This is a genomic window from Streptomyces sp. NPDC093094, assembly GCF_044754345.1.
Lineage (GTDB): Bacteria > Actinomycetota > Actinomycetes > Streptomycetales > Streptomycetaceae > Streptomyces.
In genome coordinates this window covers 478,532-536,202 of the sequence record NZ_JBIVOX010000004.1, presented here as the reverse complement: position 1 = coordinate 536,202, position 57,671 = coordinate 478,532, and the positions used below count along the sequence as shown (strand labels likewise).

The following is a 57,671-nucleotide window of genomic DNA, read 5'->3' as shown; positions in this document are numbered from 1 at the left end:
CTACGGCCGGTCCGAGGCGGTCCTGCTGGGCGGGATGTTCGGCGGACTGTACGGGGAGGGCTGGCGGGATCTGCCGCTCGACCACGACGGCCTGCGTACGACCGGCGCGGCCCTCGGCTGCGGGGCGCTGCACTTCCTCGGCCCCGAGGACTGCCCCGTCGCCGTCGCCGTGGAGGCCGCCTCCTACCTCGGGGCCCAGAGCGCCCGGCAGTGCGGCGTGTGCGTCTCGGGCACCGGGGCGATGGCCAAGGCCCTCTCGGCCGTCGCCCGCGGAGAGGGGAACCCCGACACGCTCGACCAGCTGCACCGCTGGTCGAGCCAACTGCCCGGCCGCGGAGCCTGTGCACTGCTCGACGCCGCCGCCCGCGTCGTCGCCACCCTCCTCGACCGCTTCCCCGACACACTCGACGCCCACCGCAGCCCCGGCTGCCCCGGCTGCGCGGACCCGGCGCCCGAGGACGGACGCCGCTTCACCGTCCCGGTGCCCTGAGCCCCTCGCTGTCTCCTTCCCCGCACTCCCCCTGCCGCTCCGAGTCACCCCCGGGCGCCCCGCACCTTCGCGCACCCGGCACTGCCGCGCCGAACGGACCCGGTGCCCTCCCCTCGCACCCGAGCCTCGCTCGCACAGCCCGTCCCGCAGAACGGACCCGGTGCCCCGACCGCATCCGAACCTCCCGCGCACCAGCCTCGCCACGCCGAAAGGACCGCCATGAAACTGCTGCTGGACTCCACCCGCTGCCAGGGCTACGGCCTCTGCCAGGAACCCGCCCCCGAGCAGATCGACCTCGACGAGTGGGGCTACGCGTCGGTGCGCGCCGGCGAGGTGCCGCCCGGCGGCGAGGCGGACGCCGAAGCCGCCGTCACCGCCTGCCCCAACTCCGCTCTGAAGCTGGTGAAGTGACATGGGACGCGACCTCTCGGCCCTTTTCGACCCGGTGTCCGTCGCCGTCGTCGGAGCCAGCGACGACCCCGCCAAGTACGGGCACGCCATCGCCGCCCAGGCGGTCCGCGCGAACGGCCGCCGCCCCGTCCACCTGGTCAACCGGCGCGGCGGCACCGTCCTCGGCCGCACCGCCGCGCCCAGCCTGAGCGCGATCGGCGAACCCGTCGACCTCGCCGTCGTCTCCGTGCCCGCCACCGGCTTCGAGGAGGCCGTCGACGAGGCGCTGCGGTGCGGGGCCCGGGCGATCGTCGCGATCACCGCCGGGTTCGCCGAGACCGGTGACGCCGGGCGCGCCCGGCAGGAGGCCGTCGCCGATCGGGTGCGCGCCGCCGGCGCCGTGATGGTCGGGCCGAACTGCCTGGGCCTGGCCGACAACACCACCGACCTCTTCCTGGCCTCCGACACCTTCACCCCCGGCGGCGTGGCCCTGCTGAGCCAGAGCGGCAACCTCGCCCTCGAACTCCAGCTCCGCTTCCGCCCGCACGGCCTCGGGTTCTCCCGGTTCGTCTCGCTCGGCAACCAGGCCGACGTCACCCTCGTCGACCTGCTCGCCGACTGCGCCCGGCACGAAGGCACCCGGGCCATCGCCGTGTACGCCGAGGACTTCGGCGACGGGCGCGCCTTCGCCGAAGCGGCCGCCGGCGCCGGGAAGCCGGTCGTGCTGCTCACCGCCGGGCGCGGGGACGCCTCCGCTCGCAGCGCCCAGTCGCACACCGGGGCGCTGACCACCTCGGCCGACGTGGTGGCCGCCGCGTGCCGGGACGCCGGGGTGGAACTGGTGGCCACCCCGCGCGAACTCACCGTCGTCCTCGCCGCCAGGCACGGCGGACGGCGGGCCGACGGCCGCCGGGTCGCCGTGCTCACCGACGGCGGCGGCCACGGCGTCATCGCCGCCGACGCCGTCGAGGCCGCCGGGCTGACCGTGCCCGAACTCGGCGAGCCGACGCGACAGCGGCTGCGCGAGGCGCTGTGGGAACAGTCGGCCGTCGCGAACCCGGTGGACCTCGCCGGCATGGGCGAGCAGGACCCGGACTCCTACGCGCGGACGGTCGCCGCGCTGCTGGCGGCCGAGGAGGTCGACGCCGTCCTGATGACCGGGTACTTCGGCGGCTACGCGGCTGCCGAGGGCGGCCTCGGCGGAGGCGGCACGGCCCTCGCGGACGGGGAGCAGGCGGCGGCACGCCTCATCGCCGCCCGGCACCGCGCCACCGCCACACCCCTGGTCGTGCAGTCGATGTATCCCCAGTCGCCCAGCTGCCGCACCCTCGCCGCCGCCGGCATACCCGTCTTCTCCGCCACCGAGGACGCCGCCCGCGCACTCGCCGCCACCGCACCGGGCGCACCCCACGCCGGTGTGACCCCGCTGCCCAGCCCGGCGGCCCCGCTGCGGGAGACCGGCTACCTGGAGACCCGCAGAGCCCTGGAGGCGGCCGGACTCGCCTTCCCCGCCGCCCGCGAGATCCACGACGAGACCGAACTGCTCGCGGTCACCCAGGAGTTCGGCGGGCCGTACGTCCTCAAGGCCCTGCATCTGCTCCACAAGTCCGACGCCGGAGGAGTGGCCCTCGGCCTCGCCGGCCCCGACGAACTGCTCGCCGCCTTCCGGGAGATGCACGCCCGGCTCGGCGCCCCCTCCTACTCCGTGGAGGCCATGGCCGACCTCAGCGACGGCATCGAACTGATCGTCGGCGTCAACCGCGACCCGCGCTTCGGCCCGGTCGCCATGGTGGGACTGGGCGGAGTGCTCGCGGAGGCACTGCACGACGTCGCCTTCACCCTCGCCCCCGCGTCCGCCGACCGCGCCCTGCACCTGCTGCGCGGACTGCGCACCGCGGTCCTGCTCGACGGCGTGCGCGGCCGCCCGCCCGTCGACGTCGGCGCCGCCGCGGCCGCCGTCGAGGCGATCACCGCGTTCGCCGCCGCCCACCCCGAGATCGCCGAGATCGAGGTCAACCCCCTTCTCGTACGGCCCGACGGCGCCCTCGCCCTCGACTCCCGCGCCGTACTCGCCTGACCGAGCCGTGATCCGCCGCACCGCGCCGTACTCGCCCGACCGATCCGTACTCGCCCGACCGACCCGGAAGAGATCTCCATGGACATGCGCTACACACCCGAGCAGGCCGACCTGAAGCGTCGCGCCGCCGGGTACGCCCGCCTGCTGATGCGCTACGAGGACCAGTCCGAGCAGGCCGGCGGACCCCTGCCGCAGGAACTCGTCACCGAACTGACCCGCGCCGCGATGGACGCCGGGGTCTACGCCATCAACATGCCCGCCGAGTGGGGCGGGGCCGGCCTGAACCTGCTCGACCAGGTCATCGTCGAGGAGGAGTTCGGCAAGGTCACCAACTGCCTCTGGGACATCCCCTGGCGGCCCGCCAACGTCCTCGCCCACGGCGACGAGCGGCAGCGCGAGAAGTACCTGCTGCCGGTGATCCGCGCCGAGAAGTTCGACGCGTTCGCCGTCACCGAGCCCGGCGCGGGCTCCGACCCGTCCGCCGGCACCTCCACGGCCACCCGCACCGACGGCGGCTGGCTGCTGAACGGGGAGAAGTGGTTCGTCACCTGCGGCGACATCGCCGACTTCCTGCTGGTGCAGGCGGACGCCGGTCCGGAGAAGCTCCCCACGCTGTTCTTCGTCGACAAGGCCGCGCCCGGCGTGAAGATGACCCGGCTGCCGCACTTCATGCACTCCGCCGTCAACGGGCACCCCGAGTTCACCTTCACCGACGTCTTCGTCGCCGACGAGGACGTGCTCGGCGGCGTCGGCAACGGCTACGAGCTCACCAAGGAGTGGTTCACCGACGAGCGCCTGATGATCGCCGCCCGCACCGTCGGCGCCGCCGAGCGCGCCCTCCAGCTCGCCCGGGACTGGGCCGTGGAGCGCGAGCAGTTCGGGGCGCCCATCGCCTCGTACCAGCTGATCCAGGGCATGCTCGCCGACTGCGCCGTCGACATCGCCGTCAACCGTGCCTACACCCACCAGGTCGCCTGGGAGGCCGACCGGCCCGGCACCGACCGCAAGACCCTGCACGCCAAGGCATCCACCGCCAAGCTCGCCGCGAGCGAGGCCGCCGGCCGGGTCGCCGACCGCTGTCTGCAGATCTTCGGCGGCCGCGGCTACGACCGCACCTACCCCGTCGAGCGCATGTACCGCGAGCTGCGCGTCGACCGGATCTGGGAGGGCACCTCCGAGATCCAGCGGCTGATCATCGCCAACGAGCTCATCAAGCGCGGCACCCGGGCCCTGGCCCTGCCCACGCGCTGACACCCACTCTTCCGTACCGCACAGCGAGGACTTCCATGGACTTCCGTCTCACCCCGCGCCAGGTCCAGCTCAAGAGCGACGCACGCGCCCTCACCGACTTCATCGCCGGCTACGAGACCCGGTGCGAGGAGGAGAACGGCCTGCCCGCCGACGCGCACGCCAAGATCCGCGACGCCGTGCTGGACGCCGGACTCCAGGCCGTCAACATGCCCGCCGAATGGGGTGGCGCCGGCCTCACCATCGCCGAGCAGGTCACCGTGCAGGAGGAACTTGGCCGACTGACCGGCGCCCTGTGGGACATGGTGTGGCGGCCCGCGAACGCGCTGCGGTTCTGCACCCCCGAGCAGCGCGAGCGCTTCCTCGTCCCGGTGATCAAGGGCGAGCGGCGTGACTGCTACGCCGTCACCGAGCCCGGCGCCGGATCCGACCCGCAGAACCTCGCCACCACCGCGACGAAGAACGACCGGGGCTGGGTGCTCGACGGCGAGAAGTGGTTCGTGACGGTCGGAGACCACGCCGACTTCATGATCGTGCTCGCTGCGGCAGGACCGGAGCGCGCGCCCACTCTCTTCCTGGTCGACAAGGACACCCCCGGCATCGAGATGACGCGAGTCCCGCGCTTCATGCACACCTTCGTGTACGAGCACCCCGAGTTCACCTTCACCGACGTCCAGGTGGGCGAGGACGCCGTCCTCGGCGGCATCGGCGAGGGCTACGACATCACCCGTTCCTGGTTCACCGAGGAGCGTCTGATGATCGCCGCCCGCACCACCGGCGCCGCCGAACGGGCGCTGGAGCTGTCCCGGGACTGGGCCGTGGAGCGCGAGCAGTTCGGGGCGCCCATCGCCTCGTACCAGCTGATCCAGGGCATGCTCGCCGACTGCGCCGTCGACATCGCCGTCAACCGTGCCTACACCCACCAGGTCGCCTGGGAGGCCGACCGGCCCGGCACCGACCGCAAGACCCTGCACGCCAAGGCGGCCATCGCCAAGCTCGCCGCGAGCGAGGCGTCCGGCCGGGTGATCGACCGGTGCCTGCAGATCCACGGCGGCCGCGGCTACGACCGCGCCTACCCCGTCGAGCGGCTCTACCGCGAGCTGCGCGTCGACCGGATCTGGGAGGGCACCTCCGAGATCCAGCGGCTGATCATCGCCAACGAGCTGACCAAGCGCGGATCGGGGGTCCTGGACCTGCCCACCGCCTGACGCGCACCGACGCAGACCTCGAGGAAAGGAAGAGAGACCGATGTCCGACATCAAGCGCGTGGGAGTCGTCGGCTGCGGGCTGATGGGTGCCGGAATCGCCGAGGTCTGCGCACGGGCCGACGTACCGGTCACGGTCGTGGAGCGCGATGCGGAGGCGGCCCGGGCCGGCCGCCTCCGCATCGGCCGCTCGCTCGACCGGGCCGCCGCACACGGCAGGCTCAGCGCAGCACGGCGGGAGGCCGCCGCAGCCCTGATCACCGTCGTCGACGAGCTGGACGCCCTGCACGACCACGACCTGGTGATCGAGGCGGTGGCCGAGGACGAGGACCTCAAGGTCGACGTCTTCACCCGCCTCGACACGGTCGTCACCGGCGAGGGCACCATCCTCGCCACCAACACCTCGTCCATCCCGGTGATCCGGCTTGCCGCTGCGACGAGCCGCCCCGACCGCGTGGTCGGTGTGCACTTCTTCAACCCCGTGCCGGTGCTGCGGCTCGTCGAGCTCGTGCCGTCGCTGCTCACCTCGCCCGCCACCGCGGCACGGGCCGAGGAGTTCGTGACCGGGGCCCTCGGCAAGGAGGTCGTCCGGACCCGGGACAAGGCCGGCTTCGTCGTCAACGCGCTGCTCGTGCCCTACCTCCTGGCCGCGATCCGCATGGTGGAGTCGGGCAGCGCGACCGTCGAGGACGTCGACCGCGGCATGGTCCTCGGCTGCGCGCACCCGCTCGGCCCGCTCGCACTGACCGACCTGATCGGCCTGGACACCACACGGGCCATCGCCGAGTCGCTGTACGCCGAGTTCCGCGAACCGCAGTACTCGCCGCCACCGCTGCTGTCGCGCATGGTGGAGGCCGGACTGCTCGGCCGCAAGTCGGGCCGCGGCTTCCACACCTACGACGAGGAGGCTTCACGACAGGCACCGGCACCGGCGTGACCTTTGTGAGGGAAGATGGTCACGACGGACGAGCACCGGACGAGGGGAGCCGCAACGTGCCGACCAAGGTGCGCACGGCAGACACACGCGAGCGCATCCTGACCGCGGCGTGCGAGGTCATCGCCGACATCGGGTTCGAGAAGATCCGGATGCGGATGGTCGCGGAGCGGGCCGGGGTGTCGACGGCGCTGCTGCATTACCACTTCGACACGCGCGAGAAGCTGTTCACCGAGGCGATGACCCACTCCTTCGCCAACACGGCCGTCGACGTCGAGCGTGACGCGGAGACGGTCCCGGCGGCGGTCGTCCTGGCCCGTATCGTGCGCAGCCTGCTGCCGACCGACCCCCGGCTCCACCAGGACTGGCGGCTGTGGCAGGAGCTCTGGGTGCGGGCCCTGCGCGACGAGACCACCCGGGTCTTCGCCGTGGACCTGTACGCCCAGCTGCACGGCTGGGTGTCCGACGCGGTACGGCGCGGCATCGCCTCCGGCGAATTCACCCCGACCGACGTGGACGACCTCAGCACGCTGGTGCTGTCGCTGAGCGACGGTTACGGCATCCGTCTCATGCTGCGCGACCCGACGGTCACCCTCGACTCCGCGGTCGGCGCCATCTGGCGCCATGTGTCCGCCGCGCTCGGAGCGCCGGCCGTGCCGCCCACCTCGTGAGCCCGGCGGAAGCCGGTCGCAGGTCCCGTACCTCCCCGTCCCCGGACAGGAGCCGCTCGGTCCGCCGTGAAGGTGAACGCGTCCCGTCGTGACCGCGCTGCGCCGATGCGTGACCGGTCCCCCTCGCTACGTTGCTGAAGCCAGAGATGCCCGCAGAAGGGAGACGACGGTGATCGCAAGGGTGGCCGTGTGGGAACCGATGCCGACCGATGACAGGGACTGGGTGCTGAAGGCCACGGCCTCGGTGCCCGGCGTGCACGGTGCCTACCATCTCCTCGACCCTGCGACCGGCAACGGACTGTCGATCGCCTTCTTCGAGGACGAAGCGGCGGCGCAGGCGGCACGCGCGGCCATCGTGGAGCACGCCGCGTCGATCGGGTGGAACGAGTCCCAGCACCCGGCACCCGCCTCGCACACCTTCTACGACGTCATCCGGCATGCGTGACCCCGCCGGCCCCGGCCAGCGTCATCGCCCCCGGCAAGCGGGACGGTCAGACCTGCCGCAGCAGATAGTTCCCGCTTCCGGTGATGCTGTGATGCGCGTGATCTCTGGGGCACACGCCTGACACACCGGGAGAGTTGCCGTCGAAGAAGAGCCCGAAGCACTTGGCGCAGAACCGCCATTGCTCCTGTCCCCCCGGGCCGTCCCGGTTGCCGATGTCCTCCAGCCGGTAGAGCGCGGAGGTGACCGGATAGGGGCCGATGGACCAGTGGCCCCCGCCCGCCGGGCAGGTGCCGTAACCGACGCGGCCCGAGAACCACAGGCCCTGGCAGTCGGCGCACCACCGCCAGCCGGACTGGCCCCGTCCTCCGTCCTGGTCCTCTTTGAGGATGTAGTTGCCGCTGCCGGTGCTGTCGTGACCGCCGTCCCCCGCGGGGCAGCGGCCCCGCGTGCTGTTGCCGGAGAACCACAGGCCACTGCACCGCCTGCACCATCTCCACAGCTGCTGGGCAGCCGACGCCGGAGCCGCGGCTCCCACGGTCAGCAGACCGCCACCGACGACCGCGGCCACCCCGGCAACCGCCGTCCGCAGCGCCTGGCGGCGTGAGGCTCCCGCGCCGCCCTCAACGGACGTGCTCTCATGCGTCACTGGGTCCGCACACCCCCGTACATCAGCCTGGACACGGTTCTTCAACCACTGCCAGTGTGCGAAGAGCCGGCGAACGGCACAATCGGCGGACAGGATCGCAAAGGGCACGGACGGCTTTCGCAGTGCGCCCCCCCATGGGCCGCAGGCCACGGACCGGTCACCGAACGCGGCCAGGGGCGCCGGCCCCTCACCCACAGAAAGCGGAGGCCGGCAGACCGAGCGGTGTGAACGAGGAGGCGTCCCCACTCCGACGGTTCGCCCTGTCTCCCCTCCACATGCACACCGCCTCCGTGCCACCGTGATTGACGGCGGCGCACCGATGCCGCGGTGCTCCCGCAACCTGCGTGACGGCATTCGTTCCGCCACCCCCTTCGAGAAGGCGACGACGACCGGCACGAGCTCCCCCAGGAGCACGGACGACGCGTTTCTCGCTGACCCGCAGGCATTTCTCCCTCAGCTCGGTGGTCACCCACGATGAGCCGTGAGCACCGCCTGACTCGCCACGGACCTCGCGGATCTTCTCGGCCAGGACCCGGTCCCTGTGCCGCCGGGCCGTTCTGGTCTGCCGGCGGGAGAGCCACTCGTAGTGGCTGGACCTGTTGAGCTCCAGGACCTCACAGAGCCACTTCGCCTCGTAGGCGGCCGGTGGTCGCCGACGAACTGAAAGCGGCTCCTCACCAGTTCATGTCCCCGGCGACATGCTCGGCCGCCTTGCGCAGTGTGTCCCGCTCGTCCGGACCGACAGACGGTGACGTCCCGGTCCGGGCCGGCGACTGACCGGCTGACGGTGACGCCCCGGCGTTCGCGGTTCTTCAGCGCCGGCGGCGGTCTTCTCGCTCCCTCCGGATCAAGCAGATCCGGTATCGGCGTGTCCACCGCTCAGAGGAGGCCCCCGACGCGACAGGCGCAGTCGCTTGCGCGCCGGCCCGGCCGCCCGCCACGTACCGCTGTCAGAGCGGCAGGTCGTGCCCGGTTCCACCGCTCGTGGCCTCCCGCTGCGCCGACACCCGGACCGTGCCCCGTGAAGCCCGCAGCCCATGACGGTCTGTCGTTCATCGGCCCCATGTCTGACAGCCCCGTCCCGCACCGACGGCACGGGCCGCCCCCGGGCACACACAAGCCGGCCCCGTCCACCTGAAATCGGTGCCGTGCTGACGTGGCGACAGCGTCGGCCGCCTTCCCCGGCGTGATACCGCATTCTGCCGCAATCCGGTACGGAGCGGCCGACGAACCAGGGACGACGGGGCGCGGGCGGACGCGGTGCGGGACCGCACGTTCCGCCTCAGCCGCGCGGTGCAGACGGCGTGGCCGCAGCCGGGCGAGTGCATCGCGCAGCTCGCCCGGCGCCAGGGGCCGACCGCAGCACCGGGTCACGTCCGCCCGATCGGTGTGCCGGCGGCCGCTCGGCGATCTCGTCGCGGGACCGGGCGGTGCGTCCGGTGGGCAGGCAGGTGCCGTCGGCGACCGGTCGGCGGGCCCCGGCCGTGCCGGGGCCCGCCGTGGTGGAGCATCCGGCCGGACCGGTTGCCCGGTGGGCATGGCCCGGTGGGCATGGCCCGGTGGGCATGGCCCGGTGGGCATGGCCCCGTGGGCATGGCCCCGTGGGCATGGCCCGGTGGGCATGGCCCGGTGGGCATGGCCCGGTGGGCATGGCCCGGTGCGTGTGTCAGATACGGACGCGGGTGGCGGGGTTGCCGGTGCCGGTGGCGATGGTGCCCCGGCTGCTCCACCGCACTGATTCCCCGGTTCCGGTGGTGTTCTCGTAGGCGGTCAGGGCACCGTCGGGGGCGAGGACGAGGTAGTCGGCGCGGGCGTCTCCGGTGACGTCGGCGAAGCGGATCTGGTCACCGCTCCAGCCGGCCGAGCCGGTGGCGACATGGCCCTCGTAGACCCACTTGAGGGTGCCGTCCGCGGCGGTGGTGTTGGTGTAGGCCCGGGCCGCGCCGTTGTCGGAGACGACGAGGTAGTCGGCCTTGGCGTCGCCGGTGACGTCGGCGAAGCGGACGTCCTCGGCGGTCCACTCCGGGGAGCCGGTGGCCACGGTGCCCCGGTCGCTCCACTTGACCGCACCGGCGGCCGTGGTGGTGTGGACGAAGGCGCGGACGGCGCCGCGGTCGGAGACGACGAGGTAGTCGGCCCGGGCGTCGCCGCCGACGTCGGCGAAGCGGACCTGGGCGCTGTTCCAGCCGGTGGAGCCGCCGGCGATGGTGCCGATGTCCCGCCAGCCGCCCCTTCCGTCGCCGCCCTCGTTGACGAACGCGCGCACCGCGCCGTTGGGAGAGAGGACGAGGTAGTCGGCCCGGGCGTCGCCGCCGACGTCGGCGAAGCGGACCTGCTGCCCGGTCCACTGGGCGGAGCCCGAGGCGATGACGCCCTGGTCGGCCCACTTCACGGTGCCGTCGGCCGTCGTGGAGCCGGTCCAGGCGCGGACGGCGCCGTTGTCCTCCACGACGAGGTAGTCCGAGCGCCCGTCGCCGTTGACGTCGACGCGGTAGTCGCCTGCTGCCGCCGGACCGCCGGTGCCGGGAGGGGCGGGCTTGACGGTGACGTTCTCGTCGATCCACTTGTTGCGGGCGGCGGTGACGACGCCGCCGTGGAAGGCGCCCGCCATCTTCAGGTAGCCCCGGTCGTTGGGGTGGAGGTTGTCGTCGAGGTCCGCCACCGTCAGCGTGCTCATGCTGACCTGGGTGATGCGGTAGCCGCGCCGGGCGCGGTCGGCGACGATGCCGGGGATGGCCCGGTTGTAGGCGTCCACCCGGGCCTGCACCGTACGGTCGGCCGCCGGGACGAGGGAGGCGACCACGATGGCGGTGTTCGGCGAGGAGTCGTGGATCTGGTCGATCAGGCCCGCCAGGCGCTGGGGGGCGGTGGAGACCTGGTGGTCGCGGTTCATGTCGTTGGTGCCGATGTGCAGCAGGACAAGGTTCGGCTCGGCCTGTTCCATCCAGCGTTCGATGTTCGCGGAGATCTGGTCGATGCGCCAGCCGGAGTGTCCCTCGTGGCGGCTGCCGTCGGCGTCCTGCATCGAGCCGACGAACCGGACGTCCGGGGCGTCCTGGGCCAGCATCCGCGCCAGTGCGGGCCGGTAGCCGGTGCGGGCGCCGCTGCCCACGCCCAGGGTGATGGAGTCGCCCAGCGGCATCACGGCCAGCTTCTTCAGCTCGTCGCGCGGGTTCCCCGGCACCCCGGGAACGACGTCCCCGGTGGGCATCAGGTCATACCGGGTGGAGTTGTCGGTGGAGAGCTTCAGCGGGGTCCCCTCGGTGACCGGACCTGAGGAGTCGGCCCCCAGGATCAACCCCAGGAAAGGATTCCAGACCTGGTCTCCGAGGAACTGCCACGACATCCTTCTCACGGTCTCGGAAGGGCTGTTGGCGTCGGGGCACGCCTCGGTCACGGCCGCGGCCTGGCCCAGCAGGGCTATGGAGGAGCTCAGGCACTTGCCCGACGCGAGGTTCACCAGGTACATGGTGCCCGCCATGGCGGACGCGTGGAGGAACCACTTCTCGTCCGTGGCGCCCGGGTGGTCGCGCAGATGGCCTTCGACTGCCCGGCCGGTGGTGCCGTTCTGCGGAACCTCCTGCAGGTACCGGAGGGTGTCCTCACTGCTGAGGTACACCGGCAGGTCCGCGCCCACCGGGAACCCCGCGGTGTCCAGGTGGTTCAGGTCCACCGAACGCAGTGACCAGGAATCGCGTTCGGGCTCCGTGGGGACGGGCTTGTTCGCCCACAGGCGGTTTTCGTTTCCCGCGAAGACGAGGCGCTGGCCCTGGGTGTTGCGGATGGTTTCACCGTCGATGCGCCAGAGGAACGAATTCGGCGGATGGCCGGAGCTCGCGATGTCCAGGTTCCCCACCACTCCGCTCTCCCCCGACGTCAGGCTCAGTCCGGTGGCGTGATTCACGATGTGGAACCAATCGAACCCGCTGAACGTCGTGGCGTAGTCGAAGGAATAGATCTGGGATGTCGAGTTCCTGAATTCCTCTCCGCGTGGGGTCGTCAGCGCCTCGCGTCCGGTGACGGCAAGGTCGGTGTTCTCGTTCACGAGGGCGACAGGTCCGGTCGTTTCCGCCCCGCCCCTCATTCTGCCGAAACGCACCGCCCGGTGATCGCTGGTGCTCTCTTCGTGCGCCGACGCCTGGCGCCAGTTGGGCTGGGGCCGGTTCGTGACCATGTAGTCGAGGGTCGCCGGGGCCGTCGGAGACCTGTGCGTGGGGACTGCGTTGCCGTTTCCGTCAACCGGGAAGATGACCTCCGCGTTGAGGGAGGTGATGGTCGGATTGCTGCTCATGGTGTCCGGCTCCCGGTTGAAGTCGCCGATGACCGACCACCCCCACCCCGGGCGTCCGTTGGTGACTGCGTCCGCTATCGCGCGCACCATGTCCGGGGCGGGATTGTTCCTGTACGCGGTCGCATGGAACGACGCGTATCCCATCCGATTGACGTCGTCGAGGACGACGAGGGCGTTGCGCGTACTTCCATTGGCCTGCACTTCCAGTGCGCTCCAGGCCCGATCCTGGGTGATCACCGCGATGGGGTGGTTCGCGGTCCGGAGCATGTAGAGGTAGACCCGGGTTCCTCTGGAGCTCGAGCCCGCGATCCATTCGTACTCCTGGACGTTCGCGGGCAGGGCGGGATACTGCGTGCCCGTGCGACTGAGCCGGCTGAGGGAGCCGGAAGCGGCGCTGGGGAGGGCGGGAACCCAATGTCCGTTCGCGTCCACCGTGTGCGGAACTTCCTGCAGGGCCACCACATGGTAGTTCTGGGCCAGCTCGGTCACCCTCCCGGACCAGAGTTCCCTTTTGCCCTGCATGTTCTGGGAGGCTATCCAGGTGTTGTTGGGATCAGGCAGCGCAACAGCCCCGGTGGGCAGGGCGATGACACCGCAGAGGCCGGCCAGCAGGGCCAGGACACAGCCGAGGGCGGACAACCGGTGGCCCGCACTCGGCCTGGACACCGGCCGGGCCCGACGGTACGCCGCGGCGCATCCGCTTGAGGCCACTCGCCGCAGCAGGGGCAGCACATGTCTGGATCTCAGATCAAACCGCAACGAAGCACCTTTGCTCGGGGCCCGCGGCACAGGGCGTCGCCCCCGGGAACAGGCGGCGCGCCGGGGCACACTTTCGAGCCGAGTCCACCAGTGGAAGCACGGCCGCCACCAGGCACAACGACCGGCAGAAGTAGGGTGCGTGGCACTTCTGCCGGACCGACGTGCCCGGGCAGGGGTGCGCGGGCAGGGGTGCGCGGGCAGGGGTGCGCGGGCAGGGGGAAATCCCGTCATGACGCGCCCGATGCCCGGCGGGTTCGGGCAGCGGCTGCGGGACCCGCGCGTCCGTTCCGCGCGGCCGTTCCGCGCGGCCCTCGGCTGTCCTCGGCAAGAGGGTCGGCCTGTCGAATGCGCCCGCCGCCCGAACCTGTCCCTCAGCGCCCTCAAGCGCTACGCGCGCACCCGAAGCCCTGTGTCGAGCGCCGCGTCACCGGCCACGCTGGTCGCCCCGTACCGCGACCACCTGCGCGAACGCCGTACGGCCGACCCCGCTCCGGGAGGTCCGGGAGCAGGGCTGCACCGGCAGCTCCAGCCTCCTCCGCCACAGCACCCTCCCGCACTGAGCGTCACCCTCTCGTCACCATCGATTACGGGACGGAGCCCAGGCCAACGGTGTCGGCGGGGCGTTCTGGCGCTTACCGAAGTGCAGCGCGGGCGCGGTCCCGGGCGTGCCGGTGAAGCATGATGCGGCGAGGGCCGGCGGGACGACGGCGGCGCCCGCTTGCCGGCAGACGGCGAACTTCTGCGGGTGTGGGGTCCGCGAGGCCGGACGCGTCTCGTCCGCCGCCGGACGCCTCGATCGCGGGCGAGTCGCCGACGGTTACACTGCGCTACCTGCTGGTGGCGCCGGCCGGGCGGATCCGGCCGCTCGCGGCGATGTTCTCCACGGCAATGTTGCACTACCTGGTGACCACCGGGGTGGTGCAGTGTTAGGAAAGAGCCATGCTCGAACGCGCCAACCGTTCCCGGGGCAGCTCCAAACAGTCACGCAGAGTGAGGAGCCCCCGGAGCCTGGCCGGTCAAGTGTTCGCCGTGCAGGTGGCGGTGGTGGTTCTGCTGGTGCTGGGAGCGATCCTGGCACTGGTCCTGGAATCCAGGAGCGCCAGCGACACAGAGGCCCGCAACCGGTCAGTGGCGGTCGCGGAGGCGTTCGCGCACTCCCCCGGCCTCGTCGACGCCCTGAACTCGTCCGACCCGTCGAAGACGCTGCAGCCGCTGACCGAGGCGGCGCGCAAGACGGCGGGCGTCGACTTCATCGTGATCATGGACACCCAGGGCATCCGCTACACCCACCCGATACCCGACCGGATCGGCAAACGCTTCGTCGGCACCATCGGGCCCTCCCTGGCCGGCCGCATCTACACCGAGAGCGTGCACGGGCCGCTCGGCCATGAGATGCAGGCGGTCGTGCCCGTGAAGAACGCCGACGGCACGGTGGTGGGCCTGGTCTCGGCCGGACTGAAGGTCAAGAACGTCGCCGCGGCCGGCAACAAGCAGCTGCCGATCATCCTCGGTACCGGAGCCGCCGCGCTGGCGTTGGCCACCACCGGCACCGCCCTCACCGCCCGGCGCCTGAAGCGCCAGACCCACGGGCTCGGCCCCGAGGAGATGACGCGGATGTACGAGCACCACGACGCGGTGCTGCACGCGGTGCGCGAGGGCGTGGTCATCGTCGGGCAGGACAGGCGGCTGGTGCTGGCGAACGACGAGGCGAAGGAGCTGCTGGGGCTACCGGCGGACGCGGAGGGCCGTCACGCGGCGGACCTGGTGGGGCTCTCCCCCGACACCCGCGAGCTGCTGGTGTCGGGCCGCCCGGCCGCCGACGAGGTGCATCGGGCCGGCGGGCGGCTGCTCGTGGTGAATCAGCGGCCGACCGACCGCCACAGCGGCGCCATGGGGACGGTCGCCACGATCCGCGACTCCACCGAGCTGCTCGCGGTCTCCGGCAAGGCCGAGGCGGCCGGCAAACGGCTGGCCCTGCTCTACGAGGCCGGCACCGACATCGGCTCCACCCTCGACGTCGAGCACACGGCCGAGGAACTGGCCCGCGTCGCCGTCCCCGGCCTCGCGGACTTCGTCACCGTCGACCTGGCCGACCCTGTGCTCCAGGGTGACGAGCCGTCCAGCGGCCGCATGGAGCTGCGCCGCGTCGCCGTCAGCGGGATCTGCGAGGACCACCCCTTCTACCCCCGCGGCAAGCTGATCACCTTCATTCCCTCCACCCCGCAGGCCCAGGGCTTCGACAGCGGCCTGTCCCAGGTGGTGCCGGACCTGTCGGCGGCGGACGGATGGCAGGCGCAGGACCCGCAGTGGACGCGCCGGATCATCGACCACGGCGTGCACTCGCTGATCACCACGCCGCTGTCGGCGCGCGGCATCATCCTGGGCGTCGCCAACTTCTGGCGGACGCAGAAGCCCGAGCCGTTCGACGAGGAGGACCTGTCGCTGGCCGAGGAACTGGTGGCGAGGGCGGCGGTCAGCATCGACAACGCCCGGCGGTACACCCGCGAACACGCGATGGCCGTGACCCTGCAGCGCAGCCTGCTGCCGCGCGCCCTGCCGGAGCAGAGCGCGCTGGATGTCGCTCACCGCTACCTCCCGGCGCAGTCCGGGGTCAGCGGCGACTGGTTCGACGTCATCCCCCTGCCCGGCAGCCGGGTCGCCCTGGTGGTGGGCGACGTCGTCGGCCACGGACTGCACGCCGCGGCCACCATGGGCCGGCTGCGCACCGCCGTCCACAACTTCTCGGCGCTCGACATCCCGCCGGACGAGCTGCTCGGCCACCTCGACGAGCTCGTCGACCGCATCGACCGGGAGGAGAGCGACGACGGTTCCGGGACGGACGTCTCCGGCGCCACCTGCCTGTACGCGATCTACGACCCGGTCTCCCGTCTGTGCACCGTCAGCCGGGCCGGCCACCCCCCGCCCGCGCTGATCCGCCCGGACGGCAGCGTCGACTTCCCGGACCTGCCGGTCGGGCCACCGCTGGGCGCAGGGGGCGCGCTCTTCGAGACGACGGAGCTGCAGCTGGACGAGGGCACCCAGATCGTCCTCTACACCGACGGGCTGATCGAGGACCGCGCGCGGGACTTCGACGCGAGCATGGACCTGCTGCGCGACGCTCTCGCCGGCCACCGGCGAGAGCCCGAGGAGAACTGCCGGGCGATGATCGACGTCCTGCTGCCTGCCCGGCCGCAGGACGATGTGGCCCTGCTGATCGCCCGCACCCGGGTGATCGACCCGGAGAACATCGTCGAACGGGACATCCCGTTCGCCCCGGAGGCCGTCGCAGACCTGCGCACCTGGGCGACGGCCGCGCTGGAGAAGTGGGACCTCGGCGACCTGGTCTTCACCACCGAGCTGATCCTCAGCGAGCTCGCCACCAACGCCATCCGCTACGGCACGTCGCCCGCCCGGGTACGGCTGCTCCGCGACAACGCCCTGATCTGCGAGGTCACGGACGGCAGCAGCACCGCCCCGCACCTGCGGTACGCGGCCACCACGGACGAAGGCGGCCGCGGCCTGTTCCTGGTCTCCCAGCTCACCACCCACTGGGGCACCCGCTACAACCCCCGCGGCAAGACCATCTGGGCCGAGCAGGCCCTCCCCACCCCCGTCGGCCTCCCGCACGGCACGGCACCGTGACACCGGTCGAGCGGCGCCGGCGGCACACGGCTGCCCGGAAGAAGCTCTCCATTGCGGCGTTGCCGTCGGCGGCCCCGACCCGGCCCGGCCGACGATCCGTCGCCGATGGCGCAGCCCGAGGCACCCTCCCCGGCGACGACGCCTGTCGCGGGCGTGCCGTCACCCGGCTGCCCTTGCCTGCGGCAGAAGTTCCGCCCCCGTCGGTGAAGGCACGGCCTGAGCTTGCCGGTGGGTGACAGTACGTGGTGAAGTCCGGTAGTGGCAGGGGCCTGTGAGGACCACCGGTTGGCGATGGAGCGGCAAAGAGTGGCACGGATCGTCGTACGAGAACCGCACACGGGCGCCCTGGGCGCACCGCCGCTTGCCGACGCCGAGGCGTCCGCCTGGGCGCGGGAGCTTCTCGACGGGGGCTGGGCCGCGGTGTTCCTGCCCGGGGAGCCCGCCCGGCTCGGACGGCTCCTGCTCTGGCAGCCCGCCGGGGCGGTCGCCGGGGACGGTGCCCTGCCGGCGGGTGTGGAGACCGGCTCCGTGGAGCTGGTGCTGCCGCACGGCCGCTCGGTCAGACGGCGCAAGGTCGACGGCTACGCGCTGCCTGTCGCGGTTGCCGTGTCCGCCCTGGCCGGGGCGCAGCCGTCGCACCCGTCCGCCGCTGCCTGGAAGGCGGCCACCCGGTTCGCACTGCGGATGCTCGCCGACGGCCGCCTCCACCCGGCCCTCACCCCCGCCGGTCACGACACCTGGCTGGCGGGCCCCTTCACCGCCGCCCAGCGGCAGACGCTGGGCGCCCTCGCCGGTGCCTTCCCGCCCCACGCCCACTGCCTGCCGGAGCCGGGGCCGCCGCCCGTACGCATGGCCGAACCGGCAGCCTTGGTACGCCGGTTCTGCGACGCGGTCGCCGACGACCTGGTCCGCACTCCCGCAGCGCCGCTCGCCGTGGGAGCGCTGCCGTACGCCTGGCGCGAGACGCGTGCCGTGCCTGTGCTGCGCGAGTGGGCCGAGGAGACCGCCGCCGCGTCGACCGCCGAGGTCGGCGTCTCGCTGCGCGTCGACGTGCCCGAGGGGCGGCGCCGGCAGTTCCGGGCCGTCCTGCAACTGCACACCGCGGCGGATCCGGCGCTCGTCGTGGAGGCCGGTCGGTTGTGGAGCGAGCCCGGCGAGGTGGAGCGGCTGCTGGGCCCGCGTACCGAGACCGAGACGCTGCTCGCACTGCGCCGCGGCGCCCGCGCCTGGCCCCCGCTCCGGCGACTGCTGGCGGACACCGCTCCTGAGCAGCTCCGGCTGACCGATGACGAAGCCCTCGACCTGCTGGGCGACGCCACCGAGGCGCTGCGCTCGGCCGGCATCGACGTGCACTGGCCGCGCGAACTGGTCAAAGCGCTCACCGCGACCGCGGAGCTCGGACAGCGCACCGCCCCCGGCTCCAGCGTGGGCGGCCTCCTCGACACCGATGCCCTCCTCGGCTTCCGCTGGCAGGTCTCGCTCGGCGGCGAGCCGCTCACCGAAGCCGAGATGGACGCCCTCGCCGAGGCACGGCGTCCTCTGGTCCGGCTGCGCGACCAGTGGGTGGTCGCCGACCCCAAGCTGGTGGCCCGCGCGAAGCGCCGCCGGATGGAACCGCTCACCCCCATGGAGGCCCTGGGCGCCGCGCTGACCGGCGAGGTGGACAGGGACGGGGAGACGTTCGCCTGCGAGGCGGTCGGCGCGCTCGGCGATCTGGTCGCCCGTGTCCGCGATCCCGAGTCCCGCGTCCCCGCCGCACAGCCCGCCGCTCTCAGGGCCACCTTGCGCGCCTACCAGAAGCGGGGCCTCGCCTGGCTGACCGAGATGTGCGAGCTCGGCCTCGGCGGCTGCCTCGCCGACGACATGGGCCTGGGCAAGACCATCACCCTGCTCGCCCTGCATCTGCACCGTCAGACCGATCCCGCCACCGCGGGCCCCACCCTGGTGGTCTGCCCCACCTCTCTGCTCGGCAACTGGCAGCGCGAGGCGGCCAGGTTCACTCCGACCGTCCCCGTGCGCCGCTACCACGGCGGCGACCGCCACCTCAAGGACCTGACCGGCGACGAGATCGTCCTGGTCACCTACGGGGTCCTGCGGCGCGACCGTGACGTCCTCGCCGAAACCGCCTGGTCGCTGATCGCCGCCGACGAGGCCCAGCACGTCAAGAACCCCTACGCCGTCACCGCCCGCGAGCTGCGCGCCCTGCCCGCCCGCGCCCGCGTCGCGCTGACCGGCACCCCGGTGGAGAACAACCTCTCCGAACTGTGGGCGCTCCTCGACTGGACCACCCCCGGGCTCCTCGGCTCCCTGTCCGCCTTCCGCGACCGGTACGCCCGCGCCGTCGAGGCGGGAGCGGACCCCGAGGCCGCCGAGCGCCTGTCCCGTCTCGTGCGTCCCTTCCTGTTGCGCCGCAAGAAGTCCGATCCGGGCATCGCTCCCGAACTGCCGCCCAAGACCGAGACCGACCGCGTCGTCCCGCTGACGGTCGAGCAGAGCAGTCTGTACGAGGCGGTGGTCCGCGAGACCATGGCGAAGATCGAGAAGTCCGAGGGCATCGCCCGGCGTGGTCTCGTGCTGAAACTGCTCACCGCTCTGAAGCAGATCTGCAACCACCCCGCCCAGTATCTGCGCCAGTCCACGCCGCTCGCCGGTCGCTCCGGAAAGCTCGACCTGCTCGACGAACTCATCGACACCATCACCTCCGAGGGCGAATCGGTGCTGGTCTTCACCCAGTACAAGCAGATGGCGGCCCTCCTGGAGAAACATCTCGCCGAACGCGGCGTCCCCACCCTCTTCCTCCACGGCGGCATCCCCGCCGCCCGGCGCGAGGACATGGTGGAACGCTTCCAACGTGGTGAAGTGCCGGTTTTCCTGCTGTCGTTGAAGGCGGCGGGCACCGGGCTCAACCTCACCCGCGCCGCTCACGTCGTGCACTACGACCGCTGGTGGAACCCGGCCGTCGAGGACCAGGCCACCGACCGCGCCCACCGCATCGGGCAGGACAAGCCCGTGCAGGTCCACAAACTCCTCACGGAGGGGACCGTGGAGGACAAGGTGGCCAAGCTGCTGGAATCCAAGCGCATGCTCGCCGATGCCGTCGTCGGCTCCGGCGAGGCCGCCCTGACCGAACTGTCCGACGCCGATCTCGCCGAACTCGTCGCCCTGGGGAGGCAGCCTTGAGCCCCTCGGTCCCCGGCCCGCGCCGCGCACCCGCACGCGGCAAGCACGCCTTCGCCGCCACCTGGTGGGGCCAGGCATGGGTCACCGCTCTGGAGGACTCCGCTCTGGACGCCGGGCGTCTGTCCCGCGGACGCACCTACGCCCGCAAGGGCATGGTCGGCCCGATCACCATCGCCCCGGGCCGGGTCACAGCCGCCGTCCAGGGCAGCCGACCGCGCCCGTACCGCTCCTCGGTCCATCTGCCCGTCCTCGCCGACGCCGAGTGGGACACCCTGTTCGACACCGTCGTGGCCCGCACCGGGCATCTCGCCGCGCTCCTCGACGGCGAGATGCCCGCCGAACTCGTCGACGACGCCCGCCGGGCGGGCGTCCCCCTCCTCCCCCGGCCCACCGAACTCGATCCCGAGTGCTCATGCCCCGACTGGGGGCACCCCTGCAAGCACGCCGCCGCGCTCTGCTATGCCATCGCCGTCACCATCGACGCCGACCCGTTCGTGCTCTTCGCGCTGCGCGGCCGCAACCGGGAGGAGGTCCTCACCGAGCTGCGCGTACGCCGTACGGCGAAGCAGGAGACCGCCGCCCTGCCGGTCCCCACGGGCGTCCCGGCCGCCGCCGCGTACGCCCGCTGGGCCGAGCACACCCCCCAGCTGCCCGAGCCTCCCGCCCCGGCCGCCCACACAGCCGCGCTGCCCCTCGCCCCGCCCTCCGGCACCGGTCTGTCCACCACGGACCTGGAACGCCTCATGACCGACACCGCCGCACGCGCCGCGCGGCTCCTGGCCGGCGACACCACCGGCCTGCACCTGACCCGGCACCAGGACGCCGTACGCATCGCCGCAAGCGGCCCCGGACCTGAGTGGTTCCACCACCTGATCCAGAACACCGGCATCAAACCGGCCGCGTTCGCCCGCCTCACCCGCGCCTGGCGTCACGGCGGCCCCGTCGGCCTCACCGTCGCCGAACAGCCGCACACCCCTGACCCGGCCGTGATGGCGGCCGCCCGTACCGCCCTGACCGCGGCCCTCGCCGACATGACCGCCGCCCCTGTCTCCCTCCGGGCCTGGCGCAACCGCCTCACCCTCCCCGACCACGGCATCCAGCTCCGTCTGGGCCCCGACGCCCGCTGGTACCCCGGCCTCCACGACAACGGCGAATGGTGGCCCGCGGCGCCGCCCCACACCGACCCCGTCACGGCGCTCACCTCCGTCTGGCAGCAGGCCGGAAAGTGACACGTACGGCAGCCTGGTGAATCCGCCCCTCGGCCCACAAGTTCACCTGCCCGGGACCATGGTTCCGAGTGCCTCGAAGGTGTCCCTGACGAACTGAGGGAGGTCCGCCGGGCCGGACTCGTCGACCCAGCGCTGGAACGCGGTCTTGAAGACGGCGACCCCCGCTTCGGCGGCGAGGCTCGCGTGCGGCTCCGCGACGCCGCGCAGGCGCAGGGCGTCGGCGAGAGCCGCGGCGACGGACGCGAGCTTGATCAGCTCGCGTTCCTGGAGTTCGGCGTGCGCGGTGATGACGGCCTGGCGGCGCCGGACGGTGTCTCTGCGTTCCTGGAACCCCTCTGCGGTGGACTGGAGGGCTGCCGACACGGCGTCGAGCGGGGCCGTGTCGTCCGGCACGTCGGTGAGGGCGGCGACGACGGCCTCCTGGAGCGCGTTCGCGGGGAACAGGACCTCGCGCTTGTCGGCGAAGTGGCGGAAGAACGTGCGCTCGGTGAGTCCCGCTCGCTGCGCGATCTCCTTGACGGTCGTCGCGTCGAAGCCGCGCTCGCTGTAGAGCTCCAGTGCCGCCTGCTCCAGGCGTCCGCGCGCGTTCGGTTCCCATCTGGCCATGCCTGTGATCGTACTCGATGTCAGTCACTGTCATCAGATGCTACTCTGATGACAGTGACTGACATCGCTGCAGGTGCCGCCATCGGCGGCGGCCCATGACCGGCGGTGCGTACGAGGAGGTTCTTTTCATGCGTGTTTTCGTCACCGGTGCGTCCGGCTGGATCGGCTCCGCCGTCGTGCCCGACCTGATCGACGGCGGCCACCAGGTCGTCGGCCTCGCCCGTTCGGACGCTTCCGCCGACGCCCTCACCGCAGCCGGGCTCGAGGTGGTCCGCGGCGGCCTCGAGGACCTCGATGTCCTGCGCGCCGCCGCTGCGGCGGCGGACGGTGTGATCCATCTGGCCTTCGATCACGGACTCGCTTTCCAGGGCGGGGACTTCAAGGGAGCCGCCGACATGGACCGCGCGTCCGTCGAGGCCATGGCGCAGGCGCTGACGGGCACGGGCAAGGCGTTCGTCCTCACCTCCGGGACCCCTGTCGCAGCGGGCCGTACGGCGACCGAGAACGACGGGCACGACGTGCCGCCGATCGATGCCGTCCCGCCGGAGGCCGCCGGAGCGGTGACCCGGATGGCCACCGCCGAGTACGTGCGCGCCCTCGCCGGTGAAGGGGTGCGCTCATCGGTCGTACGCCTGCCCCGCACCAACCACGGCGACGGGGACAAGGGCTTCGTCGCGCACCTGGTCGGCACCGCCCGCGACAAGGGCGTGGCCGGGTACTACGGCGACGGCACCAACCGCTGGCCCGCCGTTCACCGCCTGGATTCCGCGCGCATGTTCCGCCTCGCACTGGAAAAGGCCCCGGCGGGGACGACTCTGCACGCCGTCGCGGACGAGGGCGTGGCACTGCGCGACATCGCAGAGGTCATCGGCCGCCATCTGAACGTACCGACGGCCGCCGTCGCACCCGAGGACGCGGGCGAGCACTTCGGCTGGCTGGCTCCCGTCCTCGCCGCCGACCAGCCCGCCTCCAGCACACTCTCCCGTGAGCTGACGGGATGGGAGCCGGCCCGGGCGAACCTCCTCGACGACCTCGGCCAGGGGCACTACTTCCACTCAGCCTGACGGCGCACGGCCTGGGCGGCGGCACACGTCGATGGCGTTCTCCCCGACGGAACCCTCCTCGCCACCAGCGGCGCCGACGGGACAGCTCGGCTGTGGGACCTGGAAACGCGCCGGCCTCTTGGCGAGACCCTCACCGGCCACGAGGGAGCGGTGCGGGCGGTGGCGTTTTCCCTCGACGGCACTGTCCCGGCCACCGGCAGTCATGCCGACACCGTGCGGCTGTGGGTGATTCCCGCAAGTGTCCGGAGGCCGAGCCGAGCTGACGTGCCGCCTGCGTAGAACCGGAGCGCCCGGGTGGACGAGCGCGGCGGCGGACGGGAACCGGGCAGCTGTCACTGAGCGTATATCGGGCAAAGGCGCTGTGTACGCGCCGGCAGGGCGCTACCGTCTCAGACCTACCGGCATGCGATGAGCGACAACGGGGGGACGAGATGCTGCCTGAGGCGTTGACGGCACTGGCCGCAGCGGGGGGTGCCGCGGTGGTGCAGGCGGCGGGAAGCGATGCGTGGGAAGGGCTGCGCAGCCGACTGGCGGGATGGTTCGGCCGCGGCGACGCGGAGCGCGAGCGCGGTGAGCTGGAACGGCTGGACCGCAGTGCGGCCGATCTCGCTGCCGCCGACACCGGCACCGGCGAGCGGGTCAGGGGACGGCAGGAGGCCGTGTGGCAGACCCGCATCGAAGCCCTGCTGGAAGGCATGGACGACGAGGAGCGCGTCCGGGCCGCCGGTGAGCTGGAGCAGTTGCTGGACCAGGCCGCGCCGCCGGCTTCCGGTGGGGGCGGGCTGGTGTCGGGCAACACCTTCAACGGCCCGACCGCCGTGCAGGTCGGCTACCGCGGCCATCAGGACGTCCGCTTCGGCCCTCAGGCATGACCCGTTCCCGGACCGGCACGACGGGCGGTGGCGTGCACGGCAACACCTTCAACGGCCCGACCGCCGTCCAGAACGGGCCCTTCGCAACCCAGAATGTCCAGTTCGTCTATCAGTGGAAGCCCGCATACCGCATCGAGGACCTCCCCACCGCACAGCTGCCGCTCGATGGCCGCCGTGCGCTGGAGCAGCCCTCCCGGCTGCTGCGTGCCGCGCACCAGGTGGTGCCCTTCACCGGCCGTCACGCGGACCTCGCCCAGCTGGCCGACTGGCGTGACATGGACCGGAAGGGCGCGGTCCGGCTTGTGAGCGGCCCCGGCGGCCAGGGCAAGACCCGGCTCGCGACACACTTCGCCGACCTGACCCGTGCGGAGGGCTGGACGGTCCGGCAGGCGGTCACCAACGCGTCCGGCTCCACCGGCGAGGTCAACGGCCCCGCCACGATCGGCACCGGTCTGCTGCTCGTGGTCGACTACGCCGAGCGCTGGCCCAAGTCGCATCTGGAAGAACTCCTCGCCGAGGTCCTCACCCGGCCCGACGACGTGCCCGTGCGGGTCCTGCTGCTCTCGCGTCCGGTCGGCGTCTGGTGGGAGAGCCTGGAGACCTGGATCACCGACAGACTGGACGACCGGACCGAATCGCCGACCGCCGTCGACGCGCGGGGGCTGCCGCCCCTCGCCGAGGTCCCGGACGAGCGGGAGGCGTTGTTCGGGCAGGCCCGTGACTGCTTCGCCCGGCACCTCGGACTGGCCGACGAGGAGGCCGCGCTGGTCGAGGCGCCCGCGGACATCGCGGCCGACGACGACTACGCCCAGATCCTCACCCTTCACATGACCGCGCTGGCATCGGTCGCGGCCCGTCAGCGCGGTGACCGGGCGCCGGCCAACCCTGCGGAGGCGAGCGCGTTCCTGCTCAAGCGTGAACGAGCCCAGTGGGCCGAGCTGCGCAGGAGCTCCGAGGCGCTGGTGTCCTCCACCCCCGAGGTGATGGGCCGCGCAGTGCTGGTCGCGACGCTGACGCACCGCCAGGTACGCGATCCGCACGGGTGGGACGCCCTGCACCGGGCCAGGCTGGCGGACCGGGACGGCGACGCGAACACCATCCTGGACGACCACCTCAAGTGCTATCCGTCGCTTGTCGGCCAGGTACTGGAACCGCTGTACCCCGACCGCCTCGCCGAAGACTTCCTCGGACTCACCACGCCGGCGAGTCACGACAGTTCCCACCCCGTACCCGGTGCCGTGGTCGACGACTGGGCCCACCGCGCGGTCCGGCGTCTCATCCTCGGCCGCAGCGGAACGGACACTCCCGCACCGTGGACACAGCACACCCTGACCGTCCTCACGGAGACCGCGCGCCGCTGGCCCCACGTGGCCACCGGCCAGCTGTACCCCCTGCTCAGGGAGCATCCCGAGCTGGCTCTGCACGCGACGAGCGCCACACTGGTGACCCTCTCGGAGCTGAAAACACTCGACCTCGCGGTACTTGAGGGCATCGAGTCGCTGCTCCCCGACCGGGACACCAACCTCGACCTCGGTATCGCCGCCGTCGTCGAACGCCTGGCCTGCCATCGGCTGGCCACGACCGACGACCCGCTCGTCCACGCCCGCGACCACCACCACCAGGCGCGGCGCTTCCACAACGCCGGCCTGCCGGGCAAGGCCGTCGCGGCCGGCCGGAAGGCCCTGGAAGCCTGGCGTGGCCTGGCCGCCGACGATCCGGTGCACGAACCCGAGTACGCTCGCGCCCTCGCCAACCTCGGCAACCACCTCTCGGCGGCCGGGGAGCGGAAGCAGGCACGTGAATTCGCCGAGCAGGCGGTCTGCCTCTACCGCCGCCTGGCCGAGGAGAACGCCCCGGACCACGAGGCCGACCTCGCCACCGCCCTGTCGAACCTCGCGTCCCATCTGTCGGACATGGGCGAGCGCGAGAAGGCCGCCGCCCGTGTCGCGGAGGCACTCGTGATCCGCCGCCGCCTCGCGGAGGCCAACCCCGGGGTCCCCGACCCCGGTCTGGCGCTCTGCCTCGTCAACCACGGCAACTTCCTGTCCGACCTCGGCCGGCGGGACGAAGCCCTCGCCGCCACGGAGGAGGCGGTACGCATCCACCGTCGGCTGGCGGAGACGAACCCCGCCGCCCACGATCCCGATCTGGCCGGCTCGCTCAACAACCTCGGCAACCACCTGTCCGACGCGGGGCGCCCGTATGACGCCCTGGCGGTCACGGCGGAGGCCGTCACGGTCAAGCGGAGGCTGGTCGAGGCGAACCAGGCCATGTACCGGTCCGACCTCGCGCGGTCCCTGTCCAACCTCGGCAACCGCCTGTCGGGCATCGGCCGCCTCGCGGACGCCCTGGAGGCGGAGCGGGAGGCGACGGGCATCCGTGAGCTGCTGGCGAGGGAGAACCCGGCCGCTTTCGGCGCCGAACTCGCGGACTCCCGGTCCAACCTCGGGCTCCGGCTGTCCGACATGGGGCAGCGACGTGCGGCGGTGACCGTGACCGAGAGCGCGGTCACCGCCTACCGCGAGCTGTGCACGAACTACCGGGCGACCTTCGAGCCCGACCTCGCGCGGGCACTGGCCAACTACGGATGCCAACTGACGGACGTGGGGCGGCGGAAGGAGGCACTGGCGGCCGGAGAGGAGTCGGTTGCCCTCTATCGTCAGCTTGCGGCAGCCAACGAGGCCGCCCACGAGCTCGAACTGGCGAACGCACTCGCCAACCTCAGCATCCACCTCTCCGAGCTGGGACGGCACGAGGACGCCCTGTCCGCGACCGAGGAGGCGGTACGTGTCCTCCGGCGGCTGGCAGCGGCCGACGAGACCGCCCACGGGCCGGGCCTCGCCCGTGCCCTGAACAACCTCGGCCTCCGTCTCCTGGCCCTCGGGCGCCGCGACGACGCCCTGTCCGCCGCCGAGGATGCCGTCCGGACCCACCGTCGGCTGGCGGACTCGGAACCCGCCGCCCACGAGCCGGATCTCGCCGCCTCACTCACCAACCTCGGCAGAACCCTCTCGGCGCTGGGCCGGCACGAGGACGCCCTGGCCACAGGGCGGCAGGCGACGGAGATCCGACGTCGGCTGGCAGCGCACAACCCTGATGCACACACCGCCGACCTGGCCCTCACCCTGAACAACCTCGGTGCCCTGCTGTCGGAGACGGGACGGTGGGAGGAGGCTCTCGCCGTCACAGAGGAAGCGGTGGACATCAGGCGCCGTCTGGCGGAGGAGGACGCCGCCGCTCACGGACCCGACCTCGCCACCTCACTCACCAACCTCGGCAACCGGCTGTCCGGGCTGGGACGGTGGGAGGAGGCCCTCGCCGCCACCGAGGAGGCCGTGGACATCAGGCGCCGTCCGGCGAAGGCCGGTTCCGCCGTCGACCCGGCCGATCTGGCCTGCGCGCTGAACAACCTCGGTGTCCTGCTGTCGGAGATGGGACGGGAGGAAAAGGCCCTCGCCGCCACCGAGGAGGCCGTGGACATACGGCGTCTGCTCGCCGGGGAGCACCCCGCAGCCTATGAGCCGGATCTCGCCATGTCGCTGCTCAACCTCGGCAACCAGCTGTCGGGGGTGGGACGCGTCGGTGACGCGTTCACCGTGACGGAGGAGGCGGCCGGTATCTGTCGCCGCCTGGCCTCGGAGCTTCCGGATGCCCACGATCCCCTGCTCGCAGGCGTGCTCACCAACCTCGGCAAGTTCCATGCGGACGCCGGCCACCGCGAGGAGGCCGTCACCGTCGCCCAGGAGGCGGTGGCCGTGCGGCGCCGGCTCGTACGGAGCAATCCAACGGCCCACGAGCCCGCGCTCGTGCTGGGCCTGACGAATCTCGGTGCCTCTCTGGCGGGTGTGGGGCGCGCCGACGACGCGCTTGCCGTGACGGAGGAGGCGGCCGGCATCTGCCGCCGCCTGGCCTCCGAGTTTCCGGAGGCCCACACGCCCGCCCTCGCGCGTGTACTGGCCAACCTCGGCAAGCTCCACTCGGACATGGGCCGGCGGGAGGAGGCGCTCACCGCCTCCCAGGAGGCAGTGGACCTGCGGCGCCGACTCGCGCAGGGCAGTCCCGAAGCCCACGAGCCCAGCCTCGTCATGGCCCTGACGAACCTCGGCGTCGCGTTCGCGGGGATGGGGCGCCGCGACGAGGCGCTTGCCGTGGCGGTCGAGACCGTCACCGTCTCCCGCCGCCTCGCGTCCCGCAGCCCGGCCGCCTTCAGCCACCTGCACGCGTTCTGCCTGAACAACCTGGGTGCCTACCTGTCAGCGTCGGGACGCTGGGACGAAGCGCTCTCCATGACCGAGGAGGCCGTCGCCCTCTACCGGAAGACGGCCCAGGACGACCCCGCCGCCCACGAGCCGGGCGCCCACGAGCCCGCCCTCGCGGGCGCGCTCACCAATCTCGGCCTGTACCTGACGCTGACGGGCCGGCTGGAGGAGGCGGTCACCGTCGCCGAGGACGCGGTGGACACCCGCCGCCGGCTGGCGGCCGCCCTTCCCGCCGCCCACGAGCCCGATCTCGCCGCCTCGTTGTCCACGCTCGGCCTGCTGCTGGCCGGCGCCGGACGGCCTGCGGACGCGCTGGCGGCCGAGGAAGACGCACTGGAGATCCGCCGCCGCCTCGCCGACGCGAGTCCCGCCGCCTTCGAACACCTTCTCGCCTCCTCACTGACGAACCTCGGCCGCCATCTGGCGGCCGTCGGCAGATGGGAGGACGCGCGGGCCCGTACCGAGGACGCCCTGTCCGTCCAGCGACGGCTGGCGAAGGCCAACCCTGCGGCCTTCGAGTCCGACCTCGGGCAATCCCTGTCCGCACTCGGCGTCCAGCTCGCCAACGCCGGACGCCGGAACGACGCGCTCGTGGTTGCCGAGGAGGCGACGGCCGTCCTGCGCCGCCTGGCGGACGGCGGGTCGGTCACGTTCCGTGCGGTGCTCGGCCACGCGCTGACCAGCCTGGGCAACCGTCATGCGGAACACGGGCACTGGGACAGCGCCCTGGCCGCCACCCGGGAGGCCGTGGAGATCCAGGGGCTGCTCGCGGCGGACAACCCCGCCACGCATGACCCCGACCACGCCACGGTGCTGTCGAACCTCGGCAGTCGGCTCGCGGCCACGGGCGACCGCACACAGGCCCTGATGGCAGCCGAGAGCGCCGTCACGGTTCTCCGGCGGGTTGCGGCGGGGTGCCCGGCCGCGTACGAGGCGAGCCTCGGCCGTGCGTTGTCGAATCTGGGCATGTGGCTTGTGACGGCAGGACGGCCGGACGAGGCCCTCGCCGTCACGGAGGAAGCTGTCGGCGTCCTCCGACGGGTCGCGGCGGAGTGTCCGGCCGCGTACGAGGCGAGCCTCGGCCGTGCGTTGTCGAATCTGGGCATGTGGCTTGTGACGGCAGGACGGCCGGACGAGGCCCTCGCCGTCACGGAGGAAGCTGTCGGCGTCCTCCGACGGGTCGCGGCGGAGTGTCCGGCCGCGTACGAGGCGAGCCTCGCCACGGCACTGGCTGCCATGAGCTGGACCCGGCACCAGGCCCAGCAGGATCTCCCGCACGCCCGGCACGCCGCCGCCGAGGCGGTCCAGCTGTTCCGCACGCTGGCGGAGGAGCGCCCCGAGCGTTTCGCCGGCGTGGTGAAGCCGGTGTCGAGGCTTCGGGACGCACTGGCCCGTGAGGACAAGCCTGACGGCGACACTGCGGACTTCTGGGGATGGGCCGTGGTCAACGCCGAGGACCTGGAGGCGTAGACCACGCTCACGAGTTGGCGCGTGACAGCGGGTGGGGCGTGTCTACCTGGCCATGGCCTGTTCTCAGGCAGTGACGGTGCGGTCGGAAGACCGGGCCGGCGAGGGCGCGGCAGGTGTCGGGCAGGCGGTCGCGGCGGTGGGTCCGGCGCATCAGTTGCTTCCGGCGTTCGTGGTCGGCGAGAGCGTGTCCGACGGTGACGCGGTCGGACGAGTGCCCGTGGCGGTCGTGTTCCCCCTGTTCGGCTCTGCCGGGCAACGCTCCCGGCCGCGGTTTCCGGGTGGTGTGATCGCCTGCCCGCGGTGGTCACGGCTCAGGCCGAACCCGCACACCGCTTCCTCCGCCCCGGTGGGGCCGGCACCGGGACGTGAACGGCCCCGAGCACGCCGAGGAGTTGTTCTCCGCGGCACCGGCGTCCGGATACGTCGATCAGCGGGGCAAGCGGCCCGACACGGCACGAAACCTCTCCCGCCCTGCAGCGAAGCTCGCGTCCCACAGACCTGTGGCGTCACCGCTCAGCGAAAGAGACTGGAGCCGTTGCTCCTCGGCCAGGAAGCGGGCTCCTGGCACGTTCTGGTCGAGCATGCCCATCGCGGTGAGCGCCGCGTGGCCGCAGGACACTGCGTCGTCAGCGTTTCCCGAGCCGTGGGAAAGCAGGGCATGACGGAGGCAGAGGGCAGCGAAGAAGGCGTAGGTGTCGGCGACATCGGTGATCCCCTCCTCGTTCGGCCGAAGTTCCGGAAAGCGCTCCAGCCGGCGCACGCCCTCGGCTGCGCCGGCGAGCGGCCGGTCGGCATGCCAGAGATCGCGGACGCACTCCGCATAAAAGTCCAGGTCGGCTTCCCGCCCCGGCTCGCCGGCCCTCAGGCCCGTGAACAGTGGCGCCATGCGTTCGGCACAGGCGGCGACATACAGGCGGATCGCCTCGCCGCCCCCGTCACGAAGTGCCTCCACGACGGCCTCCTCCACCAGCTTCTCCACGTCCCACCCTCATCCCGTTCGAACAGATCGGCAGGCTACACAGTGGACTGAAGAGCGCAGCTTGACGAGTGCGGACCCTGAGGTGTCTGGACGGCCCCGTTCACCGGGCTGAGCCCGCGCCGCTTCGGCAAACCGCTCACCGCGAGGGGGCAGACGAGATGCGGCGGGGCCAGACGCGTTCTGGCTGCCTCAGATTTCGATGCGGCGGTGCCACCGGTGCAGGTGCTCTGGGGCGAAAGGGTCGTTCACCGTCCGGTTGAGGACGCGTGCGTCGACAGGGGCCAGCGCGGCTCGCAGCTCTCGTCGCGCCCGCCCCCGCAGGTTCCATGCCGCCACTTCCGGCAGTGTCCGGATACGCCCGGCCGGGACGTCTGGATATCCGTGGTGCCACTCTTCAGCATCACGGGGGCGGCCGGCCCGCAGAGTCCAGGGTCGGAATGCGAGCGCGACGTCACCTCTGGACAGGCCGCGCTCGCGTTCGGACTGGAAGATCTGTCGGTTCGCCGATGCGGACAGACCCGGTATGACGGTCCGTCTGGCGTGCCTTGTGTCCCGAAGTGGCAGCTGAGACCTGATCTCGCCCGGTGTCCGGCGAGGCATGTCGACTTCCTGAAGGTGCGCCGGCTGGTCCCCGAACGCCGACCCGACGGCCGGCGAGCCTCAAGGTCTCACCTGAGGCGCGGCCTGGACTGTCAGCTTCTCTGGACCAGGCCGTCTCTTCCGGAACCCGACCGACCCGCGCCGCCCGGCACCGCACCTCACCGCCCCGACGAGAGGCCCTGAACCACCGTGGATCGGGATGGCCCGGGCACCGCCCCCGGTCGTCCGGAGGATCACCTCGCCCCAGCGCCGGATCAACACGAGTACGAGGCCAAGCAGCGCGGACGTCCGTCCCGCACAGTCCCTAGGGTACGAGCACGATCTTGCCCTGGACCCGTCCGGTTTCGCTCAGCTCGTGGGCCTTCGCGGCCTCGGTGAGCGGGAGGGTCTCGGAGATCGTGGGTCGTATGCCGTGTGCGTCGACGAGCTCGGCGAAGGCGGTCAGTACGGCGGGGGTGGGTTCCAGGAAGAACTCCACGAACCGCACGCCGAGTTCGGCAGCGCGGGCCATGACCGCGGTGCGGTCCACGCCGACGCCGACGACGTCGACCAGGATGCCCCCCGGCTTGAGGGTGGGCAGGGAACGCGGGCCGTAGTCGTTGCTGACGGTGTCGAGCACGGCGTCGATGTCGCGCAGGGTCGAGAAGTCCCGGGCCGTGTAGTCGATCACCTCGTCGGCGCCGAGTCCGCGCAGGTATTCGTGCTTGGCGGCGCGGGCGGTGCCGATGACGTACGCGCCGCGGGCCTTGGCGATCTGTACGGCGAGGTGGCCGACGCCGCCGGCCGCGCCGTGGATCAACACCCGCTGTCCCGGCTGTACGTCGGAGAGGGTGATCAGGGCCTGGTAGGCGGTGAAGCCGGAGATCGGCAAGGCGGCGGAGCCGACGTGGTCGAGAGTGCGCGGCTTGGGCGCGATGCGGTCTTCGGTCACCACCACGTGGTCGGCATGACTGCCCTGCGGCGGGACGGTCCAGCCGTAGACCTCCTCGCCCGTCGCGAAGCGAGTCACGCCCTCGCCGACGCCCTCCACCGTGCCGCTGAACTCGTGGCCGAGGACGAACGGCGGAGGGCCGAAGAAGTCCACCTTGCCGATGCGGACCTTCCAGTCCGCGGGGTTCATACCGGTGGCCCGTACGCCCACGAGCACCTCGCCGGGGCCCGGGGAGGGAGTGGGTGTCTCGGCAAGTTCCAGGACGTCGGAGCCGCCGATGGTCTGCTGGGTGATCACGCGCGTCATCGTCATGCCGAGCATTCTGCGCCGGATGATCATGAAAGGGAAACGGTTTCGCCGCCCGGCGGTGTTGTGGCGTTCCGGACATCGCGCCCCGGTGAACCTTCAGGTCACCGCACCGACCAGTGGCCTGAGTCAGAGATTCGTCGTTACCGGTAGTTCGTTGAATCCGGAGGTGGAGGTCGATGCCGTGTCCGTCGGTGACCGCGTCGGTCAGGGCCTGGAGCTCGGAGGGCGGGTCGGTGTCCGTCCGGGCTCGCCACCACCGGGTGAGGGTGGCGGCGGGGGTGAGCCAGGAACGGATGGCTCGTAAGCCCTTGGGCCGGCAGGGCCGGTGAGGCAGGGCCGGCCCCCCTCTCTGACCCCTCGTCGGGGCATGGGTCCGGCGCGGTGGTCTCCAGGGGGCCGGGTGGGGCGAGCCGTTGGTCCCGGCAGAAGGAGAAGGCGCAGTTGACCAGGGTCTGGTGGCGGCGGACGGCGCGGTCGGAACGGGCCTGGGAGTCGGCCCGGCCGCGTCGGGGTGGGGCAGGTCGATGGCCAGGTACCAGGTGGCCTTCTCCGGCAATGCGGCTGGGGCGGTGGTGGCCACGACCAGCCGGCGGGGCGAGTCGGGTCCGTAGCCGCCCAGGCGGGCGTCGGCGGCCCACCAGGTCATGGTGTGCCCGTCGAGGAAGTGACGCCGAACGAGGGTCCAGTCGCCGGGACGCCTGGCATCGCGCCAGGTCAGGGCGTGGGCGACTTCGACGGGAGTGTGCGGCTGGCCGGCCCGGGCCCAGGTGCCGCGGTGCGGCTCGAGGGCGGCCACGTGGGCCGGGCCGGCCTCGCGCAGGGCGAGGTGCCAGTCGTCGCCGGCTTGAGCAGACGCAGTCGGCGACCACCGCCCGGCAGCCGGAGCCCGCCTCCTTCCCGCGGGCCGCGAGGGCGGCGGCCGGCTGCGGTTTCGTGCGGAAGGCCGGATCGGAGCGGCCGCGGGCGAAGTGACGGGCGGAGGTGCAGGGAGTCGCGTGCAGCGGGTAGTACACGTGGCCGTCGGTCCACACCGTGGTCACCGTGACGACGCCGCTGCCGGTCTTGCCCTACCGGCCCGGCCACTGCCGGCCGACGTGCGCGGTGGCCGTGCCGTCCTTGCGGTCCCCGGAATCATCCGGTCACGACGCCCCCTCCGTCGTGCGGAGCCGTCGCCGACTGCTCGCGCAGCAGCTCAAGCCGCCGGTCGTCGACCCGTTCGGCCTCCCAGGGGGCCTCGGTCCCGTCGGTCAACGGGCGTCGCGCGGGGCGGCCGGGCACGGCCGGGTGGAGGCGAGCCGCATGACCAGCCCTCTGCCCGAGGGCGATCGGATCCGCGGTCTCGGCGTCCAGCAACCGTATGCCGTATGTGTTCTCACCGGCGCCAAAGACGTCGAGAACCGTGCCAAGCCGACCCTTGTGTTTGGCTGAGCCGCTGTTCGCGGGGTCTGATCTGGTGTTCTCCACGGCGGACATGTCCGTCACGGTCACCCATCACGAGAGCCACCGATGTCACGTCATGCAGCAGGCGGAACCGCGACATCACCTACCGGCGGGTTGAGGCGAGCGAAGCCTTCTTGGCGCTGGTAAGGGAAGTACGGGTAGGCCGCCACCTTGTCGCTCGCCGCATTGAGTTTCGCCAGCTGGTCGGGCGTGAGAGTCCAGCCGACGGCACCGAGGTTCTGGCGGAGCTGCTCCTCGTTGCGGGCGCCGATGATGACGGAGGAGACGGTCGGCCGCTGGAGCAGCCAGTTGATGGCGATCTGCGGGATCTTCTTGCCGGTCTCCTGAGCGATCTCGTCGAGGGCATCGACCACACGGTAGAGGTGTTCGTTCTCGACCGGCGGGCCGTAGTCCGCGGTGTCGTGCAGTCGGCTGTTGGCCGGCAGGGGCTGGCCTCGGCGGACTTTGCCGGTGAGCCGCCCCCAGCCGAGGGGGCTCCAGACGAGGGCTCCGAGGCCCTGGTCCAGTCCGAGGGGCATCAGTTCCCATTCGTAGTCGCGGCCGATGAGGGAGTAGTAGACCTGATGGGCGACATAGCGTGGATGGCCGTACCTCTCCGCGATCGAGAGGGACTTCATCGCCTGCCATCCGGAGAAGTTGGAGATGCCGAGGTAGCGGACCTTTCCTGCTCGTACGAGATCGTCGAGCGTGGACAGGACTTCCTCGATCGGCGTGCCGGCGTCGAAAGCGTGCAGTTGGAACAGGTCGAGGTAGTCGGTACCGAGCCGGCGCAGGGCGTCCTCGCACGCGGTGATCAGACGTGAACGGGAGGAGCCCGCATCGCCTGGACCGTCACCCATCGGCAGGCTGGTCTTGGTGGACACGATCACCCGGTCCCTGCGGCCTTTGATCGCTTCGCCCAGCACCTCTTCGGAGGCGCCGCCGGAGTACACGTCGGCGGTGTCGAACATCGTGATCCCGGCGTCCAGGCAGATGTCCACGAGGCGGCGCGCCTCTTGCGCATCGGTGTTGCCCCAGGCGCCGAACAACGGCCCCTGGCCGCCGAAGGTGCCGGCACCGAAGCTCAGTGCGGGGACCATGAGGCCGGATGCACCCAGTCGCCTGTATTCCATGACTGTTCCTCTCGCGCCACCTGACTGGCTAATGGTTCTGGAGTTCCGTTAACGTGTTCCTCAACGTAGCAGACGTGAGCGATTAACGAAACTGGAGTCCCGTTATGGGGTTTGAGAGTGCGGATCCGGGGACCGTCCGTCCTGGAGGGCGCACGGCGCGGGTACGGTCGGCGGTGCTGCAAGCGGCTGGGGACGCCTTGGCGGAGCACGGCTTTGCCCACCTGGACCTCGCCGACATCGCGCGCCGCGCCGAGGTGGGCAAGACCACCGTCTACCGCCGCTGGGGAACGGTGACCAGCCTGGTGGCCGACTTGCTTGTGGACATGGCCGAGCAGTCACTGCCGCGCACCGAGACCGGCTCGCTGCTCGGCGATCTCAAGGCCAACGCCCGGCTCGTGCAGCGCACCTTGGCCGACCCGCGGCAAGGAGCACTGTTCAAGGCAGTGATCGCCGCCGCCACCTGCGAGGCCAAGACAGCCGAGGCCCTGCACAGCTTCTACGACGTCCGCGTCAAGGAGTGGGCGCCCTGCGTCCAGCAAGCCGTCGAGCGGGGCGAGGTACCCGAGGGCACCGACGTCCACGAGGTCATCCGTGCCGTCTCCGCCCCCCTCTATTACCGCCTGCTGACCACGGGCGACCGTCTCGACGAAGCCGCCGCGGACCAGGCCGCCGAGGCCGCCGCAGCCGCAGCGCGCGCGGGAGCGTACCTGCGGGGTGAGCGAGGTCCTGCGTGACCGCCTTCCTGCATCCGTCCGAGTACTGGTCACCGTGCGCGATCTCCAGGGGCACAGGGGCTCAAGGTTCCGTCGCCTACGTGGTCATGAGCCGCCCTGCTCGCCGGCCTCGGGTGCCTCCAGGTGCCACATGAGGCGCTCCGCGATGAACCGCGGCTCCAGCGCACGAGGCTCGGGCGCGTCGCCGCAGACGAACACGCCGCCAGCCAGGTCCGGTTGCCACTCGCAGCGGTGGACGTCGCACAGGAAGACACCGACACACCACAACCCTCCAGGGGACGACGGCCCGCTTCCGGCCGGCCGTCTCCCCCAGCGACGACGGGGCCGGTGAGATGGTCCTCCCCTGCACCGTCACCGCTGCACTGGACCGCCACGGCCCCTGCATCAGCGCCCGCGCAGTCGCTGCCCGCTCTGCACCGAGGAGCACCAGGCCGTGCGCGAACAGCTCCCCGACACCGGCCGCGGCTGACGTCGGCAACGAGAAGGGCCCGCCGACCTGACCGGTCGTGCGGGCCCTTGTGCCGTGCGGGCGGAAGGCGGACAAGCTCACGCGATGACACGGCCTCGTCGCCCGCCACGAGGTTGCCCCAGAAGGGTTGCCTCAGTAGTGGAGGTCCTTCTGCTCGGTGATCAGGCGCCCGGCGATGTGCAGGTTGCCGTCGGAGTCGAGCACCGCGATGATCTTCTTCGTCGAGCCGTGGTGGGTCGTGAAGTAGATCTTGTCCGCCTCCTGCGAGCTGGAGTAATTCGTGTTCACGGACAGCTCGATGCTCACCGGGGAGCTGATGAGCACGTCCTTCTTCGGCGAACCCGGGTAGACCTGGCTCTCCCGCAGCCGGATACGGCCGTGAGTCTCCCCCTCATCCCAGTCCGTCGCCACTCCGAGATCGATGTCAGCCATGTGACTTCCCCCTTCAGATCCGGTGGATGAGTCTCCGGTCCGGGCCATCACGAGACGCCCGAAACCACGGCAGAATCTATACGGACAGTCAAAGATCAGTAACTGGAAGTTATGCGCGTGACTGGATTTCGACCCAGACAGTCCGGAATCAAGGTTCAAGACACCAGACAGTGGAAATGCCCGAAAATCGCAGTGACAGCCGAGGTCCTACTGACTTGACTCCTGGGCCGCCGCCCGCGAGGGCGCGAAACACACCATCGCCCTCCGCGCCAAGCAGGCCGAGCAGGCCGAGCTTCACGGCGGTGGCACGAATGCGATTGCTGGTCAGCTCGCCCAACGGGCCTCCTTCGTCGGTGCGTCGGTGGTGAAGAGGCGGGTCCCGGTCAGCTCGTCATGGACCGACAGCGGACGACGGCCGCGCCCGCCTCAGCCACTACCGCCTCCGCGGCCACCGACCCCCATGGCCGCGGATGCACCTCTACACTGCCATCGCTCCGGTGCTCCCTTCCGTCGCCTTCGACAGCCTTGGAGGTCTCAACGCGATGAACCTTGCAGACACCAAGAGGCAGTTCCAGAGCATCGTGGAGCAGCACCGTGACGGCATGCCGTTGGATGCCACGGCCCGCGCAGCGATTCTGGCCGAACTGGCCCATGCCTACCGGCTCGCGATGCAGAAGATCGACCGATTCACCGCCGAACAGCGCGGGCAGCGGCCTGGCTTCCTGCCGAGGAACACACGGAACGGGCTGGTCGGCAAGCTCGACAGACTCCATTCGTCTGCCAAGGCGGAGCTGGGACTCGACTGACGCACCTCGGCACTGCCGCCAAGCAGGGCGACCGCACTCACCCGGGCACCGACAGCGCGACTGCGGCTGCAGCACTGGGCATCGTTCTCCACGGTGTTGTCCGTGTACCGTTCGTCGTCAGCGCTCCCCTGGCTGCCCGCATTGCGCAACCAAACGCGTCCGCGGATGTCTTGGTTGCCCCACTCTTTGTCCAGTGCGTTCTCGTTGGCGAAGAGGACATGGACGCGAGTCAGAGCCGAGGAGTCCGCCCTGAATCGCTGCGTTGCCGGATACGGCAGGACTTCTTCGAGGTCGCCATCATCATCGTTGAACAGCTTGGCGGGGACCAGGCAGCCGACCGGACGAGCCGCGTAGACGTCCGCCACGGCGATGGAGCCGTCCTGCCGATCAGGGTGTGGTCGACTCCTGAGACCCCTTCACCGCTGCGGAGCGGCAACTGAAGGAGCTCAGTGCTCCCGGCGAGGCAGGGTCTCGTCCATGACGCCGGGTGCGGAACGACCGTCGGCCGGTCTCACCACTCGTCGTCCTCCGGACGCGGTCGGTTCCGGGACCTGTCACCCGGCGACGAGTCCTTTCGCCTCGCCCTGCGGCCCCATTCCCTGAGGCTGAGGAGAGGGGACCAGTGCGGCGCCCTGTCCTTCCGTGTGGTCCGTGACGCTCGTCTGCCGCGCTCCTCCCGCTCCTCCCCGACCGGTGACCCCGGACGCACCGGCCCCGGAGGAAGGGCGAATCCGGTCTTCGGGTCTGCCGGCAGACGGTGTCGGGAATCGTGCACGGGAGTCGGCCGGAGCGCCGGAGGAACGGACGGCGTTCCGCTCCGGCCGGTCGGCCGGCCCTGGGGCGGGTCTGCCGGTTCGCCGCCCGGCGGACGACCGTCCTCGTGGGGATCGCGATTCGGCGCAGAGGGCGCCGTGCCGGGCTGCGGCGGTGAGGACTCGGAAGGCGACGGGGAAGGGAGGGGGGCCGTCGACGGCTCGCTGATGTCCTCGGCGACGACGACGGAGCGTGTCCCGGTCAACGCCTGTGCGTCTCGGGCCCGGCGCCAGCCGATGGACACCGTGCAGGGGAGCCTGCTGTCCTTCGCCATGTGCCACGGGACATCGGCGTCGTCCGCCGGCCAGAACATCTCGTCCGCCGACCAGAACGTGCCGCTCTCCGGCACAGGCCGCGAGGGAACCGCCGTCTCGGTCCGGGCCGCCGTCCACGGCGCAGGACCCGGCGGCGGCTCATGCGGCTGATGCAGCCTGCTCGGGTGGGTCTCCCAGTCCGCCCGCATCCACTCCTCGTACACGAGGGCCGCCCAGTGCGCGTAGCGGTCCCGGAGTTCGCCCAATGCCGGCCCCTCGCCGTCGGCCCCGGCGAGCGGCGCGCACCAGCCGACGAAGCAGTACAGGGGGCGCGAACCGTCGGAGTTCATGGAGGTGCTGATCTCCGCGGCACGGCAGGCGACCCCGACCAGCCGACTGCTCCGGTTCTGGGCGAGCAGGAACCGCGGCCCCTGGTCCAGGTCACGGCCACCTGCCGTGACTCCTGTGATCACGGCGGCCAGCCAGTCCGGTTCCACGTCCGCGGGAACCGCGCGCCACCAGCGGTCCGCCCGTCTGGTGCGTCCGTAGACCACGGGGGTCCATATGTCCTTGCCCGGACCCTCCCGCTCGCACCGGTGGGGGGCGGCCTCGCTCGCACCCGGGTGCTCGTCGGGTTCCCCCGGCCGTCGCGGCTCGTCCGGCTCAGACATTGCTGATCCTCACTCCGTCCTTGAAGACGGGAAGGTCTTTGAGCTCATGCGCGACACGCTCCTGGAATTCTCGGGTCAGCTGTTTGATCCGGGCGATCTCCTCCGCCTGTTTGCGGGCCTTTCTCACGGCCTCGGCCAGTTCGAGATGACTGCCCTTCCGCCAGAAGCCGGGACGGTGGTCCGCGGCCTCCCGCTCACGGAGGCGCACCTCCTCACGGAGCTCCGCCTCCGTCTCCTGCAGCTCGAGGCCGATCTCCTCCAGGTAGCGAAGCAGGGAAAACAGCAGCGGCTTGTGCAGACTCATGGGACGGACGGCCTGGGGGTCCACGTGCTGGTTCTCCTCGGCACCGAAGTGACCCAGCATCACCGGGCACACGAGGGTGGTGACACCCGGCTGGAAGCAGATCGGCAGCACGCCCCTGACGTCGTCCACCAGCTGATCCAGGATGGCGCCGGCTTCGGTCGGGAAACGCGCCTCCGCGACCAGATCCGCTTTGGTCACCAGGACGACGATCACTGGATAAGGCCGGCCGGTCTTCCGCCGGATGTCGATCGTCTGCTGGACGAAGTAGGTCATGCGCTGGGCCTTGGTGGCGCGTTGCACCCGCCTGACCGTGTTGGACGTCACCGGATCCCGCAGGTACCTGCCGTCGAGCACCAGATAGACCGCGTCCGACAGATCCAGCCGCGCGATGAGGGTGGAGGAGTCGCTGTCCTCGCCGCGCACCTTGTCGTCCAGGGCGCCGCCGCGGTAGTCCAGCCAGTCGACGGAGAGCAGCGGGTTGAGGTGCTCCCGGAACACGAAGGAGTACGACTTCAGCTGATCTGCCGCGGTAGGGGGCGGCAGCATTCCGTCGTCGACCAGCGCGTCCCATGCCTCGGACAGATCGAGATCCTGGTCCGGATCGGTGGCGTGCAGGAAGTAGTCGTCCAGACCTGCCGACAGGACCGAGTACATCCCCAGCAGGAAGGTCGTCTTGCCCGAGAGACTCGGGCCGAGCATGGTGACGGTGATCTCGTCGATCTCATCGGTACTCACAGCATGGCCCCCAGCTCTGTGGCATGGTGCTTGGCTTCAGAACACCGGCAGCTCGTCCAACAGCTCCTCAAGCTTCTGACCCGGCTCGATGAGCGGCTCGAGCTGTGCGTACTGGGCCTGCGCCCGACCCAGCATCTCGGCGGCGCTGTGCCCGGGGTGCGGTTCGCCCCGCCAGGCCGCCAGCCACCGCCCCATCAGATGGTTCTGTGCCTGGTACATGGCTGCCTGCTGCATGGCGGACTCGATCTCGTTGTCGAGTTCCTCGGCGCGTTTCGCGATGGCCCAGTAGAGACAGAAGAGCACCGGGCCCACGATGTTCCGCGGTCGCGGGCCACAGGCCAGCTCGACGATGGTTCCGTACACGTACGGGCTCTGCCGGACGGCGTTGATGAGCGGGTCGAAGGCACTGTTGAGCCGCCCGGTGTCGTGGTCCTCGCCGAGCAGATCGCATTTGGTCAGGGAGATGACCAGCGGCACGAACGTCGTCCTGTCGGCGAGCGCCGCCGTGATCGGCGCCATGAGGGTTCTGACCTTGCGTGCCCCACGGGGCGTGGCGATCAGCTCGTACGCGTCGACGAAGACGACGAGCGCGTCCGCCGCGAGCAGGTCACGGCGCAGGTCCGCCGACTGCTGCGAGGTGGACCGCTCGGTGAGCGCGCCGCCACGGTGGTCGCGCCAACGAAAGTCGACCAGATCGCTCAGCCCGTGCCGCAGTTTCAGGTCGTACACCTGCCGGTGGTCCGTCGGCGGCGGATAGTCCCCGCGCAGTACGGCCTGAGCCGCGCGGAGCAGGTGCTTGTGCTGGGCCCTGTCCTGGCAGAGCACTTCGAAGCCGTACGAGCCGCTGTTCAAGGTGCCGTACATCAACGCCATGTAGGTCGTCTTGCCGGCCTGACTGTGTCCGAGCATCACGATGTTCATCAGGTCACCCCGTCCCCGGTTCCGAGCGGATCGCCGGCGGGGTCGTATTCATGCTTGTCGTACAGGTCGCGGGAGTGCGCACCCGGCGCAGTGCGCGTCGGCCGCACAGGGTGCGACGCGGCGGCGGGAGCGGGAGCAGCCCTCGAACGGGCGTCGAGCCGGGTCAGCAGCGCCCGGGTGTCGTTCGTCTCCGGCAGCCGGCCGAGCAGGTACCGGGCCTTGTCCCGGTGCTTGTCCGTCAGGAATGCCGAATGAGACTGCCCGACGGCTTCGGTGACGGTGTCGAGCGCCGTCCGGGTTGCGCCACGCCCGAGGTGGCGCTCCGCGATGTGCAGCAGGTGGTATGTGGGATCTGCAGCCATATGGGCGGGCACGCCCAGGTCGACAGGCCAGTCGTCGTCGCACAAGCCGGTGGCCTCGGCGGCCTTGTCGAAGTGCTCGTCGTACGTCTGCCGGTGGAGCAGATGGAACCCGTCCATGGCGGCGACGACGCACAACGCGACAATACGGCTTGCCAGTTCGCGGTTGACCTCCATCAGTTCGGCGTCGCTCGTCGGCATCGGCAGCGGGAACGCCTCGCGTGCACTCGCCGTCCTGTTCAGCGTCTCCACGCGCTCCGGCGTCCACGCGGTCCGGGCCGGGAACCTCAGGACATAGACCTGCTGACTGGCCTGGATCCGGCTGCCTCCGCGGCCTGCGTTCAGGTGACAGCCGCCGATGCGCACGTCGAGCAGGTACATGTCGTGTGAAGTCTCGATGATGAGTGCGGGCAGATCTCGCAGGTCGTTGTCGTAGAGCCGGGCGTGCGGCCATGCAAAATGCCGGTCGGTGAACAGCACCCGGAGCAGGTCCGACTGCTCGTACGATCCCAGGTCCCCTCTCACACGCCCGCGGAGTCCGTGCCAGGGGGATCCCTCCTGGTGCGCGTCCGGCATCAGGAGGGCCAGCAGCGGCTTCTGTGAAAGATCCCGATACTCGAGTTCGAGATTCTCACGGATGCTGCCGGGAAGGCCGTGGAACGGGTAGTACTTGAGATCGATCTTCATCTGTACCTGGGTACGCCGATCGGCTTCCTGCCGACTGGCCTGCTCCTGGGCCAGCTGGCGTTTCAGCCGCGCTTCCTCACGAAGGTTGTCCGACCGCAGCCGTTCGAGCTCCTCCTCGTGCGCCTGCGTTTCCCGGCGCTCCGTGGCGGCGGCCCTTCGATCATCAGCTGCCTGCCGGTACTGCATTCCTGCGACCAGCACATTGCTCACAGCACTGACGATTTCGCCCGCACCGATCATGTCACCCATGAGTCCCCCTGGCAGACGGCCGAAGAGCCTCCAGGGCCCCCGACACCCCGACTCACCCAACTGCGCGTCTTCTATGTGGAATCGGGGGAAGAGACCTCGGTACCGCACTTCTTCGCGGTGAGACATACGCACGCCATGAGGACGAGCCGGGGCGGTACCGGTTCTCAGCCATCGTTCTCCTCTTCTCACGTGTCGGGAATCACCCCACCTTCACCAGGGACAGCCATGGCCGTTCCACGCCTCACGGTTCGTACGCCGCTGCAGCGGTCACGTCGTTACGCCGGCAAAGTTCCGGGCAGCCGCTTGCGCGCTCAAGGCACCGCCCAGACAGATCCGTCCGTCTGGTTCGAAGGTACGACGACGGCGTCAGCGCTGCGTCATTCGACCGTCATCGTTCAGCGGACAGGAGGCCGACAGCATGACCACCGCACCCGCCACCGGCCTGCGCACGCTCACCACCCCCGGCCCTGCCCTCGATGGCCTCTTCGATGTGTACGCCGACGTACGGCTGACGGACACAAAGGCGGGCCGTGGTCCGTACCCTGACACGGTGACGACCGAAGCCGCCTTGTCGAGGGCCATGAGCTGCACCGTCGACCCGCCGCTGCGCCCACTGCCGGATTGCGTCGTGGAGCTTCTGATCGAGCTGGGGAGTCCGCCGCGGCCGACAGCTCACCTGCGAGCCGTTCACGATGTCGCGCACCAGCTGGTCGACTGGATGGAGAAGCGCTGCCCAGCCCTGCTGTTCGACCGCGAGGCGGTGCTCTTCGGAGCCGCGACACATGACATCGGGAAGACCGTGCACGTCTCCGAGCTCTCCGGGCCCGGATCGGCGCACGAGGAGGCTGGACAGGCTCTTCTGCTCGGCCGCGGGACGAGCCCGGAGCTCGCCCGCTTCGCCGCGACACATGCGTCGTGGACGGAGTCGCGTGTCGGTCCGGAGGACCTGCTCGTCAGTCCCGCCGACAAGATCTGGAAGAACAAACGCGTCTCCGGCCTGGAGGATCTCGTCGTTGCCCTGCTGGCCGAAGCAACCGGGCGGGCGGCGTGGGAGGAGTTCATCGCACTCGACGAAGTCCTCTCCCGCATCGGCGATGACGCCGACGCTCGCCTGGCGTTCCAGGCGTCCTTCCCGGTCCACGCCTGAGAGAGCCGCGAACGGCGCGGTTGTTTTCGGACTCCCCTGCGGAACTGTGTGCTCCTCCCGCGCCCGGGGAACACCATGTTCCCGGAGTGAACGCATGACACGGGGGGAGTGCCATGGAAGACCTGGCAGCTGTGGCGATCGGTGTTCTGGCCGCGACCGTGACGGGCACCGCCACGCACTTCGGACAGGAGAGTGCTGCCGCGGTCGTTCACGTGGTCCGCGAACGGCTGGGCAGTACGAGACGCGGGCAGACCGCGCTTGCGGAACTGGAGGCGGCACCAGGCGATCCGCGGGCCCGGGACGAGGCGGTGACGGCACTGCGCGGGGAGGTCCGGGAGGACCCTGATCTCCAGCGGACCCTGGCAATGCATCTGGACACTTCGACGGCGCAGACAAGCGGCAGCGTGACCTTCCACGGGAGCAAGGTCCGCGGCAGCCAGATCGCGCTCGGGTCGATCACCGTCAACAAGCCCGGTTCGACCGGCGCCACGGTGGGGCTCGTCGTCGTGGTCCTGGCCCTGGTCGCACTGATCGTCTACGGCGGTGTCAGCCTCTTCTCCGACGCCTCGGCGGACAACGGAGAAGAGGAACAAGGCAAACCCGGCACCGCCGTAAGGGCGTTGAGTGCGGCCGAGACCGAGCGGATGCTTCCCGGGCTGTCGGACCTGCCCGGGAAATGGACCATGGACAGGCCGCCCTTCGTCGAGGACGGCAGCAAGTGCCACGCGGGCCGGGCCGACTACCGTGGCGCCGACGGGAACGGCCGCAGCGACGTCAAGCTCCGCTTCGAGGTGTACGCCTGCCCGAACGCGCAGACGGCGGCGAGGGGATACACCGACATCGTGAAGGCGCGGCAGAACCCGGCCGGCTACCGCGAGTCGCCCTATCCCGCCAAGAAGTGGGGCGACGAAAGCACGATGGCCTCCTATACGTACGAGGATTCGGAACTCGCGGATCCCAGCCAGGTCGGGCAGCATCTGATGGCGCGGGCGCGTGTGGGTACCGTTGTCCTCCAGATGCACTACGGACCCGACCGTGACCTGCCCGACTTCGAGCAGCGGGCCGAGGAACTCGTCCGCGTGATGTGTGAGCGCGCCCGCGCGGCCCAGGCAAGCTCCTGAGGGCCTTTTGCGCCGACCACCTGGGAGGGCCGCCTCTTCGACCGGCTGCTGCAGGAATTCCCGGCCCGGCTCACCGGCGCCCGCCGCGCAGGCATCGTGTGACGGCTCCTCGTCCGCCGGGAGCCAGCCCATGACGGCCCGGCGCGCTGCGCGAGAGCAGCAAAGTGCCGAAAGGTGCTCCGCACGACGGCCGGGCCTGACAGGCCCGGCCGTCGTTCCCCGGCAGGGTGTGTTCAGAAGCGGGGCGCGCCCGGTTCCTGGGGCGGTACGGGGGCGATGCCCTGGTTCAGTCCCGCGGACTGGCCAGGCTTGCAGGTGACGTCTCCTGCCGGCAGCCTTCCGGTGCTCAGGTAGGAGTTGATGTTCCGGTCGGCGCACGAGCGCGGGTCCGTGGTGTAGACACCGTGGCCCTCACCGCCCTTGACGTAGACCAGGCGCGAGCCCTTCAGCGCGCGATGCATGCCGAGGCCGCTGGTGAGGGGTGTCTGGGAGTCCCACTGGTTCTGCACCATGAGCAGGCCCACGCGGTTGTTCACCTTCGTGGCGGGCTCGGCGGGCTTCCCCCAGTACGCGCAGGGCACGATGTTGGAACCGAAGTCGCCGTACAACGGGTACTTGCCCTTGTTCCGGATCGCGTCACGCCGGTACTGCTCCGGGTCGCGCGGCCATGCCGCGGTGTCGCCGCAGACCACCGTCCAGAAGGCGGCGGTTCCGTTGTCGACCGGTGCTCCGGCGGCGGGAGCCGCGAAGCGGCGGGGTTCCCGCGCGCCGCCGGACAGGACCGAGGGCCGTGCAACTGTCCGGCCCTCGGCGGCCCTCTTCACGTCGACGACCGCCTCGGCCGCGGCCTCGGGGCTGAAGAAGACCGGGCGCAGGCCGGCGCGGATGTCGTCCCCGCTGACCTTCTGGCCGTCGAACTCGATCGGATCGCGGTCGGCCCGCTCGACCAGCTTCCAGAACGTCTTCCTCACCTTGGCCGCGGTGTCACCGAGCTTGTAGGTGCGGTGGCGCTGGGCGGTCCATCTGGTCCACCGTGTGAACGCGGGCTCGCTGCCCTCCGCCCAGACCTGGATCATGCCTCGCCACACCCGGGCGGGGTCCACGGCGCTGTCCAGCACGAACCGGTCGGTCCGTCCGGGGAACATCTGCGAGTAGACCGCGCCCAGATAGGTGCCGTACGAGTAGCCCACGTAGGAGATCTTCTTCTCGCCCAGTACGGCGCGGATGACGTCCATGTCGCGGGCGGTGTTGCGGGTGGTGATGTACGGCAGGACGTCGCCGCTCCTGGCGCGGCACTTGTCGGCGACGGTCCGCGCCCACTTGACGGTGCTGCCGAACGTCTCCGGCTTGTAGGAGTGCTCGATGTTCTCCTCCGCCGCGCTCGTCAGCCCGCACGTGACCGGGCTGCTGCGCCCCACGCCCCGCGGGTCGAACCCGATGAGGTCGTACTGCTCGCGGACCTGCTTGGGCAACCCGTCCTTGATCCAGGCCGGCATCTCCAGTCCTTCACCGCCCGGACCACCGGGGTTGAAGAGAAGCGCACCACGCCGCTTGCCGGGAACGCTGGTCTTCATGCGTGAGATGGCCAGCTTGATCGTCTTGCCCTCGGGGTGGCTGTAGTCGAGCGGGACCTTGATCGTCCCGCACTGGAACGCGGCGGGCAAAGAAGCGTCGCAACGGTGCCAGGCCGGTCTCTGGTTCTCGAATGCCTTCAGCGGTGCTGCCGCGGATGCCGGCGACGGAGCGAGAGCGGGGACCAGTGTTGCCGTGACCCCCACGGCAAGCAAGGGTGCCATGCGTCCAATCCGCACGAGTGCCGTTCCTTCCTCTCAACTTCCAGGACGGAACGACGATTTCGCGTCCGTGGACGCGGCGAATCCAACTGTGAGGCAGACTTCCTGCTACTCCGGGCGGACAGAGAAAGTACGTACGGAGGAGAACCCGGAGGCGTGAATTTACGTCCGTGCCCGCGCAATCGGCGGATTCAGGACCGCAGGCCCCCCGAACCGGCCACTTTCTTGCCCCTGTTGGCCCTGCACCCGAGCCGGAGCCCGCTCCGGGAGAGGGGCCGTGCGGCTCGCCACGGCCGCCGGGGCACCGGTTCGCCGACCGTCCCCAGGGCGGGCCGTCCGCCGCGAGATCGCCACGGAACCTTCCGAAGGGTTTCGCGCTGGAGGGCCGGCAGCCGGTCTCGGAGGCAGTGCTGCAATCGCACTGCTGCATGGTTGAGTTGGTGTGCGGCCGAGCTCGGGGCAATCTCACAGCTGGAGTGAAACCTGTGGCTGCCGTGTACCACCGTGCGCCGGTGACGACCCGTCACGGGCAGCAGGACTGTCGGCAGGTGTGGACCATGTACGGATCACACCTCCGCGCCTCACCACGATCCGGGCAGAGATGACGGATCCCGCTTGCCCGGCCGGCCGACCCGGCCCCGCCCGTTCGCCGGCCCGCCGCCGACTGCGGCCGCGGCGCCTCCTCCGCCCGCAATCCCAGCCCGCCCACCACCGCCGTCACCGTCTGCGCCGACGACGGCGACCCGTCGGCCTGGAACGCCTGCTGCACCGTCGTACGGCCCAGCCGGGTCCGGGTGGCAAGCTCTGTTTCCCGGTGAAGCGAGCCCGGGCCGGCCCGGCTTCCTGCGCAGTTCGGCCAAAGCCGTATCGGCGGTGTGACCGGTCCGCTCGTCGTGCACGCGCTCGCCCCGGGGCGCGATGCGTCCGCAGGTGTCCGTCCTCGTTCCGGCGCACCACGCCGGACATCGGTTCCGGGACCTCCGTCCCTGCCGACGCCCCATCCCCTGGCGGAAGTCCGCGCCGGAAGGGACGGGAGTGGGGCCGGCGTCGGGTGGGCCAGGCCGTCAGCCGCCGTTCGCGCTGCCGTCGCGCAGCAAGGCGAGCTGGTGCTCGACGGCCGCGGTGAGCCGGCTCTCGTCGTCGGTGGCGAGGAGGTCGAGCAGGGCGCCTCGCAGTACGGCCAGGGCCAGGGTGCGGCGGGTGGCGCCGACCTCGCTGTCACGTTCCGACGGCGGCTGGCAGTCGGCCAGGACGCCGAGCCAGTCCTGAACCGTCGCGCGGGCGAAACCGGCCCAGGGCCCGTCGGGCTGGACGAGGGAGCGCGTGTACGCCTCGGCCCACAGCCTCAGCAGCGGCCGGTGCTCCTTCGCGGCGAGCCACGTCCAGACCCGCTCGACGGCCGGCACCAGTCCGGTGGGGTGATCGGGCTGCCTGGCCCGGTCCAGAAGCGCCGTCTCGTCGGCCCGGGCGCGTGCCAGCAGCGCCCGCACCAGGCCGTCCTTGCTCTCGAAGAGGAAGAGCAGGACTCGTGGGCTGGAGCCGATCGCTTCGGACAGCGGGCGCAGCGACAGATCGGTGAGGCCATGAGCGAGGGCGTACCGGTACGCCGCTTCCAGCAGCTCGACCTGCCGGGCGGAGGGGTTTGGCGCTTCCTGGGGCATGCGGCTAGCCTAACTGAAACAACTGTTTCAGTGACGCGTGCAGAACGATCACGAGGCCAGGAGAGCAGCTCATGCCGCAGCAGGACCACAAGCACGTCGTCGTACGCCGCGCCGACCGTCCCGGCGATCTCGGATGGGTGGTGATGGCCCACGGCGAGGCATACCACCAGCAGTTCGGCTGGAACACCGACTTCGAGGCCCTGGTCGCCAGGATCGTCGCCGACTACGGCGCCGACCACGACCCGGCCCGTGAAGCGGGCTGGATCGCCGAGGTCGACGGCCGGCGTGTGGGCTGCGTCTTCCTCGTCACGGGCGAGCAGCCGAAGGTCGCCAGACTGCGGATCCTGCTCGTCACCCCGGAAGGCCGCGGCCTTCGCCTCGGCACCCGTCTGGTCGCGGCGTGCCTGGCCTTCGCCCGCGAGGCCGGCTACGAGCAGGTGACCCTGTGGACCAACGACGTACTGACCGCGGCACGCAAGATCTACCAGGGCTTCGGCTTCACCCTCACCGACGAGGAGCGCCATCACAGCTACGGCCACGATCTCGTCGGCCAGAACTGGATCCTCGACCTGCGCGCCGGCGCGGAGGCCGGCGACAGCTGACCGAGGACAGCGAAACGACGGGGCCACCGCCCCGAAGCCGCACCCGAACGAGGCGCACAAGACGCACAGGGTGGTGCAGTCCAGCAGGTCCGCCTTGCGCTCCTTCAGCCGGCGCCAGATGCGGGAACCCTCACAGACGGACAAGTGTCCAGGATCCACAGACCATGCGCCGCCGGACCGAGAACCGTGGACCGATTGCAGCGCGGCCAGAAAGTTCTCGGCGCCCTTCCCTCGGTGACCGAGGTTCTCAGGCGACCGTCATCGACCGAGCAGCAGCCGAGTACCGCTTCCGTCCCGGCTCGGCGCGCGACACCGGCGGCACTCCCGGGCCCGGTCCGAAGCCGCCGCGGCAGCGAGCTCAAGCGTGTGGCCGGCACCCGGACTCTGACATCGGCGATGTCCGACGAACCCGAATACACCCCCGGCGCGGGCGGGGCAAGTGCGACCCCGGAGCACCGCCCGGCCCGAGCACGGTGCGGACAGCGAGTGCCGCCCCCAGCCCGGCAGCGGTGATCAGGTTGCGCCCGCAGGCATGTCCCAGACCGGGTAAGGCGTCGTACCCCAGCAGCAGCGCCACCGCGGGCCGGCCCTCGCCGAAACGCGTGGCGAAGACGTACCCGGGGTCGTCGTGCAGGGCCGACGCCACCCGTCACAGGGCGTCCGGCCCGCTCTCGCACCCCTCGCGGACACGGCGGGTGCAGAGGGTGTCAAAGACACGGCGTGCCGGACCTCAGATCACCCGGCACGGGTGATCAGCCGCCCCGGCCCGCCGCGCATGCTCGGAAGTCACCCGTGGATTGCGGCGCCGCACCGCGCCGGCAAACCGACGACAACGACGAAAGAGGAGCGGCCATGACCACGACCACGACCCGCCGTCATTCGGGCACAGCCGATGCCGTGGCCGGCGGACTGGTGACGTTCGCCGCAGTCCTGCTGTTCATCGCCGGCATCCTGGACTTCTTCCGGGGCATCATGGGGATCGCCAATGACGACATCTACGTGTCCACCCCGAACTACGTCTTCAAGTTCGACCTGACCAGCTGGGGCTGGATCCAGCTGACCCTCGGAGTGATCGCGATGGCCGTCAGTGCCGGCCTCTTCACGCGCGCGACATGGGCCAGAGTCGCTGCCGTCCTCATCGCGGGACTGCTGATCATCGCCAACTTCCTGACGATCCCGTACTACCCGTTCTGGTCGATCACCCTGATCGCGCTGTACGGGTTCGTCATCTGGGCCATGTCCGTGGCCCGACGGGAACCGTGACGACGACAGGCGTCGGCTCTGCCCAGGGTCGCAGCCGCCGACACTGCGAAGCGTCAGCGTCCTCCCCCGTGCTCCGGCCACACCGTCCGGAACCCCGTGCAGATCTCTCGCACCTCCTCGGGGCAGGCACCGGGCTTGCGGGCAAGGCTCGCAAGCACCGGTTCCGCCAAGGGGAAGGGCCTGCATGCCGCGTCAGGACTCGGGTCGCTGCAGCCTGGTGCCGATCACCTGCCGGACCCTCGACGGGCTCACCGTCGTCACTCCGCACGGCGTGATCGACCACAGCCGCCGCGGGCAGCTCCGCGCGCACCGGCTCCCGGGGCTTGAGACGCACCTTCGTCGTGCCGTCCCTGTCGGACGGCACGCCCTCAAGGCCGGTGCCGCTGCCGCAGACGGGCAGCGCGGCGACTGCCAGGTCCGTCCTCACGGACCTCTCACCGATCTTCGCTGTCCCGGACATCAATGTCGCAGTCCAGGTCGGGAAACACCTTGAGCTGTTCCTCGACCGCTTCCCGGACGTCACCGGCCAGCGACACCGACACCCCAGCGGGAGTGTCGGGATCGTCCGAGCGGTTGGCGGATCCCACGATCGCATCCGGGTCCAGGTCCTCCAGCGCGTGGAGGACCTCGTCGAGACGGTCGTTCAGGACGGTCGTCGACACGTAGGTACGGACAGTCACGGCTGCCTCCTTCGTCGTAACTCCTGCTTCTTCGGTCAGCCGCCCTCACTCGATCAGTCGGGACGCCCGGCCGAGGACCCTGCGTTCCGTGCGCACCCGCCGGCCGTCGCCTTCACCGCTCCGGCAGAGCACGGCGGGAGTCACAGGAACCATGCCGCCAGCGTCACCGGGCAGGGACGGATCCGCACCCGGAACCGTCCGTCCGGAGGCGAACCATCCCTGCGGAAGCTGCCGGCCCGGTGCGGCAACGGCAGAACGAAGCGCCGCTCCGGCCCCGGTGCACCGCCCCGGCGACAGGATGGACACCTGCTGCAGTCGACGGGTACCGGCTGACTCCGGTTGCCGCCCGGTCCGTCCTCAGGCCGAGCCCTTGACACCTTGACGATCAGGCGGACTTTTCGGGCAGAAATTCATGGATTGCCCAGGTACGACCATAGCCTCAGCGACGGTGAGTCAGGCATGCACCGAACGGCGCTACGGCCCGGCCACGGCAACCGAGCAGACGGGGACGCACCGGTCGAGGACAGGGCCAGGACCGGACCGCCGCGACCGTGGCCTCCCGCCGGTCATCCGGGCGGGCGGGTGTACTCCCAGTCCAGGTCCCAGCACAGCACCGTGCCCACGTTGTCGCACGAGGCGGCGTGGCAGCCGTCCGCGGACAGCGCCACGCCGAAGACCGGTGTGGTGTTGCCTTCCAGGGAGCACACCAGGCTGCCGGTGCGTGCGTCCCACAGCCGTACCGTGTGGTCCAGGGTGCCTGTCAGCAGCAAAGTGCCGTCCGGGGTCAGCGCGAGGCAGGTGACCGCGTCCGCACCGGCTGTCAGTTCCAGCACTCGGGGCAGGTCCGCGTGGCAGACCCAGACGATTCCGGGGGTGCTGAACGGGCCGTGGGCGGCCGCCACGACGCGTCCGTCCGGAGTGGCCACGGCACGCAGGGTGTCACCGGACAACGGCAGGCGCGCGGTGAGCAGCGCCCGTCCGTCCCGGGTGTCAAAGACTTCTGTGCGTCCGTCGTCGGTCACGGTGACCAGGACGTCTCCCGAGACGACGGCCGTGCGGTCTCCCGGGCCGGGAAACGCGTGCAACGGCCGCTGTGCCGAGCGGTCCCACAGGATGCTGAGCCCGCCGCCGTGGTGGGAGAGAGTCAGGGGGCCGTCCGGCGGGTCCAGCTGCAAGGGAGCGCCGTCCGGCCGGTGGAGGGTCGCCGTCCTGCGGGCGGTTGCCAGGTCCCAGACCATGTGCCTGCCGCGCGTGTCCGTGGTGAGAGCGTGCCGGCCGTCGGCGCAGAGCACCGTCTGCCGTACCTCGGCGCCGTGCTCTTCGTCGGCTTGTGCGGCCTGGCCGGTCCGCAGGTCGTGGACAGTGACGACGCCGAAGTAGGAACCCGCCACCACCTGGCGCAGGTCCGGGGTGAACGCCGCGGGGCCCCGGGCCAGGCGCTGATACGTCCGGGTGCGCCATGCCCCCGCGAAAACGGAGCGGCGGCCGGGTGCGCCGGCGCGGTGCCACAGGGGCAGCAGCCGGGGATGGCGCCGGTAGCCGGGCAGGGCTCGGACGGCCTGGAGCTGCTCGAACGCCTGTGCGGTGTGTCCGGTGTCGAGGAGCGCGGCCGCCCGTTCCAGGCCGGCGGCTGCGGTGCGGGCGTCCTCGATGAGATGGGAGGGGGCGCCGGGGCGGGCGTAGCTCCACGGCGCCGCCGGACCGGCCGGCGCCGGCCGGACGACGCCCACCGACTCGCCGTCGGGAATGCTGAGCAGGGCGACCCGGCCGTCCGCGCTGACCGCGGCCTCACTCCCCCTGGCGTCCTCGACGGTCGACAGGCACCGGTTGCCCTCCAGCAGCCACTGCTGCAGTCCGAACCGGTAGTCGGTGGACAGTGCGATCCGCCCGTCACCGCTGACAGCGACCGGGCCGCCGCCCCACGCCTCCGAGCTGCCCAGGTCCCGTACTGCCATGGTCGTCAGATCGATCAGCCGTACGGTGTCGCCCTCGGTGAGCGCCAGGGCGTGACGGCCGTCCGCGCTGAACGCGAAGCGCCGGTTCAGCCGGTCCATGCCGCCCAGCAGCTCACCGCTGCGCACGTCCCACATGCGCAGCAGCCACCGGTGTCCGTCGAAGGCCGCCACCCTCTCCCCGCCGGCGACGACCGTCAGGGCGGCGCCGAACGAATGTCCGTGGTTCTCGAACGGCTCGCTGAGCAGGCGCACGGTGTCCCCGAGCAGCCGCACGGACCCGTCGGCCCCCGACACCGCCACCGTCCCGGCGTCGTCGCTCAGGGCAACCGACTCCACGCCCTGCGACGGCAGGCTCCAGCGGCGCCGGCACCGGCCGTCAGTGATGTCCCACAGCAGGATCCGGCCGCTCTCGTCGGCGGAGACCACGACCTGGCCGTCCGCGCTCATCGCCACGGACTGCACGGGCGCCTCGTGCCCCGCCAGCACCCGCACGGGCCGGACCATGTCGAGGTCCCACACGCGCAGGTCACGCATCCGGTGGGAGACCACCGCCAGGTGCCCGTCGGCACTGACGGCGAACACCGGCCGCCGCATCAGGGTGCTGCGTTGCAGGACCGCGGGCGGCCGCGCGGGGGCCAGCCGGTCGGCCTCGGCGCGGGCCGCGACGACATCGGGGGTGTCCGGCAGCTCTCCGAGCAGCCGCACGGCGCTGTCCCTGTCGCCCCGCTCGATGTGGATCAGGGCCAGCAGGTAGGGGCCGATCTCCCGGCCGCCCTGGCCGGCGCGGACCCCCTCCAGGTCGGCGATCAGATCCCGGTCGGTCATGGCACCCCCACGCCACCGCCGCAGGCCCCGGTTGTACGTGGCGTGGGGATGGCGCGGTTCGGCCTGCAGCGCGCGGTCCCACAGTTCATCGGCCCGCTCGGGGTCGCCGAGATCCAGCAGGGAAAGGGCGTGGTTGGACAGGCCGTCCGCCAGGAGCTGGGCCTCGGTGGGCTGTTCACGCGCATAGGGCTCGCCGGTGGCATCGGCGAACATCTCCGTCAGCTCCCGGGCGATCTCACCGAAGCCTGCCGGCCGGTCTGCGGGGTCCGTGGCGAAGCAGCGTCGCACCGTCTCGGTCAGCGCCTCGGGCATGGACGGGACGACAGGATCGTCGGTGCGCGCCATGAGGAACTGCTCGAAGACCCGGGCGGCGGCCTGCCCGAAACGGGACGGTGGTCCGCCGGCGAACATCTCCCACACGCTCACCGCCCATGACCACACATCGCTCGCCGCGCTCAGCCGCTCGCCCCGCGCCTGTTCCGGAGAGCAGTAGGCCACCGTCATCCCGGCGAAGGTGACCGACGGGTCCGTTCCCTGCCCGGCCGCATCCGGGCCCGCCGTCGACGGACGTGCCCGCGCCAGACCGAAGTCGGTGACCTTGACGGTGCCGTCGCCGGCCATCATCAGGTTGGCGGGTTTGACGTCCTGGTGGACGAGCCCGCGTCGGTGCGCGTGCTCCAGACCCCACGCGGCCTGGACGGCGACATCGAGGATCCTGCCGAGCGCCGCCCCGCGGCCACCGCGGTACAGCCGCCGGCCGCGGACCGCGTCGGCCAGGGTGCCGCCGTCCACCCACTCCGCGAACACCCGGGGAAGACCCTCGATGCGCCGCACGTAGACGCAGTTGACCAGATGAGGGTGGGCGCCGAGCCGGACCCACGCGTCCGCCTCGTTCTCGAAGTCGGCCAAGTCGGCCGGGGAGGCGACCCGTTCCGGCCGCGGCGTCTTCACCGCCAGATCGACGTCCCACTCCCGGTGCCGGACCCGGTGGACCAGGCCCATCCCGCCGGTGCGGATCACCTCCCGCACCTCGTAGACGCCGAGCACGACCTCTCCCGGGGCCCACACCGCTAGTCCACCAGCGCGACGTACAGGGGCGTACCGAGCAGGACCGCGGGCCCGGCGTCCGGCGCTCCGGGCACATGCAGCAGACGCTTCGCGACGAACTCCACCCGCTGCCCCGGACCGGGCATGAGCTCGTTGGCCCGGTGCACCGCTTGCGCGGCCGCCGGTGTTCCCGTCCGGACCGGCCGCTCCTCCTCGGCGGCGATCATCCCGACCAGCGCCTGGATCTGCGGGTCGCTCGCCAGGCCGGCGAGCAGCGAGGGTGTCAGCGACCTGGGCAGCACCGGCTCCGACGGCGGCGGTGAACCCAGCACGTGATGGGCGGAACCTCCCAGCCCCACCACCGTGCGCACGCTCGACCCGCCGAACCACACCAGGCTCGGATCCGCCGGGAACGGACCCCACCGCAGCCGCAGCATCCCCCGGAAGAACCGCCTCGGATCGTCGACCGTCCCGAGTTCCTCCTGGTCCCCCAGAAAGCGCACCAGCCGCTCCAGCCGCGCGCCGCGCTCCTCTTCCCCTGTGTCCTCGACGACGCGCTTGCCGCCGACGACCTTGAGGCTGACGTTCACCTCCGTGGTGCGCTTCTGGCGGAGTGCCGGATCGATCTGCGCCAGCAGCATGTCGACCTTACTGTCGCTCACATACAGGTAATACCGTAACGACACCAGGCGCTCCCGCCTCCCCGACACCTTTCACGACAGGCCCCATTATCGCGGGCCGCCCCCATCGCCGCACGCCTGCTGCACGGTTCGCGGCACCGGCCGGGGTACCGCGCCGTCCCCGCCCGTCACCGTCCTCACGCACTGACAACTGCGCCACCGTCTCTGCTCGTTCACCCGTCGTGCCGTGTCCGCCGCCCTCTGCCTCCGGGCCCGGTGAGGCAGTCTCTCCCCTGCCGCGGATCAGATCGTCACGCGGCCGTACGCCTGGTCGACACCGGCGAAGCACCGCTCCTGGCTCGACACCCCCTGCCGTCCACCGTGACCTCGCTGTACTGACGCCGCGCGAACGTGAGGTGCCGACTCCCATGGGCAAGGGCCCGTCCAACGCCGAACCGACCCGGGAGTTGACGCTGGGCGAGGCGACGGCGAAGACCCATGTGGCCAGGATCCTCGCCGAGCCGACCCTGCGTGACCGGGCCCAGGCCGTCGGCCGAGGCGCAGTTCGCCGGCTCCGCTTGGTTCAGGACACAGTTCTCCTCCGGCGCCGTGCTCAGTGCCGTGTGACCGGCGGACCGCTCAGTTCGTCGATGAGGCGCCGGTACGTCTCGAAGGCCGGCTTGGGGGTGTAGTCGTCGCGCAGCAGGCCGAAGTGGTGGAAGAGTCCCTCGGCGGCGCTGTCGGCGTCTCGCAGGGCGAAGAACGAGTATCCGTCGATGTTCAGGTCGGCGGAGAGGGCGGCCACGGTCCGTACGACGGTTTCGAGGACCGCGGCCTGTCGCTGCTCGTCGCGGCCCGGGCCGGTGGGCCAGCCGTTCTCGCAGACACGGATCGCGACGCTGCCGGGGATGCCGGCCCTGTGCAGGTCGGTGCGCCGGAACGCGGTGAGGACCGCGGTGACCGCCTGCGTCAACTGCTCGGCGGGAACGGGGCGGAACACGTCCGGGAAGAAGTCCAGGCCGACGTAGTCCAGGCTCTGCCGGAAGCGGTCGTCGGCCAGGGCGCCGAGCTCGGGCCAGAAGGTGTCGGCCGGGTTGAAGGTCGGCACGGCGTTGAAGCCGACCGCCACACTGCGCCCCAGGGTCCGGGCCTCCTGTTTGGCCGCGACGACCCCCTCGACGAGCGCGTTCAGGACGTTGGGGGTGCTGCCGTCGACCGCGGGCAGATCGGCGTTGGGCTCTTCGCAGATCTGGACGGACGCCAGGTGCGGCCCACCGGCGCGGACGGCCTCGCGGACGAACTCCAGCCAGCCCTCCAGCCTGCCGGTCGGCTCACGGAACTGCAGCACGAGGTCCAGCTTGCGGCCCCGTTCGAGATACGTCTCGGGGTGGGCGGGCGTGGACGGTTCGAGCGGCGTCACGGTGGCGGCGAACGACTGATAGGCGCGCACCAGCAGGGTGGCCGTGTCGCCTTGGAGCGTGTCGAGCGCCTCGGTGATGCGGTCCGGCGCATCCGGGCGGACCGGGTGGACGATGCCCCGGTCGTCGCCCAGGATCCCGCCGGGATAGATGCCGAAGTGCAAGGTCATACCTGTCCCGCCCTAGAATTTTGGTGTCACCACAACTTTGTGGTGACACTATCATCTGGGCATGGGCCTTCGAGAGACCAAGAAGCAGCAGACCCGCACGGCGATCGCCGACGCCGCCCTGCCCCTCTTCCTGGAGCACGGCTTCGACCAGGTCACGGTCGCCGAGGTGGCTCGGCACGCAGGCGTCTCCACCAACACCGTCTTCAACTACTTCCCCGCCAAGGAAGACCTCTTCTTCGATCGCCAGGCAGAGGTGGAGGGCCATCTCGCCACACTGGTACGCGACCGCGCACCCGGCACCTGCCCGGTGGAAGCCATCCGCGACGACCTCCTGACCGCACTGCGGCACGACGACCCCGCACTGGGACTCCACCCCGACGCGCCCAGGTTCTGGCAGGTCATCCACGGCAGTTCCGCACTGCGCGCACGCGAACGCGAGATCGGCGAACGCGCCGAAAATGTGCTGGCCGGCGCCCTGGCCGAACACCCGCCGAACACCGTCACCGGGGAGAACCCGGACAGCCACCCGACACTCACGCTCCTCGCAGGAGCCATCGCCGGCACACATCGGGCCGCCCTGCGCGAACTGCAACGACGCATCCTGTCCGGCGAGCCACCCGCTGACGCCCGCGACAGCGTCGCCGCAGCGGCGGTCCAGGCATTCGACCTGCTCTGCTCCGGACTCCACCCCGACATCGGCCAGAAATCGAAAAAGGCGCCGCTCTCTCAGTGACCCCGCAGCCCAGCCGAGGCATTCAGACAGTTCCCATACCCGACGCCACCATCAGCCGACGAGAAAACGCCGCCACGCGGCCGGCGGAGTGGCCGCGTCATCAGCTGGATGTCGATCGCTCATCGAACCGACGTGGCACAAGGCGTCACCGGAGCGAGGAGGAGTCCCCGATGCCCGCCAGCAGCTGGAGCTGCCATTCCGGGTCGGGCGGGGCCGCCGCCCCCCCCCCCCCCCCCGCCCCCGGCGGGCCCCCCCCCCCCCGCCCCCGGCCCGCGGACCCCCGCACGAACCCCCGCGGCGGCGCGGTAAACGGGGCCCGGGGGGCGAAACCC

43 protein-coding genes and 2 pseudogenes (1 of these 45 cut by a window edge) are annotated in these 57,671 nt (G+C 71.2%); 25 read left to right on the top strand and 20 right to left on the bottom strand.

The features are described from left to right. The 8 genes from ACIQGV_RS11000 to ACIQGV_RS10965 all read left to right on the top strand — a co-directional run. Window positions 1-490 carry the final stretch of an NADH-ubiquinone oxidoreductase-F iron-sulfur binding region domain-containing protein gene (locus tag ACIQGV_RS11000; RefSeq protein ID WP_402493146.1) on the top strand. The gene continues 746 nt to the left of window position 1, outside the view, so 490 of the gene's 1,236 nt are visible here — the last part of the coding sequence; its start codon lies beyond the left edge, outside the window; it ends in the stop codon at window positions 488-490. A gap of 219 nt (window positions 491-709) precedes the next feature. Continuing rightward, window positions 710-901, top strand: a complete 192-nt coding sequence (locus tag ACIQGV_RS10995; protein WP_402493144.1) for a ferredoxin — start codon at window positions 710-712, stop codon at window positions 899-901. A gap of 1 nt (window position 902) precedes the next feature. Beyond that, on the top strand, window positions 903-2,957 hold the full coding sequence (locus tag ACIQGV_RS10990) for an acetate--CoA ligase family protein (protein ID WP_402493143.1): 2,055 nt from the start codon (window positions 903-905) through the stop codon (window positions 2,955-2,957). 78 nt (window positions 2,958-3,035) lie between these two features. Beyond that, complete coding sequence (locus tag ACIQGV_RS10985; protein WP_402493142.1) at window positions 3,036-4,208, top strand: acyl-CoA dehydrogenase family protein; 1,173 nt, start codon at window positions 3,036-3,038, stop codon at window positions 4,206-4,208. Between the two features lie 35 nt (window positions 4,209-4,243). Further along, complete coding sequence (locus tag ACIQGV_RS10980) at window positions 4,244-5,413, top strand: acyl-CoA dehydrogenase family protein (RefSeq protein ID WP_402493141.1); 1,170 nt, start codon at window positions 4,244-4,246, stop codon at window positions 5,411-5,413. A gap of 40 nt (window positions 5,414-5,453) precedes the next feature. Then, window positions 5,454-6,347, top strand: coding sequence for a 3-hydroxybutyryl-CoA dehydrogenase (locus ACIQGV_RS10975; RefSeq protein ID WP_402493140.1), 894 nt, complete (start codon window positions 5,454-5,456; stop codon window positions 6,345-6,347). 56 nt (window positions 6,348-6,403) lie between these two features. Then, the gene (locus ACIQGV_RS10970; RefSeq protein WP_402493139.1) at window positions 6,404-7,015 is read left to right on the top strand and encodes a TetR/AcrR family transcriptional regulator; all 612 of its coding nucleotides are present in this window, start codon (window positions 6,404-6,406) and stop codon (window positions 7,013-7,015) included. 169 nt (window positions 7,016-7,184) lie between these two features. Continuing rightward, window positions 7,185-7,460 (top strand): hypothetical protein, encoded by a 276-nt coding sequence (locus ACIQGV_RS10965; protein WP_402493137.1) that lies wholly within the window; start codon window positions 7,185-7,187, stop codon window positions 7,458-7,460. A 46-nt stretch (window positions 7,461-7,506) separates the two neighbouring features. Here ACIQGV_RS10965 and ACIQGV_RS10960 read toward each other — a convergent pair whose 3' ends face one another. Both ACIQGV_RS10960 and ACIQGV_RS10955 read right to left on the bottom strand, forming a co-directional pair. Beyond that, on the bottom strand, window positions 7,507-8,106 hold the full coding sequence (locus tag ACIQGV_RS10960) for a hypothetical protein (RefSeq protein ID WP_402493136.1): 600 nt from the start codon (window positions 8,104-8,106) through the stop codon (window positions 7,507-7,509). A 1,666-nt stretch (window positions 8,107-9,772) separates the two neighbouring features. After that, window positions 9,773-13,063 carry a GDSL-type esterase/lipase family protein gene (locus tag ACIQGV_RS10955; RefSeq protein WP_402493134.1) on the bottom strand — a complete coding sequence of 1,097 codons (3,291 nt, stop codon included), beginning with the start codon at window positions 13,061-13,063 and terminating at the stop codon, window positions 9,773-9,775. Window positions 13,064-14,095: 1,032 nt separating this feature from the next. Here ACIQGV_RS10955 and ACIQGV_RS10950 point away from each other — a divergent pair. From ACIQGV_RS10950 to ACIQGV_RS10940, 3 genes are all read left to right on the top strand, one after another. Next, on the top strand, window positions 14,096-16,798 hold the full coding sequence (locus tag ACIQGV_RS10950) for a SpoIIE family protein phosphatase (RefSeq protein WP_402493132.1): 2,703 nt from the start codon (window positions 14,096-14,098) through the stop codon (window positions 16,796-16,798). Window positions 16,799-17,104: 306 nt separating this feature from the next. Continuing rightward, window positions 17,105-19,978 carry a DEAD/DEAH box helicase gene (locus ACIQGV_RS10945; RefSeq protein WP_402493130.1) on the top strand — a complete coding sequence of 958 codons (2,874 nt, stop codon included), beginning with the start codon at window positions 17,105-17,107 and terminating at the stop codon, window positions 19,976-19,978. Beyond that, complete coding sequence (locus ACIQGV_RS10940) at window positions 19,975-21,207, top strand: SWIM zinc finger family protein (protein WP_402493129.1); 1,233 nt, start codon at window positions 19,975-19,977, stop codon at window positions 21,205-21,207. Before ACIQGV_RS10945 ends, ACIQGV_RS10940 begins: the two co-directional genes overlap by 4 nt. 42 nt (window positions 21,208-21,249) lie before the next feature. Here ACIQGV_RS10940 and ACIQGV_RS10935 read toward each other — a convergent pair whose 3' ends face one another. Then, the gene (locus tag ACIQGV_RS10935; RefSeq protein WP_402493128.1) at window positions 21,250-21,813 is read right to left on the bottom strand and encodes a TetR family transcriptional regulator; all 564 of its coding nucleotides are present in this window, start codon (window positions 21,811-21,813) and stop codon (window positions 21,250-21,252) included. Between the two features lie 128 nt (window positions 21,814-21,941). Between ACIQGV_RS10935 and ACIQGV_RS10930 the strand changes: the two genes are divergently transcribed. From ACIQGV_RS10930 to ACIQGV_RS10910, 5 genes and pseudogenes are all read left to right on the top strand, one after another. Further along, window positions 21,942-22,877 carry an SDR family oxidoreductase gene (locus ACIQGV_RS10930; RefSeq protein ID WP_402493127.1) on the top strand — a complete coding sequence of 312 codons (936 nt, stop codon included), beginning with the start codon at window positions 21,942-21,944 and terminating at the stop codon, window positions 22,875-22,877. Between the two features lie 36 nt (window positions 22,878-22,913). Further along, a pseudogene (locus ACIQGV_RS10925) lies at window positions 22,914-22,970 on the top strand (hypothetical protein); the annotation flags it as partial. Further along, the gene (locus tag ACIQGV_RS10920) at window positions 22,968-23,156 is read left to right on the top strand and encodes a hypothetical protein (protein ID WP_402493207.1); all 189 of its coding nucleotides are present in this window, start codon (window positions 22,968-22,970) and stop codon (window positions 23,154-23,156) included. The pseudogene ACIQGV_RS10925 and the gene ACIQGV_RS10920, both read left to right, overlap by 3 nt. Window positions 23,157-23,308: 152 nt before the next feature. Beyond that, window positions 23,309-23,749 (top strand): hypothetical protein, encoded by a 441-nt coding sequence (locus ACIQGV_RS10915; RefSeq protein WP_402493126.1) that lies wholly within the window; start codon window positions 23,309-23,311, stop codon window positions 23,747-23,749. Beyond that, a complete protein-coding gene (locus tag ACIQGV_RS10910; RefSeq protein ID WP_402493124.1) occupies window positions 23,746-29,478 on the top strand; it encodes a tetratricopeptide repeat protein in 5,733 nt (1,910 codons plus the stop codon). The genes ACIQGV_RS10915 and ACIQGV_RS10910 overlap by 4 nt, the downstream gene beginning before the upstream one ends. 427 nt (window positions 29,479-29,905) lie before the next feature. Here ACIQGV_RS10910 and ACIQGV_RS10905 read toward each other — a convergent pair whose 3' ends face one another. From ACIQGV_RS10905 to ACIQGV_RS10890, 4 genes are all read right to left on the bottom strand, one after another. Further along, complete coding sequence (locus ACIQGV_RS10905) at window positions 29,906-30,457, bottom strand: hypothetical protein (protein ID WP_402493122.1); 552 nt, start codon at window positions 30,455-30,457, stop codon at window positions 29,906-29,908. A 904-nt stretch (window positions 30,458-31,361) separates the two neighbouring features. Further along, window positions 31,362-32,300 (bottom strand): NADP-dependent oxidoreductase, encoded by a 939-nt coding sequence (locus ACIQGV_RS10900; RefSeq protein WP_402493121.1) that lies wholly within the window; start codon window positions 32,298-32,300, stop codon window positions 31,362-31,364. 1,128 nt (window positions 32,301-33,428) lie between these two features. Next, a complete protein-coding gene (locus ACIQGV_RS10895; protein WP_402493119.1) occupies window positions 33,429-33,770 on the bottom strand; it encodes a hypothetical protein in 342 nt (113 codons plus the stop codon). Between the two features lie 41 nt (window positions 33,771-33,811). Then, the gene (locus ACIQGV_RS10890; RefSeq protein ID WP_402493117.1) at window positions 33,812-34,870 is read right to left on the bottom strand and encodes an aldo/keto reductase; all 1,059 of its coding nucleotides are present in this window, start codon (window positions 34,868-34,870) and stop codon (window positions 33,812-33,814) included. Window positions 34,871-34,974: 104 nt separating this feature from the next. Here ACIQGV_RS10890 and ACIQGV_RS10885 point away from each other — a divergent pair, with 104 nt between their 5' ends. Further along, window positions 34,975-35,604: a TetR/AcrR family transcriptional regulator gene (locus tag ACIQGV_RS10885; RefSeq protein ID WP_402493115.1), complete on the top strand. Its 630-nt coding sequence runs from the start codon at window positions 34,975-34,977 to the stop codon at window positions 35,602-35,604. Window positions 35,605-35,688: 84 nt separating this feature from the next. Here the strand turns inward: ACIQGV_RS10885 and ACIQGV_RS10880 are convergent, their stop codons facing one another. The 3 genes from ACIQGV_RS10880 to ACIQGV_RS10870 all read right to left on the bottom strand — a co-directional run bounded on the left by ACIQGV_RS10880 (window position 35,689) and on the right by ACIQGV_RS10870 (window position 36,842). Beyond that, the gene (locus tag ACIQGV_RS10880; protein WP_402493114.1) at window positions 35,689-35,871 is read right to left on the bottom strand and encodes a hypothetical protein; all 183 of its coding nucleotides are present in this window, start codon (window positions 35,869-35,871) and stop codon (window positions 35,689-35,691) included. Between the two features lie 334 nt (window positions 35,872-36,205). Continuing rightward, window positions 36,206-36,505 (bottom strand): DUF6342 family protein, encoded by a 300-nt coding sequence (locus ACIQGV_RS10875; RefSeq protein ID WP_402493112.1) that lies wholly within the window; start codon window positions 36,503-36,505, stop codon window positions 36,206-36,208. Window positions 36,506-36,653: 148 nt separating this feature from the next. Next, on the bottom strand, window positions 36,654-36,842 hold the full coding sequence (locus tag ACIQGV_RS10870) for a hypothetical protein (RefSeq protein WP_402493110.1): 189 nt from the start codon (window positions 36,840-36,842) through the stop codon (window positions 36,654-36,656). A gap of 133 nt (window positions 36,843-36,975) precedes the next feature. On the opposite strand from ACIQGV_RS10870, the gene ACIQGV_RS10865 reads away from it, so the two are divergent. Both ACIQGV_RS10865 and ACIQGV_RS10860 read left to right on the top strand, forming a co-directional pair. Then, window positions 36,976-37,311, top strand: a complete 336-nt coding sequence (locus tag ACIQGV_RS10865; protein WP_402493108.1) for a hypothetical protein — start codon at window positions 36,976-36,978, stop codon at window positions 37,309-37,311. A 1,049-nt stretch (window positions 37,312-38,360) separates the two neighbouring features. Continuing rightward, window positions 38,361-38,549 (top strand): hypothetical protein, encoded by a 189-nt coding sequence (locus tag ACIQGV_RS10860; RefSeq protein WP_402493107.1) that lies wholly within the window; start codon window positions 38,361-38,363, stop codon window positions 38,547-38,549. Between the two features lie 492 nt (window positions 38,550-39,041). Here the strand turns inward: ACIQGV_RS10860 and ACIQGV_RS10855 are convergent, their stop codons facing one another. From ACIQGV_RS10855 to ACIQGV_RS10845, 3 genes are read right to left on the bottom strand one after another with little or no spacing between them, the layout of a single operon-like run. Next, window positions 39,042-40,088, bottom strand: a complete 1,047-nt coding sequence (locus ACIQGV_RS10855) for a hypothetical protein (RefSeq protein ID WP_402493105.1) — start codon at window positions 40,086-40,088, stop codon at window positions 39,042-39,044. Window positions 40,089-40,124: 36 nt separating this feature from the next. Then, a complete protein-coding gene (locus ACIQGV_RS10850; protein WP_402493103.1) occupies window positions 40,125-41,009 on the bottom strand; it encodes a hypothetical protein in 885 nt (294 codons plus the stop codon). Further along, a complete protein-coding gene (locus tag ACIQGV_RS10845; RefSeq protein WP_402493101.1) occupies window positions 41,009-42,304 on the bottom strand; it encodes a hypothetical protein in 1,296 nt (431 codons plus the stop codon). The genes ACIQGV_RS10850 and ACIQGV_RS10845 overlap by 1 nt, the downstream gene beginning before the upstream one ends. A gap of 580 nt (window positions 42,305-42,884) precedes the next feature. Here ACIQGV_RS10845 and ACIQGV_RS10840 point away from each other — a divergent pair. Beyond that, complete coding sequence (locus tag ACIQGV_RS10840) at window positions 42,885-43,451, top strand: phosphohydrolase (RefSeq protein WP_402493205.1); 567 nt, start codon at window positions 42,885-42,887, stop codon at window positions 43,449-43,451. Between the two features lie 113 nt (window positions 43,452-43,564). After that, the gene (locus tag ACIQGV_RS10835) at window positions 43,565-44,572 is read left to right on the top strand and encodes a hypothetical protein (protein WP_402493099.1); all 1,008 of its coding nucleotides are present in this window, start codon (window positions 43,565-43,567) and stop codon (window positions 44,570-44,572) included. A 233-nt stretch (window positions 44,573-44,805) separates the two neighbouring features. Here ACIQGV_RS10835 and ACIQGV_RS10830 read toward each other — a convergent pair whose 3' ends face one another. Continuing rightward, a complete protein-coding gene (locus ACIQGV_RS10830; RefSeq protein ID WP_402493098.1) occupies window positions 44,806-46,368 on the bottom strand; it encodes an alpha/beta hydrolase in 1,563 nt (520 codons plus the stop codon). A 1,061-nt stretch (window positions 46,369-47,429) separates the two neighbouring features. After that, window positions 47,430-48,026 (bottom strand): TetR/AcrR family transcriptional regulator, encoded by a 597-nt coding sequence (locus tag ACIQGV_RS10825; RefSeq protein ID WP_402493097.1) that lies wholly within the window; start codon window positions 48,024-48,026, stop codon window positions 47,430-47,432. Window positions 48,027-48,097: 71 nt separating this feature from the next. Here ACIQGV_RS10825 and ACIQGV_RS10820 point away from each other — a divergent pair, with 71 nt between their 5' ends. After that, window positions 48,098-48,628 carry a GNAT family N-acetyltransferase gene (locus tag ACIQGV_RS10820; RefSeq protein WP_402493095.1) on the top strand — a complete coding sequence of 177 codons (531 nt, stop codon included), beginning with the start codon at window positions 48,098-48,100 and terminating at the stop codon, window positions 48,626-48,628. A 466-nt stretch (window positions 48,629-49,094) separates the two neighbouring features. Here the strand turns inward: ACIQGV_RS10820 and ACIQGV_RS10815 are convergent. Beyond that, window positions 49,095-49,238, bottom strand: a pseudogene (locus ACIQGV_RS10815) (amidohydrolase); the annotation flags it as partial. Between the two features lie 242 nt (window positions 49,239-49,480). On the opposite strand from ACIQGV_RS10815, the gene ACIQGV_RS10810 reads away from it, so the two are divergent. Next, window positions 49,481-49,891 carry a hypothetical protein gene (locus ACIQGV_RS10810; RefSeq protein ID WP_402493094.1) on the top strand — a complete coding sequence of 137 codons (411 nt, stop codon included), beginning with the start codon at window positions 49,481-49,483 and terminating at the stop codon, window positions 49,889-49,891. A 434-nt stretch (window positions 49,892-50,325) separates the two neighbouring features. Here ACIQGV_RS10810 and ACIQGV_RS10805 read toward each other — a convergent pair whose 3' ends face one another. From ACIQGV_RS10805 to ACIQGV_RS10795, 3 genes are all read right to left on the bottom strand, one after another. Further along, on the bottom strand, window positions 50,326-50,571 hold the full coding sequence (locus tag ACIQGV_RS10805; RefSeq protein WP_402493093.1) for a hypothetical protein: 246 nt from the start codon (window positions 50,569-50,571) through the stop codon (window positions 50,326-50,328). Window positions 50,572-51,137: 566 nt separating this feature from the next. After that, window positions 51,138-54,419: a WD40 repeat domain-containing serine/threonine protein kinase gene (locus ACIQGV_RS10800; protein ID WP_402493091.1), complete on the bottom strand. Its 3,282-nt coding sequence runs from the start codon at window positions 54,417-54,419 to the stop codon at window positions 51,138-51,140. Window positions 54,420-54,421: 2 nt separating this feature from the next. After that, window positions 54,422-55,084 carry a DUF7019 family protein gene (locus tag ACIQGV_RS10795; protein WP_402493090.1) on the bottom strand — a complete coding sequence of 221 codons (663 nt, stop codon included), beginning with the start codon at window positions 55,082-55,084 and terminating at the stop codon, window positions 54,422-54,424. On the opposite strand from ACIQGV_RS10795, the gene ACIQGV_RS10790 reads away from it, so the two are divergent. Further along, complete coding sequence (locus ACIQGV_RS10790) at window positions 55,012-55,710, top strand: LuxR C-terminal-related transcriptional regulator (protein ID WP_402493088.1); 699 nt, start codon at window positions 55,012-55,014, stop codon at window positions 55,708-55,710. The two genes, ACIQGV_RS10795 and ACIQGV_RS10790, sit on opposite strands and share 73 nt — an antisense overlap. Here the strand turns inward: ACIQGV_RS10790 and ACIQGV_RS10785 are convergent. Continuing rightward, on the bottom strand, window positions 55,632-56,606 hold the full coding sequence (locus tag ACIQGV_RS10785) for a hypothetical protein (RefSeq protein WP_402493086.1): 975 nt from the start codon (window positions 56,604-56,606) through the stop codon (window positions 55,632-55,634). The genes ACIQGV_RS10790 and ACIQGV_RS10785 overlap by 79 nt on opposite strands. 61 nt (window positions 56,607-56,667) lie before the next feature. Between ACIQGV_RS10785 and ACIQGV_RS10780 the strand changes: the two genes are divergently transcribed. Further along, a complete protein-coding gene (locus ACIQGV_RS10780; RefSeq protein WP_402493084.1) occupies window positions 56,668-57,339 on the top strand; it encodes a TetR/AcrR family transcriptional regulator in 672 nt (223 codons plus the stop codon). The last annotated feature ends 332 nt before the right edge of the window (window positions 57,340-57,671 follow it).

What these genes read in the sequence shown, in the direction of transcription:
- ACIQGV_RS10995 (WP_402493144.1), top strand. Translation starts at nt 710, where the DNA reads ATGAAACTGCTGCTGGACTCCACCCGCTGCCAGGGCTACGGCCTCTGC.
- ACIQGV_RS10985 (WP_402493142.1), top strand. Translation starts at nt 3,036, where the DNA reads ATGGACATGCGCTACACACCCGAGCAGGCCGACCTGAAGCGTCGCGCC.
- ACIQGV_RS10825 (WP_402493097.1), bottom strand. Translation starts at nt 48,026, where the DNA reads ATGCCCCAGGAAGCGCCAAACCCCTCCGCCCGGCAGGTCGAGCTGCTG.
- ACIQGV_RS10835 (WP_402493099.1), top strand. Translation starts at nt 43,565, where the DNA reads ATGGAAGACCTGGCAGCTGTGGCGATCGGTGTTCTGGCCGCGACCGTG.
- ACIQGV_RS10950 (WP_402493132.1), top strand. Translation starts at nt 14,096, where the DNA reads ATGCTCGAACGCGCCAACCGTTCCCGGGGCAGCTCCAAACAGTCACGC.
- ACIQGV_RS10990 (WP_402493143.1), top strand. Translation starts at nt 903, where the DNA reads ATGGGACGCGACCTCTCGGCCCTTTTCGACCCGGTGTCCGTCGCCGTC.
- ACIQGV_RS10830 (WP_402493098.1), bottom strand. Translation starts at nt 46,368, where the DNA reads ATGGCACCCTTGCTTGCCGTGGGGGTCACGGCAACACTGGTCCCCGCT.
- ACIQGV_RS10840 (WP_402493205.1), top strand. Translation starts at nt 42,885, where the DNA reads ATGAGCTGCACCGTCGACCCGCCGCTGCGCCCACTGCCGGATTGCGTC.
- ACIQGV_RS10910 (WP_402493124.1), top strand. Translation starts at nt 23,746, where the DNA reads ATGACCCGTTCCCGGACCGGCACGACGGGCGGTGGCGTGCACGGCAAC.
- ACIQGV_RS10890 (WP_402493117.1), bottom strand. Translation starts at nt 34,870, where the DNA reads ATGGAATACAGGCGACTGGGTGCATCCGGCCTCATGGTCCCCGCACTG.
- ACIQGV_RS10935 (WP_402493128.1), bottom strand. Translation starts at nt 21,813, where the DNA reads ATGGCCAGATGGGAACCGAACGCGCGCGGACGCCTGGAGCAGGCGGCA.
- ACIQGV_RS10845 (WP_402493101.1), bottom strand. Translation starts at nt 42,304, where the DNA reads ATGGGTGACATGATCGGTGCGGGCGAAATCGTCAGTGCTGTGAGCAAT.
- ACIQGV_RS10975 (WP_402493140.1), top strand. Translation starts at nt 5,454, where the DNA reads ATGTCCGACATCAAGCGCGTGGGAGTCGTCGGCTGCGGGCTGATGGGT.
- ACIQGV_RS10780 (WP_402493084.1), top strand. Translation starts at nt 56,668, where the DNA reads ATGGGCCTTCGAGAGACCAAGAAGCAGCAGACCCGCACGGCGATCGCC.
- ACIQGV_RS10820 (WP_402493095.1), top strand. Translation starts at nt 48,098, where the DNA reads ATGCCGCAGCAGGACCACAAGCACGTCGTCGTACGCCGCGCCGACCGT.
- ACIQGV_RS10860 (WP_402493107.1), top strand. Translation starts at nt 38,361, where the DNA reads ATGGACACCGTGCAGGGGAGCCTGCTGTCCTTCGCCATGTGCCACGGG.
- ACIQGV_RS10810 (WP_402493094.1), top strand. Translation starts at nt 49,481, where the DNA reads ATGACCACGACCACGACCCGCCGTCATTCGGGCACAGCCGATGCCGTG.
- ACIQGV_RS10785 (WP_402493086.1), bottom strand. Translation starts at nt 56,606, where the DNA reads ATGACCTTGCACTTCGGCATCTATCCCGGCGGGATCCTGGGCGACGAC.
- ACIQGV_RS10895 (WP_402493119.1), bottom strand. Translation starts at nt 33,770, where the DNA reads ATGTCCGCCGTGGAGAACACCAGATCAGACCCCGCGAACAGCGGCTCA.
- ACIQGV_RS10885 (WP_402493115.1), top strand. Translation starts at nt 34,975, where the DNA reads ATGGGGTTTGAGAGTGCGGATCCGGGGACCGTCCGTCCTGGAGGGCGC.
- ACIQGV_RS10875 (WP_402493112.1), bottom strand. Translation starts at nt 36,505, where the DNA reads ATGGCTGACATCGATCTCGGAGTGGCGACGGACTGGGATGAGGGGGAG.
- ACIQGV_RS10930 (WP_402493127.1), top strand. Translation starts at nt 21,942, where the DNA reads ATGCGTGTTTTCGTCACCGGTGCGTCCGGCTGGATCGGCTCCGCCGTC.
- ACIQGV_RS10900 (WP_402493121.1), bottom strand. Translation starts at nt 32,300, where the DNA reads ATGACGATGACGCGCGTGATCACCCAGCAGACCATCGGCGGCTCCGAC.
- ACIQGV_RS10980 (WP_402493141.1), top strand. Translation starts at nt 4,244, where the DNA reads ATGGACTTCCGTCTCACCCCGCGCCAGGTCCAGCTCAAGAGCGACGCA.
- ACIQGV_RS10865 (WP_402493108.1), top strand. Translation starts at nt 36,976, where the DNA reads ATGCACCTCTACACTGCCATCGCTCCGGTGCTCCCTTCCGTCGCCTTC.
- ACIQGV_RS10850 (WP_402493103.1), bottom strand. Translation starts at nt 41,009, where the DNA reads ATGAACATCGTGATGCTCGGACACAGTCAGGCCGGCAAGACGACCTAC.
- ACIQGV_RS10915 (WP_402493126.1), top strand. Translation starts at nt 23,309, where the DNA reads ATGCTGCCTGAGGCGTTGACGGCACTGGCCGCAGCGGGGGGTGCCGCG.